The following is a 53,762-nucleotide window of genomic DNA, read 5'->3' as shown; positions in this document are numbered from 1 at the left end:
TACGTTCTGTACAAAGCGAAAGGAAAGCTTCACGCTCTAAGTCTAATAAATATTGTTCGCTTACTAAAGTCGGTTCAGATAAATCGCCACCAGCCATAACGTATGCTAATTTGTTGGCAATTTTCATATCGTGCTCACTAATGTACTTAGAGTCTTTCATAGCATCAGTTCCTACTAAAAACATACCTAAAGCTTGTTTACCAAGTACTTTTACATCTGTGCGTTTTACAGGTTGTGTATAACCCATATCTGCCATTAATTTAGCATGTTGTTTTGCTACAGCAATCTGACGATCCTTATTAACAACGACAACATCTTTTCCTTTTTGAAGAATCCCTAAATCGAAAGCCTCATAAGCAGACGTTGCTACTTTTGCCATTCCTATAGTTAAGAAATAATCTTGAAGCGTATTTAATTGCACATCACCTTTTTTAAACGTATCAGATGCTCTTAAAGCCATTTCTTTAGAACCACCACCACCAGGAATTACACCAACACCAAACTCTACAAGTCCGATATAAGTTTCTGCTGCTGCAACTACTTTATCTGCGTGCATTGATAACTCACATCCACCACCAAGTGCCATGCCGTGAGGTGCAGCAACAGTTGGGATAGAAGAATAACGCATACGCATCATACTATCTTGGAAATATTTGATAGCCATATTAAGCTCATCATATTCTTGCTCTGCAGCCATCATGAAAATCATGCCAATGTTTGCACCAACAGAGAAGTTTGCCGCTTGGTTACCAACTACTAAACCTGCGAAATCTTTTTCAGCAATATCAATTGCTTTATTTAATCCAGCAAGAACATCACCTCCAATGGTATTCATTTTAGATTGAAATTCTACGTTTAAGATTCCATCTCCTAGATCTTCTACAACAACACCAGAGTTTTTAAATACTTCAGAAGTTTTTCTGATATTATCTAATATGATGAAGCTATCCTGACCAGGAATTTTTTCTTGTGATTTCTTCGGAATGTCATAAGCAAATGTTGCACCTTCTTTAATTGTATAGAAAGATGAACTACCAGAAGCTAACATGTCGTTTACCCAAGCATTAGGCTCTAAGCCTTCTGCTTTCATAATTTCGATTCCTTTTTCTACACCAATAGCATCCCAAATTTGGAAAGGGCCATGTTCCCATCCAAATCCAGCTTTCATAGCATCATCAATCTTATATAAATCATCTGTTATTTCTGGAATTCTGTTTGAAACATAAGTAAATAATGCAGCAAAACTCTTGCGATAGAATTCGCCTGCTTTATCTTTTCCTTTAACTAATATCTTAAATCGATCTGCTACTTTATCAATTGTTTTTGTTAATTCTAAAGTGGCAAATTTTGCGCGTTTTGCTTGGCGATATTCTAATGTGTTTAAGTCGAGAGATAGAATTTCTTTTTTACCTTCAGCTGAAACAGTTTTCTTATAAAACCCTTGTCCAGTCTTACTTCCTAACCATTTGTTTTCCATCATAGTGTTGATGAAATCTGGTAATTTGAAAAGTTCTAAGCGTTCGTCATTTGGACAGTTGTCGTAAATTCCGTTTGCTACATGAACTAAAGTATCTAATCCAACAACATCAACAGTTCTGAAGGTTGCCGATTTTGGGCGACCTATTACTGGACCTGATAATTTATCAACTTCTTCAATCGTTAAATCTAAATCCTTAACAGCGTGAAATAAACTTTGAATACTGAAAATTCCGATTCGGTTTCCAATAAAAGCAGGCGTATCTTTTGCAACTACTGATGTTTTTCCAAGGAATTGCTCGCCATAACCATTTAAAAACTCTAATACTGAAGCATCAGTTTTTGGTCCAGGAATAATTTCGAATAATTTTAAGTAACGCGCAGGATTAAAGAAGTGCGTTCCACAGAAATGTTTCTGGAAATCTTCACTACGACCTTCACTCATAAATTTAATTGGAATACCAGAAGTATTTGAAGTGATTAAAGTCCCTGGAGTTCTGTGTTGCTCTAGTTTTTCAAAAACTTGTTGTTTTATATCTAAACGCTCAACTACAACTTCCATGATCCAATCAACACCCTTAACCTTTGCGATATCATCTTCGAGATTACCAGTTGTAATTCTATTTTTGAACGAATTGTGATAGAGTGGAGCTGGTTTAGATTTTATTGAAGCTGTTAAAGCATCATTTACCAATCTATTTCTAACGGTCTTATCTTCTAAAGTTAAGCCTTTAGCTTTTTCCTTAGCATTCAGTTCTCTCGGAACTATGTCTAATAATAAAACATCAACTCCAATATTAGCAAAATGACAAGCGATACCGCTTCCCATAATACCAGAACCTATAATGGCTATTTTTTTAATTCTACGTTTACTCATCTTATTTTATAGTGTGTTCTTTTTGGTTGTATATCTGTTTGTTGGAAATCATATTATTAATGACTTCAGTAACTTTCTGAAAGTTTGCTAACTCTTCATAAGATACATTTGCTTTAATGGTTTCATTAAAAGTCAATACTTTCTCTTTTGAATAGGCTCTTTTTTCTCTTCCAAATTCTGTTAAGAAAATTAAGACACCTCGACCATCTTCTGGATTTGGCTTACGAATTATTAAGTTCTTTTCTTCCATCATTTTCAATGTTCGCGATAAACTTGTCGCTTCCATTCCCATTTTAGGACCCAATGAGGTTGAAGGTGTGCCATTTTCGGGATCAATACTCAACAAAGTGAAGCCTGTTGCCATTGTACTGTCGAATTTAGCAGCCTCTTCATTGTACATTTTATTGACTGCTAACCATGTGGTTCTTAGTATATAATCAATGGTTTTATCTTTCATTCAGTGAAATTTTTAAACCCAAATATACTAAAAAATACTATGCACGCATAGTATTTGTGAAAAATTTATGATGCATAGTAAAAACTATTCCAAAGGTATTTGTTAGAAACAAAAAACTCCTTTTAATAGGAGTTATATATTTAAGGACGATATATTTTTTCAATAAGATCTTTGTATTTTTCTTTAATAACCTTTCGTTTCATTTTCATAGTAGGAGTGAGGTGATTATCATCTATAGACCAAACATCTGGAGTTAATTCAAACCTTTTAATTTGTTCCCATTTCCCAAAATACGCATTGGCTTCATCTACTTCTTTTTGAATTCTATCAATTAAAATTTGTGAATCACATATTGAATGATTGTCTTTTTTAATGTCTTTATTTTTTCTATCAATCCATTCTTTTATAAATTCATAGTTTGGTTGAATTAAGGCTGCTGGCATTTTTTCGCCTTCACCAATAACCATAATTTGCTCAATAAAACGAGATTGTTTTAATTGATTTTCTAATAATGAAGGTACCACATATTTACCACCTGAGGTTTTGAACATGTCTTTTTTGCGATCTGTAATTTTAAGGAAACCATCTTTACAGATTACTCCAATGTCTCCTGTATGAAAATAATCATTTGATATTACTTCGGCAGTTTTTTTAGGATCTTTAAAATAACCTTTCATTACGTTAGGGCCTTTTACCAAGATTTCGCCATCTTCAGCAATTTTCACTTCAACATTGTCAATAATTCGTCCAACGGTTCCCACTTTAAACCCACCATTGCGTTGGTCGTTTACAGAAACGACAGGTGAGGTTTCAGTAAGACCGTAACCTTCCATAATTGGCATTTCTGCAGCTGCAAACACACGTGTTAGTCTTGGTTGTAAAGCGGCACTACCAGACACCATTAAATCTAAATTGCCTCCTAAACCTTCTTTCCATTTACTAAAAATTAGTTTTCTGGCAAGTGCCAATTTTTTTTCGTATAACCAGCCATTTGCACCATATGGTTCATATTTTAATCCTATATCTATTGCCCAAAAGAATAATGCTTTTTTAATTCCAGAGAGTTCACTTCCTTTAGCCACAATTTTATCGTACACTTTTTCGTATAATCGAGGGACTGCAGTCATGACATTAGGTTTAATTTCTTTGAGATTATCACCCATTTTTTCAATGGATTCAGCAAAATAAACTTCAACACCACAATATTGATATAAATACAGAATCATACGCTCGAACACGTGACATACAGGAAGAAAACTCAATGATTTGGATTTACCATAATCAAAAGGGACGCGTTTTTCACAATCAATAACGTTAGATACCAGGTTTTTATGTGATAGCATGACGCCTTTTGGCCTCCCTGTGGTTCCGGAGGTATATATAAGTGTGGCCAAGTCATCTGGTGTAACATTTTTCTTTCTGTCTTCAACGACATCTTGGTTGTTTTTAGCTTCTCCGAGTACTAAAACCTCTTTCCAACTTTTTTCTTCTGCAACATCATCAAAAGTAAAGACGGCTTTTAATTTTGTGTTTTCTTTTATGTTGTTTAGCTTCTCAATAATTTCCTTGTCTGAAGCAAAGCAATAGATGGCTTCGGAGTGGTTTAGTATATATTCATAGTCTTCTTTACAAATGGTTGGATAGATAGGTACGTTTTGAGCGCCAATCTGTAGAATTCCGATGTCGACAATATTCCATTCTGTTCTGTTGGTTGTAGATATAACGGCAATTTTATCATTAGGTTGCACACCTAATTTTAACAATCCTCTACTAATGGTATTTGCTAAATCAATATATTCTTTAGTAGATGTTGATTTCCATTTACCATCATATTTGGTTGTAAATGCTTTCTCTAAATTATAGGTTTCATGTTGATAATATGGAAAGTCGAAAAGGCGAGTTATCTCTGTCATAGTCTAGCAAACAAATTTTAAAATGATTTCTACGAAAATAAGAAATTTAAAACTATGATGTACTTTTTGAAATTTAATAAGGCTATAGCATAAATATTTTTTATTAAGTTTTAAAAACTAAAAAGAAGTTTAATAAAGCCACCTCTGTGTAATATAATATAATTTTTTTTTAAAAAGCCTTAGAATTATTGTTTTTCTAACCACAATCTAGCATTCACAAATGCCTCTAACCAAGGAGAAACTTCATCTTTTCTACCTTCAGGATAGTTGGCCCAATTCCACTGAAACGTTGAACGTTCTATATGTGGCATGGTTACTAAATGACGACCAGTTGTATCACATAACATAGCCGTATTGAAATCAGAACCGTTAGGATTATGAGGGTAGCCTTCATAACTGTATTTTGCAACTATATCGTAATTATCTTCAGTATAAGGAAGTTTAAATTTTCCTTCACCATGAGAAATCCAAACACCTAAAGTACTGCCAGCTAAACTTGAAAGCATCACTGAATTATTTTCTTGAATCTTAACAGAAGTAAAGTTGCTTTCGTGCTTTTGGGAATCGTTATATGTCATTTTACCATGAATCTCGTGTTCTGGATTTACAAGGTCTAATTCCATCATTAATTGACAACCGTTACATATACCAACAGATAGTGTATCTTCTCGTTTAAAGAAATCGTTAATCACTTTATTGGCTTTTTCGTTGTACTTAATTGCTCCAGCCCAACCTTTTGCAGAACCTAATACATCCGAGTTACTAAAACCACCTACAGCTCCTAAAAACTGAATGTCTTCTAAAGTTTCACGTCCCGAAATTAAATCGGTCATATGTACATCCTTAACATCAAAACCAGCCAAATACATCGCATTTGCCATTTCACGTTCCGAGTTACTTCCTTTTTCTCTAAGAATAGCTGCTTTTGGACTGTCATTACGAGGAGCTTGCGACGTGGTAATCTTTTCATTAGGATGAGATTGCTTCGTTTCACTCGCAATGACGTCTTCTAATTTCCCTGTAAAATGATTTGGAAAAGTATATTCTAAAGGCTGATTTTTATAGTTCTTAAAACGTGTACTAGCTAAGCCATTAGCAGTTTGTTTTTGGTCGAGTAGGTAAGAGGTTTTATACCACATATCTCTTAATCGAGATACTGTCATTGTATAAACTTGGTTTCCATTTATAATGCCTAAAACATCACTTTCAGTCACATGTCCTAATTTATGGAAGTTGATATTTGCATTAGATAGTTCAGCTTCAATAGAATCATCTATAGATTGAATAACAACTCCTGCATTTTCAGCAAATAAAACTTTAAAAGCATCTTTTTCACCAATACTTGTAATGTCTAGTTCGGCACCCAAATTAGTATCAGCAAAGCACAATTCTAACAAAGTTGTAATTAATCCACCTGAAGCCACATCATGTCCTGCAACAATCTGATTGTTTCTTATTAATTGTTGAATTTTGTTGAAGACAGTCTTAACATAGTCAGCACTCTTTACAGTTGGTGTTGTATTCCCAATTTTATTATTAATTTGAGCAAAAGAACTGCCTCCTAGTTCATAAGAATCTTGAGATATATTGATATAATAAATTGATCCTTTATGTTTTTGAAACACAGGCTCAACTACGTTTGTGATGTCATTGCAATTTCCGGCTGCAGAAATAATTACTGTACCAGGAGAAATAACATCACCATCAGGATATTTTTGCTTCATAGACAATGAATCTTTCCCTGTTGGTACGTTTATTCCTAAATCAATAGAAAACTCTGAGATCGCTTTTACCGCTTCATAAAGTCTTGCATCTTCACCTTCATTTTTGCAAGGCCACATCCAATTTGCAGATAACGATATACTTTTTAATCCATCTTTAAGTGGTGCCCAAATAATATTAGTTAAAGCCTCCGTGATTGAATTTCTGCTTCCAGCAACAGGATTAATTAGTCCAGAAATTGGTGAATGACCAATAGACGTTGCAATACCTTCTTTGCCTTTAAAATCTAGTGCCATAACACCAACATTATTAAGAGGTAGTTGTAATGGGCCAACACATTGTTGCTTGGCTACTTTTCCTCCTACACAACGATCTACTTTGTTTGTTAACCAATCTTTACAAGCTACAGCTTCTAGTTGTAATACTTTATCTAAATAATCATAGAAATTATCTGTGTCATAAGAAATACCAGAATATTGTTTTTTAACAGTGACATCATTCATTATGGTTTTTGGGGAGCTTCCAAACATATCTTCTAAAGCTAAATCCATAGGTTTGTCACCATTGGTTTTAGATTCAAACGTAAAACGATGTTTGCCTGTAACTTCACCAACATCATAAATTGGAGAACGTTCTCTGTCAGCTATCTTATGTAAGGTATCCAAATGTTTTTCAGCAATTACCAATCCCATGCGTTCTTGAGATTCATTACCAATAATTTCTTTTGAAGATAATGTAGGGTCACCAACAGGTAATTTGTCTAAATCGATAAGTCCACCAGTATCTTCAACCAACTCAGACAAACAGTTTAGGTGTCCACCAGCTCCATGATCGTGAATAGAAACAATGAAATTTTCATCGCTCTCTACCATTCCACGAACTGCATTTGCAGCACGTTTTTGCATTTCTGGATTAGAACGTTGTACAGCATTTAATTCTATACCAGAATCCAAAGCACCAGTATCAGCAGAAGAAACGGCTGCTCCTCCCATACCAATTCTGTAATTATCTCCTCCAAGAATTACGATTTTATCTCCTTCTTTTGGAATATCCTTTAGTGCCTGATCTGCTTTTGCATAACCAATTCCACCAGCTTGCATTATTACTTTGTCGTAACCTAGTTTGCGAGGTTTTGACCCTTCGACTGTATTGAAAGCGCCTTCGTTGTACTCGTCATGTTCAAAGGTTAAAACAGAACCACAGATTAGAGGTTGCCCGAATTTGTTTCCAAAATCAGAAGCTCCATTACTGGCTTTAATTAAAATATCCATTGGAGTTTGATACAACCATTTGCGTTCTGGAAACGCTTTTTCCCAAGGCCGTTCTTTGTTTAATCTTGAATAAGATGTCATATAAACAGCAGTACCTGCTAATGGTAAAGATCCTTTTCCACCTGCAAGTCTATCTCTAATTTCACCTCCAGAGCCAGTTGCAGCTCCATTAAAAGGCTCAACTGTTGTTGGGAAATTGTGTGTTTCTGCTTTTAGAGAAATAACAGATTCAAATTCTTTTGTTGTGTAGTAATCTGGAATATCAGCACGACCAGGAGCAAATTGTTCTACAACTGGTCCTTCTATAAAAGCGACATTATCTTTGTATGCTGAAACAATATTATGTGGATTTTGTTTCGATGTTTCTTTTATAAGTTTGAATAATGAGGTCTCTTTTTTTTCTCCATCAATAACGAAAGTTCCGTTGAATATTTTATGCCTGCAATGTTCAGAATTTACTTGAGAGAAGCCAAACACTTCTGAGTCGGTTAATGGTCTATCAATTTTTTTAGCAACACCTTCAAGATAATTAACTTCTTCTGCACTAAGTGAAAGTCCTTCTTGCTGATTGTATGCAGAAATATCTTTAATATTTTGAATCGCTTCAGGTTTAATATTAATGGTAAATATATCTTGATTTAAACTTCGATATTTTTCAGATATCATTGGGTCATAACCGTTAAAATCTTCTGAAGCTGTAGCGAAATCTTCAATTCTTATAATATTAGAGATTCCCATATTTTGGGTAATCTCAACTGCATTGGTACTCCAAGGAGTAATCATTGCAGCTCTGGGACCAACAAAAAAAGTATCTATCGATGCTTGTTCTATTTTTGGCTGGTTGCCAAATAACCATTCTAATTTTAAGATGGTTTTTGTTGATAATTCTTTTGTGGCTTGAACGGCAAAAACATTGCTGTTTTGGTTTCCAAAGAAGTGAATCATTTATGAATTGTGTTTGGTGTGAAAAATAAAAACACAAAGTTAATTGATTTTAGAATATTACTATTACAATTTTGGGTTCAAATAGTTAAGTATTCAACAAGTTTTAAACAAAAAAAGCAGCTCGTAAAAGCTGCTTTTAAATATTAAAATTATTGTATCTATTGTTTTATAAGCCTCTTCGTAATAGTTGCATTATTCTGAGTAATTTTTACAATGTAAATTCCAGTTTTTAATGACTGAAGATTTATTATACTCGTATTATTCAATGTACTTCTATAAACACGTTTTCCTAGAATATCATAGATTTCTATTTTCGTATCTATATCCAATTTTAAATCTATAGTAAGATTGTTTTTAACTGGATTAGGATGAATCTTTATACTAGAGGTATTAAATTCATCGACACTTAAGGTAGTAAAACATGTGTAAGATAGATCGTCGAATTTTACTCTATTGCTAGCTGAACTATTTCCATCAATAACAATTGAAATGTTGTTTTCTACATTAATATTTGGAATTGTAATAGTTTCTGCAGTGTCGCTATAGTCAATTGTACTAACAAAATTCCCGTTAACATTTAAATTAAAAGTACCACTAGAGCCACTAAACACACGTTGTGTAGTAACAGTTAAAGTCCCTATTCCGCCAGAAGTTACGGGTAATGTTACTACTCCGTTTCTAACAGTGATTGATCTTGTGTTTAGGGTTTGGTCAGTTCTAGAATCTGTTGCATTCCAAGTGCCTCCATCATCACCTGTCCAACTCACATTAGAATAAGAACCTGAAGACGTACCTATGTTTTCAAATGTTTCAGCTAAGCAATCTGAGCCGCCTGCTCCATTATCAGTAGTTACTTCACAATCTTGGTTACTGAGACCAGATTCATTGCCTGCTGCATCTTTTGCCTTTATTGTAAAACAATAGTTTGTTGCCGAAGTTAAACCTGTGGCAGTAAAACTTGTACTACTTGTATTATACGTATAAATGGTATTTATATAAATATCGTAAGAAACTACAGCGATATTATCTGTTGAAGCTGTCCAGTTTAAATCTATACTATTATCTGTAGGATTAGACGCAACTAAATTTGTTGGATTTGTTGGGTCTTCAGTATCTGGAGTAGGATTCCAAATTATGTTTGCATATTCTGGATGATCTACAAAAGGATTTGCATTTCCTTGAAAATTATAAGCAGCGTCGTTTCTATCAATTTCTCGTTGATCTACAGGATCTACATTATAATGCCAATCTAATAACAGATCAATTGCCCAAGGGAATAAGGCTTGGTCTTCAGTACCATTAAACATATTAAAACCTGTATAGTCATCTACAGTATCTTCATAGCGAGTTGCAAAATAGAGTACTGCTCTTGCAATATCACCTTTAAATTCATCGATAGGTTCGAATACGGTTCCAGAATATCCTACAACATTACTATTGCCTTTTTTAGATCCATTAAGTGAAGTCCAACTTGCAGATCCAACAGTTCCAAAAGGAAAACTACCTCTTTGGCCATTTGCATAACCATCACTTGGAATAACATGATGTATGTCATTTTTCATTGGCGAAGCACCACTAAATGAAGATTGCGGAATTAAATGTTCGCGATTGTAGCAAATACTTTCGGCATTATAATTTCCACATTGGTTAGATCCGTGATTAAATACATAAGGATCTGTTCCGTTAGGATTTTCTGTATAGTATAATAATATTGTATTGTCATTTTCATAACCGCTTTGTGCAATATTATCTGAATGGGTTGTTGTGTAGCCAGAATATAAGGCACTATAGCCTTGGTCGCTATGGCCATTTGTAATAATAACTTTTAACTGGGTCTTTAAGGCAAAACCTGTTAAACCATTAGCACTATCATAGTAGTTAGATGGAATTTGAGCAAAACTAATAGATGTGGTAATAATTGCTAATATTAAAAAGTAAAAGTTCTTCATCTATAATTTTATTTGATAATAATTTGGGTTATTTTTTTTCTAAAAGCGCCATGTAAAATCCATCAAAACCAGATTTATAGGCTAATATTTTTTTGTCTTTAACAAGTGTGAAATCTTTTCCTGTTTCTGAAGTTAAGAATTTTTCTATTTGTTTTTGATTTTCAGACGGTAAAATAGAACAGGTTGCATATACCATTTTTCCACTAGATTTCACCATTTTAGAGTATTGTTCTAAAACTTCTAATTGTGTTTGCTTTATGCTCTCAATAAACTCTGGTTGCAGTTTCCACTTGGCATCAGGATTTCGTCTTAAAACACCAAGGCCAGAGCAAGGAGCATCAATTAATAAGCGGTCTGCTTTGCCATACAACTTTTTTATAGGCTTGGTAGAATCTATAACTTTCATCTCAATATTGTGTACACCATTTCTGCGTGCTCTAATTTTGAGTTTTTTCAATTTACTTTCGTAAATATCCATAGCAATGATCTGACCTTTGTTTTCCATAAGCGATGCTAAATGCAAGGTTTTACCACCTGCACCTGCACAAACATCTACAACTTTCATGCCTGGTTTTACATCTAAAAAATCTGCAACCAGTTGAGAAGATGCGTCTTGTACCTCGAACCAACCATTTTTAAATGCTTCGGTTTTAAATACATTAGCACGTTCTACTAACTTTAAAGCAGAAGGATGATTGGGTAAAAACTCAGTCTCAATTTCTTCGGATTGTAACTTAAGTTGTAAATCTTTTTTGTTCGTTTTTATGGTGTTTACTCTAAGAATAACATCGGCTTGTTCATTCTGCATTGCTATTTCCTTAGTCCACTCAGCCTCACCCAATTCTTTTACCCCTAAGTCATCAATCCAATCTGGAATAGACTCTTTGTACTTTCTAATTTTAGAAAGCTCATCAAAACGTCCTTTTATTTTACGAGAAGGTGTATCTGTGAAGTATTTCCAATCTGGCAATTTAATACCTTTTAGCGTTGCCCAAACAGCAAAAATTCTCCAAAGATTATCTCTGTGATAAGGGGCTTTTACGTCTGCTATTTCTGCATAGAGTCGTTGATATCGCACAATGCTATAAACGGTTTCTGCGACAAAACCTCGGTCGCGACTTCCCCAACGTTTATCGCGTTTTAGTAATTGTTGAATAACTTTGTCAGCATATTCACCTTCATTAAAAATGAGGTGTAAACCGTCAATAACGGCAAAGCATAGGTTTCTGTGTAGTCGCATTTCAAAAAAAAAATATAAGCGTGCAAAGGTAAGATTAATTAATTATTATAATAGTAATTTAATGGTCAATTAAACCATTTATATATTTCACAGTCATAACTCATAATGTTGCTAAATTTAATTTTAATGCCTTTAATTTGTTAAAAATGAGATATTTATTGTTGCTATATGTATTGTGTTTATTGGTTGTAAGGAGCAAAACTTAAGAAAAGGGTATAAAAAGGGAGATTTTGCTCACCATTATAAAAGTGAAGATAAACAAGAGTCTTACTTTGACAATTTCTCCATAGAAGACAAGACTTACGGAACAAAAACCGAGGTTAAAATTATGGGTGATAAGCGTATTATGATTACAAGTTCGTTGTCAAATCACAAAACAGGAGAGTTTCCAAGAAAAGGAAATCCAAATACAATTTCTGCACAAAATAGAATCTATACATTTACTGTAAATCCAAAATATACTGGAATACCACAATGGGTTAGAGAACCAGGTGTTGCTTTAAATGGAGTGAAATTTGAACCAGGAACAGCTGAGGTTGTAGAGTGTGAGACAGGTGAGAATTATCGTGTTGAGGCTTTTCAAGATATCATTGATTTGGGTTTAGATTTTAATAATGCACATGTTCAGCCAACAGGAGCTTATCATTATCATGGAGCACCAACATCTGTTATTGAAGGATTTGATGAAGGAGAAGATTTGGTACATGTTGGTTTTGCACACCATGGATTCCCTGTATATTACAAATATGCTTATTCAGACGCATCAGATAGTAATTCTTCAGTAGTGGCAATGTCTTCTAGTTACCAATTAAAATCTGGATCTAGAGGTGGAGATGGAGTTACTGCACCTTGTGGAATGCATGACGGAGTGTATTCTAATGATTACAAATATATTTTTGACTTAGGTACTTTAGATGAAGCTAATGGCAGAACAGGAGTCACTACAGAATATCCTGCAGGTACCTATTATTATTATTATTATGTAATTACAGATGATTTTCCTAGTATTCCAAGATTCTTTAGAGGAACGCCTTCTCAAGATTTTAAAATAGGAATGGAATATGAAAGGGTTTTGTTATGCCTTAATGATTTTGTGCTTATATAGTACTTGTGGTTTTGCACATGATGCTAATAAAGCTTTTTTCAAAATTCAACAAAAAGGCAATGTAATTGAGGTACAAGCAGAATTTCCTTGGAGTATAAGAAATGCGATATTAGAAACATTTTCCGGAGCTGGAATATTCAAAAAATAAAACAGATTTTGAAACTGCATTTTTTAAATACATAGACACCAATTTTAGTGTTGGCAATAGCAATGTGCTTTTGTCGCTTGTATCTGTTAAAGAAGTAGTTGAGCAAGGTCATTCGCATCAAAACAACTTTGTGTTTGTATTTGCTGGTAATAATTTTGACACTATTACAAACACAGTAATGTTTAACATATATGATAATCAAAAGAACTATCACGAGGTTGAAATAAATATAGAGCCTGTGGAATTTGTTACAACAACTGAGAAGACGTCATTTAAAATTAATTCTTCTGTTGATGCAGAATCTAGTATAGGAAATGATACCATAGTAATTTTATTAGCCCTTTTTTTTAGTATTCTGATGACGTTATTGTTTTTTAAAAATAGAAAGAAATTGATTAGATCGATTGAGATTATTTATTATAAAAGCTTTGTTGTTATATCACGGAGCTTTTCTATTTTTATAGAAAATTAGTTTGATGAGGTTATTAATCTGTTGTTTGTTTTTTATTGGTTTAAATTCTTGTAAATCTGAAGAACCTTTGAAAACTAGAAATATTTCTAAAGTTGAAATTGAAACGTTGTTTCAAGATTCTCTTTTGAATGTTAGAGCCATTGAAATTGATAATAAAGAAGCATTTAGTTTTGCTGCGCCTAATGGTAAGATAGGAGGGAATTTGTTTTACGGTGATACAGAGAAAATTGGAGTAAGGAAACAGATTAAATTAGATTCCACTAATCTTAATTTTCGTTCGTTGGCAACTCCTAATAATAAAACAGGTTTTGTTTTGAGCATAAGTTCACCAGCTCTTTTGTATAAAATTGATATTGACTCAATCAAATTAGTCTACCAAGAAAACCACCCAAAGGCCTTCTACGATTCCATGGATTTTTGGAACAACCAAGAAGGTATAGCCATTGGTGACCCAACAGAAGATTGTATGAGCATTATTATCACCAGAGATGGAGGAAACACTTGGACAAAACTATCTTGTGATGATTTGCCAAAAGCGAAAGAAGGTGAAGCTGCTTTTGCAGCAAGTGATACTAATATCGCAATTGTTGGAGACTATACTTGGGTTGCCACAGGTGGCAAAGCTAGCCGAATACTATTTTCACCAGATAAAGGAAACACATGGGAAGTTTATAAGACTCCAATTATACAAGGAAAAGAAACCACAGGAATGTATTCTTTAGACTTTTACGATGAAAATAATGGTTTTGCTATTGGTGGTGATTATACCAAACCTAATGATACTTTAAACAATAAAATTAGAACTAATGATGGTGGCAAAACTTGGCAAGTGGTTGCTAATGGCAAAAAACCTGGTTATAGAAGCTGTGTGCAGTATATACCAAATAGTAACGGTAAAGAATTAGTTACTGTCGGTTTTAAAGGTATTGACTATAGTAACGATTCTGGAGACTCTTGGAAGCATCTAAGTGACGAAAGTTTTTATACCATTCGATTTTTAAATGATTCTGTAGCTTATGCAGCTGGTAAAGGACGTATAGGCAAACTGACTTTTAGATAATAAGCAAAAAAGCTAATAATAACAAGTACAGCATAACAAATAATTGCGGTTTATAGGATACTGCCAGTATTAGTCTTTCTTTCCGCGTTTTTCATGTATTTCTCTTAAGTGCTTTAAAAGTCTTCTATCAAACTCACGCTCAGCTCTCATTAAAGCTATAATTTTTTTACTTGATATAATATTTGATAATTTAGATACTAAATCTCTATTAAGCTTGTGTTTCTGATCTTCTATATCTAGCATTTCATCTAATAGAACTTTTGTTTCTTTTTCGGTTAATTCATCAGGATGTTTTTCTTTTCTTTTTAAAGTTGATTTTTTTCGAAGCGCTTTTTTTTTAGTTTCTATTTCGTTATATATTGGCCAAAATTTTTCTGCTTCATCGGCAGTTAAACTAAGTCTTTCGGTAATGAAAGCCGTTTTTTGAGCCTTTATACGCTCATTCATTTTTGCTCCACGTTGTGCAAATCCAGAAAAGCTAATTAGTAAAACGAGTATTGGAATTAATTTCTTCATTGTATTGTCTTTAATATTCAAATATGGTTTCAATATCTGAGTTGTCTAAAAGATACGATTCTAAATTACCTTCTTCATAGGGAGTGTTTATAATTGTAAAATCGTCTTCCAATAGATTTGTGTCAGATAATAATTGTGCTATTTCGTAACTGCTTAAATCTCTGTTTTCTAAATAGGCTTCAACCATTTCTACAGAAATTATATCCTCAGTTTTTTCAGTATTAGTAAAAATAGCGATTAGCAATACTATAGAAGCTGCAATACCAGCAATATAATAGAACGTCTTTCTAGATTGTAAGCTAATAACTGGTTTGTCTTCAGTATTCAACTTACCTAAAATGGTACCTTCAACGGAATTAAAATAATCATTAGGTACAGAATAACCTGTAGTTTCAATATCCTCAATAGATTCCGTTTTATTTAAACGTTTAAAGAGTTTGTATTCGAAAGACTCAAAGTATTGGTTTGGTGTTTTAAAACCAAGGGGCTTAATGTTATGTGATTTATCTTTTTTCATTTTTAGTTTCCACGAAAGTGTAAATCTGCTTTATTTTCTATTTCTATGACTTTATATTAACAAAATAGTTTAATCTGATCTTAAAATGGCTTCTATTTTTTTTGCTGCTATATGATAGGATGCTTTTAAAGCACCTTCACTTGTCTCTAAAATTTCAGACATATCTTTATATTTTAAATCTTCAAAATATTTCATATTAAATACCAATTGTTGTTTTTGAGGCAATGTAGCTATAGCTTTTTGTAATTTTAATTGAATTTCATCACCTTCAAAATATACGTCAGCTGTTAGGTTATTAATAGCATTTTCTTTATGCTCTTCATTTGTAATTTGAAGGAGCTTCGCGTTTTTATTGATATGTGTAATAGATTCATTAGTTGCGATACGGTACATCCAAGAAAACAATTTACTATCTCCTTTAAACTTATCAATACTGCGATATACTTTTATAAAGGTATTTTGCAGTACGTCATCTGCATCATCATGTGAGATTACAATTTTTCGTATATGCCAATACAGACGCTCTTTATAGAGTTGTAATAGCTCTCTAAAAGCAGCTTCTTTATACAAGGGGTCTTGTAAGCGCGTTATAAATTCTTTTTCGTTTATCAAAAAAACATTTAGTATTAAGACTCTTCAAATTACTAAAAGTTTAATTACTAAAACTTTTAAATTTTATTTTTAAATCGAATATTGATAATCAGATAGTTATAATTAATAAATACGATTAAGGGCAAATAAATTCGATAAAAAGCATTTTTTTTAGGTTTATACTAGTTTTTATTTTATGTTTGCTTCAGCTTAACCTATTACTCGTTATCAGTTTCCCCAAATCTGGTAACAAAAAGAAAAGGATGTGCCTTACGGTTCATCCTTTTTGATTTTATAGTATTTAGTTTATTTATATTTATTCGAAACTCTGCATATCTACCAATTTTTTGTAAACACCGTTTTTTAAGATAAGTTCTGCATGTGTGCCTTGCTCCGCAATTTCACCTTTTTGCATTACAACAATTAAGTCTGCATTCTGGATTGTTGAAAGTCGATGGGCAATAATAATAGAGGTTCGGTTTTTCATCATGTTCTCTAATGCTTCTTGTACTAAGCGTTCACTTTCTGTATCTAAAGCAGAAGTTGCCTCGTCTAAAATCATGATTGGTGGATTCTTAAGTACAGCCCTTGCGATGCTTAAACGTTGTTTTTGTCCGCCAGATAATTTATTACCAGAATCTCCAATATTGGTTTCAATTTCTCTTGGTAAATCCTTTACAAATTCCCAAGCATTTGCAATTTTTAGTGCATCTATTATCTCTTTGTCTGTTGCATTTTCTTTACCTAAAAGAATATTATTTTTAATGCTATCATTGAAAAGTATTGAATCTTGAGTAACCAATCCCATTAAATTACGTAATGAGTGTTTAGTGAGTGATTTAATATTGTCTCCATCTAAGGTAATGCTACCATCATTAACATCATAGAAGCGTGTTACTAAATTCGCGATGGTACTTTTACCACTTCCAGATTGGCCAACCAAAGCAACACTTTTTCCTTTAAGGACCTTTAATGAGAAGTTTTTAAGAACTAAATCATCTTCATATTTAAATGAAATACTATTAATATCTATTGATGTCTTAAAATTGGTTTTTGATATGGCATTGGGAATATCTTCTAAAGGATTTGTGGTTTCAATTATTTCTAAGACACGTTCGGCAGCGGCATTACCTCGTTTTACATTGTTATTGGCTTTGCTTAATGCTTTAATAGGTGTTAGAATATTATATGCTAGTCCCATAAAAGCTATAAAAGAAGACGCTAACAACGATTTATCAATCAAAACCATTCTACCTCCAAACCATAATAAGAAGGCAATGGTTACAATACCTAAAAATTCACTTAGTGGTGTTGCAATATTTTGACGATTCATCATTTTATTCGAAAAATTAAAAAAGCGTTTTGTAGAATCTGTAAACTTTGAATTAAATAAAGATTGAGCGTTGAAACCTTTAATGATTTTTAAACCATTAAGTGTTTCCTCTAAAATGGATAGAAAAATCCCTTGTTCTTTTTGAACATCAGCTGATTGCTGCCTTAGTCGTTTTGCAATAACAGAAATAATATATCCAGCAGTTGGAATAAAAACAAAAACAAAAAGTGTCAGTTTTACACTAATTGTGAGCATAATGGCAATTGAGAAGATTACACTTAGAGGCTCCCTTACAATAATTTCTAAAACAGATAAAAATGAATTTTGAACCTCATTAACATCACTGGCAATACGCGACATAATATCACCTTTTCTCTTTTCAGAAAAGAAACTAATTGGTAAGTTTACTGTTTTAGTATATAAGGTGTCTCTTAGATCTTTTAGAATGCCATTCCGTAGGAAGGTTCCAAAATATAAGGCCATATAGTTAAATATGTTTTTAAGTAGAAACACCACAATAACTAAAATAATAATAAAGGTCAAGGCCTTTAATTGATCATTTTCCGCAAATGTTTGTATACTGTAAGTTAACGAGTCTTTTAGATAACCGCCTATATTGTTTAAGCCATTTAAAACAGGTTTTTCAGTAATAACATCATGATTTTCACCAAAAAGAATATTAAGCATTGGCATGAGTACCACAAAAGAGAGTGCACCAAACAAGGCATACAGTATATTAAAGATAATATTTAAAATCGCATAGCGCTTATAAGGTAGTGCATATACGAGTATTTTTTTTAAGTAGTTCATGTATTGTGTTAGGCTAGTTTCATGTCTTTAATAATGGCATCTAATTTTTCTTCTAAATTCTTTTCAGTATCAAGAAAATCCGATGCTTTTTTCAGTGTGGTATTTACACTGATATAAAACTTAATTTTAGGTTCAGTACCACTAGGTCTTAATGCTATTTTACTGCCATCTTCTGTATAGTATATCAATACATTAGATTTAGGAATATCTATTGTGGTTTCTTGACGCGTTTGAAGATTTTTTGAAATTGATAATTGATAATCTTCAATTAGTATCACTTTAGAACCATTAAGTTCTTTTAAAGGATTTTTTCTGGCATCAATCATCATTTGATTAATTTTTTGTGCACCTTCAATTCCTTTTTTAGTTATAGAGACTAAACGTTCTTTAAAAAATCCATGTTCAACGTACAAATCTATTAATTCTTCATACATGGTTTTGCCTTTAACTTTAGCTTGAGCAGCAATTTCACAGGCCAAAAGTGTAGAGGTTACAGCATCTTTATCACGGACAAAATCACCAACCATAAAGCCAAAACTTTCTTCTCCGCCACCAATAAAATCCATAGTAGAGAAATCTTTTATCATTTTAGCAATCCATTTAAAACCTGTTAGGCCTATTTTGCATTCTACATTATAGGCATTTGCCAAAACAGACATCATAGGTGTAGAAACAATTGTAGAAGCTACAAATTGATTATTATTTATTTTGCCAGAAATTTCCCATTGTTTAAGTAGAAAGTTTGTCATTAAAACCATGGTTTGGTTGCCGTTGAGAATGACTAATTCATTTTCTAAATTACGGGCTACAACACCTAAGCGATCACAATCTGGATCTGTACCAATAACAATATCGCCATCAACTTTTTGGGCAAGTGCTATTGCCATTTTTAATGCTTCTGGTTCTTCAGGGTTTGGTGATACTACAGTTGGGAAATCGCCATTAGGTTCGCGTTGTTCTTCAACAATATTTACGTGAGTATATCCTGCTCGTTTTAAAGTTTCTGGAATGGCTGTAATCGATGTACCGTGTAATGATGTAAAGACAATGTTTAAGTTCTCTTTCGCTTCTTTTGAAGTTTCAAAACTTCCGTTTTTTATAGAATTATCAATGAATATATTGTCAACATCACTTCCTATATATTGAATTAAATCGTTGTTAGCGTTAAATTTAATTTCAGAATAGTCTAGTCGGTCTATTTCGGCAATAATTTCTCCATCTTGTGGTGGTACTAATTGTCCGCCATCTTGCCAATAGACTTTGTAGCCATTATATTCTGGTGGATTGTGTGAAGCAGTTAATACAATACCACAATGACAACCTAAATGTTTAAGAGCGAATGATAATTCTGGTGTTGGTCGTAAGTCTTCAAACAAATAAACCTTAATTCCGTTGGCAGAAAAAACGTCAGCAACAACCTTTCCGAAAATCTTACTATTGTGTCTGCAATCATAAGCAATTGCGACTTTTAAATCTTCATTCGGAAAAGATTTTTTTAAATAATTACTTATGCCTTGTGTGTTTTTACCTAAAGTATATTTATTAATTCGGTTGGTACCAAGTCCCATTACGCCTCTCATTCCACCAGTACCAAACTCTAAGTTTTTATAAAAACTTTCTTCTAAACCTTTAGGGTTTGATGCTATGAGGTGTTTTATTTGGTTTTGAGTGTCTTCATCAAAAGCTGGAGTTAACCACGCATTAACACGTTCTAAAATTTCAGGTTTAATATAAATCATTTGTAGAAGTTATGATGCAACAAAAGTAAACATTTAGAATGTTACTAATTGTAACAGTCTTTTAAATTAGTATCAATAATGAGGAATCAAAATTCTTCTTTGATATTATAACGTTGTTGCTGACGTTTAGAACGTAAAATAAGTTCTCCTAAAAAACCTGCAATAAAAAATTGCGAGCCAATAATCATTGTTGATAGAGCTAAGTAAAATTGCGGTCTCTCAGTAATTAATCTTCCTGTAGGATTGAAAAACAATTTATCTAAACCTAAATAAAATGCAAAACCAAGACCTATTATAAACATAATAACACCAAGTGATCCAAACAAATGCATTGGTCGTCTTCCAAAACGCGTAATAAACCAAATAGTAATTAGATCTAAGAAACCGTTTATAAAACGATTCATCCCAAATTTGGTTTTTCCATATTTACGTGCTTGGTGTTGTACTACTTTTTCACCAATATTTGTAAAGCCAGCATTTTTGGCTAAAACAGGAATATAGCGATGCATTTCTCCATAGACATCAATATGTTTTACAACAGTATTACTATAGGCTTTTAGTCCACAGTTAAAATCATTGAGTTTTACGCCAGAAGTCCGTCTTGCAGCCCAATTAAATAGTTTAGAAGGTAAATTCTTGGATATTACAGAATCGTAACGTTTCTTTTTCCAACCAGAAACTAAATCGTAACCTTCACTCATTATCATTTTATAGAGTTCTAGGATTTCTTCAGGATTGTCTTGCAAATCGGCATCCATAGTAATAATTACATCACCTTCTGCTTTTGCAAAACCAGCATGAAGTGCTTGAGATTTTCCGAAGTTTTTTAGAAACCGAATACCTTTTACATTAGAATTAGCCAAAGAAAGCTGTGTAATAACTTTCCATGAATTATCAGTACTACCATCGTCTATAAATAGAATTTCGTAAGAAAAAGAATTGGATTGCATCACTGATACAATCCAATTGTGTAATTCTTTTAAAGAGTCTTCTTCGTTAAGTAGTGGTATAACTACTGATATATTCATATTGTTGTTATCTATTTATAGACTTCAAAAATACAGAAATTATTTAAGGGTTTTAGTGATCACTTCTCATAATTAATCCTGCTATTAATGATACAATCAATCCAAAAATTAATGATCCTAAAATAGAAGACAAACTAAAGAAAGTTGAGTTCATAAAAATATTACTTATTCCCATTGCTTGGTCAACCTGTTCCTCGGTCATGTTTGGATTACTCTCCATCATTTGATTATAAGCAGTCTCTCTTTGCATTTCAATAAATTCAGGATATACAAACTCATAGTGAACATAAGAATATATTGCTGTTATTACACCTGCTATTACTGCAATTGCTAATCCAACTTTTATTGCTTGTCCGATTGATAACACATTGGCATTAGCATTTTTAAAAGCTTTAATACCATAAACAAAAATCAGAACACTTATTACTAAGCTTATTATAGATAAAGTCCAGTTTTTATCCATATTAGCAACATACATAATTATTAAGCCTGTAATACTAAGTAGAGCTGAATATAAACCATAAGTATATGCAATTGGTTTAATTGAAGGTGTTTTGTGTTCCATAATAAATTTAGTTTTATAGTTAATTGATTAGTAAGTATTCAAAGATAGATAAATGTTACAGAAATTATGAAAATAAAAAGTATTAAAAAGATTGTACATTTATAAAAAATACTTAAATTTGCACCTCGAAAAAATCGAATTTATTTAAAGCATTTAGTGATGAAAGCAGGAATACATCCAGAAAATTATAGATTAGTAGCGTTTAAAGATATGTCTAACGAAGATGTGTTTTTAACTAAATCTACAGCAGATACAAGTGAAACTATTGAAGTTGATGGTGTTGAATATCCATTAGTAAAATTGGAAATTTCTAGAACATCACACCCTTACTATACTGGTAAATCTAAATTAGTAGATACAGCAGGTCGTATTGACAAGTTCAAAAGCAAATACGCTAAGTTTAAGAAATAAGCATAGCTTACCTATAAACGTTAAAAGCCTTTCTGTCAACAGAAAGGCTTTTTTGTTTTATACAATTAAGCTACTTTTGATATTATTCTAAATTTAACATTCTCATGAATTATATATTATTTGATGGTCCATATCGTAATAACCTCTTACCATTTACATTTACAAGACCAGTTGCAGATATTAGAGTAGGGATTCTGACTATTCGTCAGAAATGGGAATCTTATTTAGAATATACTACAACAACCGTAACAGAAGATTATTTGGCAGATAAGTTTCCTATGGTGGAGATGGAAGAAAACATTATGATTAATGCATCATTCTTACCAAATATTGAAGTCAGTGAGTTTATAAAGAATTTAAAGCACAATCAGGCTTTGTTTAAAGGTGAAGATGTTATAGCCTTTTTTGCTAAGGAAGGAGAGGAAGTAAAAGACTTTTCGACGTTTGAAGCTGTTGAGTTTACAGGAGATATTTTAACAATTGAACATACTTGGGATATTTTTTCTAAGAATGGAGAGGCAATAATTGAAGACTTCAATTTAATAACAAAAGATAAGCAATCACAACCAATACCTACTTCGGTTAATACTATAAATTCTGAAAACATTTTTATAGAAAAAGGGGCAACATTAAATTTTGCGACATTAAATGCAAGTTTAGGGCCAATTTATATTGGCAGAGATGCAGAAGTTATGGAGGGTTCTATTGTTAGAGGTCCTTTTGCTTTGTGTAATAATTCAACTTTAAAATTAGCAAGTAAAATTTATGGTCCAACTACAATTGGGCCACATAGTAAAGTAGGAGGTGAGGTTAATAACTCTGTAATTTTTGGTTTTTCTAATAAAGGACACGATGGCTTTTTAGGAAATTCAGTCATAGGTGAATGGTGTAACCTTGGTGCAGATACTAATAATAGTAACCTCAAAAATAACTATGCTGAAGTTAGACTTTGGGACTATAAAACCGAAGGCTTTACTAAAACAGGATTGCAATTTTGTGGATTAATGATGGGAGACCATAGTAAATGTGGAATAAATACTATGTTTAATACTGGTACAGTAGTTGGTGTAAGTGCTAATATCTTTGGAAGTGGTTTTCCTAGAAACTTTGTTCCAAGTTTTTCTTGGGGAGGAAACAAAGGATTTGTAACGTATAAAACCAATAAAGCATTCGAAGTTGCTGAGGTTGTAATGGCAAGACGCAAAGAAGAATTCACTGAAAAAGACAAAGCTATTTTAGTGCATACATTTGAAGAAACAAAACAGTATAGAAGAGAATAGAGTTATGTTTAAAACCAAGTTAACACTACTTTTTGTATTCATCTTAACTTATGGATTTTCTCAAAACAAAGTTGTTGAGATAAAAAAACTTGAGATTAATACAAAACTCGATCACTTTGCTGCTCGTGTTGTAGGTGATAAAGTTTATTTTAGCCATAACCTAACTTCTAAAAGAGGTCGTGCACTTAGAGATAAGTACGATGGTTTTATTTATACCATGTACGAAGCTTTAGTAAATGATGATGGTGAAATAAAAGATGCAAAGCCAATTGTTAAAACTGAATTAGGCCGTTTTAACATGTCTGCGGCTACTTTTTCTAAAGATGGAAAGTACATGTATTTTACAACGAATAATATTGATAAAGGAAGCAACAAATTAAAAGGAATAGAAACCTATAATCTTCAAATTAAACGAGCTGAATATATTGAAGGTAAAGGATGGACTAATTTTATGTCATTACCATTCTGTGATCCAGATCATAATTTTGCGCATCCTGCATTGAGCCCAGATGGTTCAACACTTTATTTTATTGCAGATGTAAGAGGAACAAAAGGGAAATCAGATTTATATAAAGTTTCTGTTTCTAACCATAAAACCTACGGTGAAATCACGAAGTTAAATGAAACTATAAATTCATCTCGTACTGAGATTTTTCCATTTGTTAGTGCAGATAATAAACTTTATTTTACTTCAGATAGACGAGGAGGAAAAGGTGGTTTAGATATTTATAGCTACGATTTAAAATCTACAGATTCAGAACAAATACCAGTATCGTTAGAGCAACCTATTAATAGTAGAGGAGATGATTTTTCATTTTTCTTAAATGATGATTTAACCACAGGTTATTTATCGTCTAGACGCTTAAAAGGTGAAGGTGGTGATGATCTGTATTACTTTTCTAAGTTCTAATTTTTATAAACCGATTTTAGTTCTAATAGGTTAGTGGCATTAATGCCTAGACCATTCACAGTTTTTCTTGTAAACCGAACGACTTCATCGTAGAATAGAGGAACAATAGGTGCTGAAGCCATTACAAGAGAATCCATTTTGGTATAAAGTTGAGCGCGTAAATTTGGATTGGTTTCTAAATATGCTGCATCATACATATTATCGAATTCTTCACTTCTAAAATGCGTATAATTTGGGCCATTTGGTGCAAAATTCTTACTATAGTATAGCGATAAATAATTTTCTGCATCAGGATAATCAGCAACCCAACTGGCTCTAAAAAAATCGAGTTGACCATTGGCTTTGGCATCTTTTAAACTCGATGGAGGTATGACATCTACATTGACATTTAATCCTGTCTTTTGTAGTTCGCGTTGAATAAATTCACAAAAGCTAAGGTAGTTGCTAGTGGTCGTTAGGGTAACTTCCGGATTCTCATTTCCAGTTTCAGATTTAAACTCAGATACAAGTTGTTTTGCTAGTTCTGGTTGATAAGAAAAGCCAATAGAATCATCAAAACCAGGCAAGCCTTTGGGTATAAATCCACCATTTGCAGGTATGCCAATACCATTTCGTAAATAGGTCATCATTTTACTCCTGTCAAAACCAATATTTATAGCTTTTCTAATTTTTATAGCTTGAATTTCATTAACATTAGTTTCCATAAAAAACGCTAAGTATTCGGTGTTTAAATATGGTCCACGTATCATATTTACATCCTCTAAATAAAGCTGACGTAATTTCCCGTCAGAAGTTAAAATTTCATCTTTATAAGAACCATCTAAGCCAGATATAAAATCAATATTCCCTTGCGCAAATTGAAGAAATTCACTTTGTTTATCTGGTAAGAAGGTTACAGAAACGGCTTCGAGATATGGTAATGAGTTACCATCTTTATCAGTTTCAAAATAGTTGTTATGCCTTCTAAAAACCAGTTTTATATTTTCTTCCCAGCGTTTAAATTTAAAAGGACCTGTACCAATTGGATGTGATCTAAAATCATTACCATAGTATTCAACAATTTCTTTAGGTACAACAGAACAATATTTCATTGTTAACAAACCCAAGAAAGCAGGAAATGGTTGCTTTAATTTAATTTGAAATGTATATTCATTTAAAGCTTTAAAGCTTTCAACTTTGTTTAAAACCCAACTACCTGGTGAAGCGATTGATTTATCTTTCAATCTATTAAAACTATATTCAAAATCTGAAGATTTTACTGTTCTGGTAGAATCGTTTCCGAATAATTTATCCTTATGAAAAAACACCTCTTTTCTAAGATTGAACGTATAAGTAGTTGCGCTATCACTAACTGTCCAGTTTTTAGCAATACAAGGTTTTACATTTAGTTTGTCATCCATTTGCACCAAACCATTAAACAACTGGTGTGTAGCCCAAATGTCTGCCAAGTCTTTAGAAAATGCAGGATCTAATGAGCCAATATTTTTGTGTTCGTTATATCTAAAAACGAGATGGTCTTTATTAGAGTTCTCTTTAGAAGCACAAGACAATCCAATAAAAATTAATAAATAACTTAGTAGCTTCTTAAATGAGAATTTAATGAGTTTTAGCATATAACTAATATGTTGTAAATTTGCAGCCACAAAATTATAAGAGACTTTAGCTTTTAAATATTAGAGGTAAAGGTAATTTTAAAAAGATCCTGAAACAAGTTAGGGATGACAAAACATGGAGAACAAAAAAGTCGCATTTTACACATTAGGTTGTAAACTCAACTATTCTGAAACATCTACGATTGCAAGAAGTTTTAAGGATGAAGGTTTTGATCGTGTAGATTTTAAAGAGCATGCAGATATTTATGTAATTAATACTTGTTCTGTTACTGAGAATGCAGACAAGCGCTTTAAAACCATTGTAAAGCAAGCTCAAAAGGTTAATTCTGAGGCTTTTGTTGTTGCAATTGGTTGTTACGCTCAATTAAAACCAGAAGAACTTGCAGATGTTAATGGAGTAGATTTAGTTTTGGGTGCTACAGAAAAATTCAAAATAACAGATTACCTAAATGACTTAACTAAAAATGACTTCGGAGAAGTACATAGCTGCGAAATTAAAGATGCAGATTTCTATGTAGGTAGTTATTCTATAGGAGATAGAACCAGAGCGTTTTTAAAAGTACAAGATGGTTGCGATTATAAATGTACCTATTGTACAATTCCGCTTGCTAGAGGTATTTCTCGAAGTGATACCATGGATAATGTGATAAAGAATGCAAAAGAAATTTCTGCACAGAATATTAAGGAAATTGTATTAACCGGTGTTAATATTGGTGATTATGGTAAAGGGGAATTTGGTAACAAAAAACACGAGCATACCTTTTTAGACTTAGTTACAGAACTTGATAAGGTTGAAGGTATTGAACGTTTAAGAATCTCTTCAATAGAACCGAATTTATTGAAGAATGAAACTATCGATTTGGTTTCAAGATCTAGAACTTTTGTGCCTCATTTTCATGTACCATTACAAAGTGGAAGCAATGAGGTCTTAAAAAATATGAAACGACGTTATATGCGAGAGTTGTATGTAGATCGTGTTTCAAAAATAAAAGAGGTAATGCCACATGCTTGTATTGGTGTGGATGTTATTGTTGGTTTTCCGGGAGAAACAGATGAACATTTTCTGGAGACTTATAACTTCTTAAATTCGCTAGATATATCATATTTACACGTATTCGCCTACTCTGAGCGTGATAATACGGAGGCAACTGCAATGGAAGGAGTAGTGCCAAATAATGTAAGAGCCAAGCGTAGTAAAATGTTGAGAGGTTTATCTGCTAAATTGCGACGAGCATTTTATGAAAACCAATTAAATACCAAACGTACTGTATTGTTTGAAGGTGAAAATAAGGAAGGTTATATTCACGGGTTTACAGAAAACTACGTTAAAGTAAAATCACCATGGAATCCTGAATTAGTGAATACACTTCATAAAGTCATTTTGACTGAAATTGATGAAGATGGTATGGTAAGGTTTGATTTTCTTAAGAAATCTAAACTAAAAGAAATTGTATAATCTATTTCTTACACTATCTTTGTTTCTCAATCAATTAAATTAATTCAAATCATGAGAAAACTTTTTTTAAACTTATTAGCCTTTACATTTTTAATAGTTGCAACCTCTTGTTCTAGCGATAATAATGACAATCCAACACAAGTCGACGGCACATGGAAACTTACTGCATGGAATGTTGGTGAATCATATGACTTAAATAATGATGGAACAGCGAGTTCTAATTTATTAGATGAAATGGATTGTTACAATAATGAAACCATAGTTTTTGCAAATAATACAGCGACATACATGTCAACATCTTATGCTGATATATATTTTGAGGCTACAGTTGGTGGATCTACAGAAGGAACTTATACCATTGAATGTGAGCAAGAAATTGAAAACTCACCTGCTGCTTATACTGTAAGCGGAAATACAGTGACTATAACTGAAACTTATGAGGAAGATGGTCAAGTTTATGAGGAGGTTATAGTTGCCACTTTAAATGGTAATACCCTATCATTTGTAATACCAGATGGTTATTATGTTGAAGATGATGAGTTCGAAGTTTTAGTAGAGCAAGATTTAACCTTAGTTTTTACCAAGCTATAAATTTAAGTGTAAGACAATAAAAAACCCGAAATTTTTTAAGTTTCGGGTTTTTTATTTAGAAGTCTTTCAACCTATATACGAATGCCAACTGGTAGCATGCGCTTATATTTTCTGTTTCTTCTTACAAATTTTGCGATTTCAGGGCTTGTAGGTACTACACTAATATTACGTTCTTTAATATTGGTAAATACTAAATCAATAAACTCTAATTCAAACTCGTCCGTCCTTATAGCATCTGGAATAATCATTTTGGTTAAGAATATCTTTCGTTCTTGTAAAGAATATTCTATAATAGCCATCTCATTTTCAACCTTTAATTCAAATTGACGTAAAAAATCATTGTCAATCAATTGAGCAGTTTCTGTCATAATTTCTTTATTTAAAAATTAACGGTTGGCGTGTAGATACTATATTTTATATAGTTTTGCAGTGCAAAGGTACAAAAAATAGAATGAATTCCTAAGTTTAGATTGTTAAACCCTTATAAAGTAAGGAATTAAAGTACTATCTTTTATGTTAGAATAATTCTGATTTTAATAAATGCAATGAAATAGATGAACCCAAATTTTACACACATATATTTAATGCCTGGTATGGCTGCAAATCCTACCATCTTTGAACATATTAAGTTGCCAGAATCTCATTATAAAATCCATTGGCTAGAATGGCAAATACCTAGTAAAAATGAAACTTTGTCGGAGTATGCGCAACGAATGTGCAAATTCATTGAGTATGACGATATAGTACTATTAGGTGTTTCTTTTGGAGGTATTTTAGTGCAAGAAATGAGCAAGTTTCTAAAGCTTAAAAAGCTTTTTGTTGTTTCTAGCGTAAAATCGCATCACGAATTGCCTAAACGTTTAAAACTACTTAAAGTAACTAAAGCCTATAAAATTCTACCGACACAATTAGTTAGTAATATAGATTTATTGGCTAAGTATGCTTTTGGTGAAACCATTAAGAAGCGTGTAGATTTGTATAAAAAGTACCTCTCAATGAATGATAAAACTTATTTAGATTGGGCTATTAAGCAAATCGTTTGTTGGGATCAAGAAGAACCACATCCAGATGCTATATATATTAATGGAGATAAGGATATTATCTTTCCGTATTCATCTAAAGGAGATTGTATTGTTCTGAAGGGAGGAACACACATAATGATTATTAATAAATACAAATGGTTCAATGAAAATTTACCAAAACTTATAGAGTCCTGAATTTGAAAGAGTTAAATAGTTTACTTACATTTAAAAAAAATATGAATGCCATGCAAATCTTTAAAAATATTTTAGCAGCTATAGGAATAGTTTTTATATCAGGTCTTTTTATCTTCTCAATGCAAAAAGCACCATCTGATGTTACCATTAGTAAAGAACAACCTATTATAAATGATTATAATGTTTATGCTTTAGAAATGCCAGAGGATTTAAACTTTGCAAACGAAGCTGTTCCAATTGAAAACCCAGACATCTACGAGCGTATGGATAGAGAGCTTTTGGTGAATACATATTGGCAATCTAATGGCTTATTAATGTTTAAGCGCGCTAAAAAGTATTTTCCAATTATTGAGCCTATTTTAAAAAAGAATGGTATTCCGGATGATTTTAAATACTTAGCTGTTATAGAAAGTGGATTAACAAATGCAAAATCACCAGCAGGAGCAAGTGGTGTTTGGCAAATTATGAAAGCTACAGGCAGAGAAAATGGATTAGAAGTTAATGCTAATGTGGATGAACGCTATAATTTGGAAAAAGCAACCGAGGTGGCTTGTGATTATTTAAAAAAGGCTAAAAATGAATTAGGCTCGTGGACACTTGCTGCAGCGGCATATAATGCTGGTAATGCTGGAGTTTCGAGACGATTAAAAGAGCAGAGGGTTGGTGATTATTACGATTTGTTATTGAGTGAGGAAACAGGTAGATATGTATTTAGAATTGTGGCATTGAAAGAAATTTTATCACATCCAGATAAATATGGCTTTAACTTTAATAAGAGCGATTTATACAAATCTGTGCCAACCTATAAGATAGAAGTGGACTCGGCAGTAACCAATTTTTCTCAGTTTGCAAATCGTTTAGGGATTAACTATAAGATATTAAAATTGCACAACCCTTGGTTAAGAGAGAAGCATTTAAATAATAAATCTAGAAAATTATATACAATAGAAATTCCTAAAGAGGGTTACTATAAATAGTTCTAGATGATTCATAAATAAAAAGACCTAAACAAATTTTAATGTTTAAGTCTTTTTTTTAGTTCTAAAACATGATACTTTATCGTTTGCTTCTGCGATTTTGTCTAGAAGAAGTTGGCTGACCATATTGCTGTTTTGGTATAGCCGCTTTCTTCATTTGTTGTTTCATCATTTTAATCTGGTCTGCAAGCATATCTCGTTTGTCTAGCTTTTGTGCTTCAGCTAATAATTTCTGAGCTTCCGGCTTACGACGCTTAGAAAATGCAATTCCAGCTAAATTCAATTTTGCCATAGCTAAATCATGGTCCATAGACAAGCCAAGCTCAATAGCTTTTTTAAAGTATTTCTCAGCTTCATTCATGTTGGTTTGGGAAACCATAATACCATTTAAATAATTTAAGTACCCTTGCTGTTTTTTTACTAAAGCACCTTTAGGATTTTTAATCTTATCTAACCATTTTTTAGCACCTGTAAAATCTTGTTTCCTTAATTTTAGAAAGGCTAACAAAATCATCTCGTTTTTAAAGTACAAGAAAATAAATATGGTAGAAAGTAAGATGTACATTATTCCATTACCTATTTCTCCTTCAGTGAATTGATATACTGCGTAAGCAATAATTAAGGCAACAATGGCTAATTTTATATTTTTATTGAACATGTTTATGAGTATTTTTGAAGTGTGCAAAGGTAATAAAAACAAAGAATTTAATTTCATTTTTTGTTTTAAAACAAAGAGTTTATTGGCAGAAAATTAAATTAGGTATATTTCTATATAAATAATTTTATTTACCTGCTTGCTAAAGTGAAAACTTGTTGTATATTTGCACGCAGTTTTGAGATAGCTCTTAACTATTAAAAAGATTATTCAGATTTTAAATATATAGACAATGCCAAAAAGAACGTTTCAACCGTCGAAAAGAAAGAGAAGAAATAAGCACGGTTTCAGAGAAAGAATGGCTTCTGTTAACGGAAGAAAGGTTTTAGCACGTAGAAGAGCTAAAGGAAGAAAGAAGTTGTCTGTATCTACAGAATCAAGACATAAAAAATAATGATTAACAATTGTTAATATTTTAAAGGCGTTACTTAGGTGTAACGCCTTTTTTTGAACCCTATTGATAACTATTTTTGCAACGCTAAATAACTTTCAAAATTTACTTAGCATAATACTAAACAGAAATTCTCATGCCAAAAAACAAAAACATCAAATCTATTTTGCTTATCGGTTCTGGTCCAATTATTATAGGTCAAGCCTGTGAATTTGACTATTCAGGTTCTCAGGCTTTACGTTCATTAAGAGAAGACGGAATAGAAACGATTCTTATTAACTCTAATCCTGCGACTATAATGACAGATCCAACGATGGCGGATCATGTTTACTTATTGCCATTAACTACAAAATCTATAATTAAGATTTTAAAAGAGCATCCACAAATAGATGCTGTTTTACCAACAATGGGAGGACAAACTGCTTTAAATCTTTGTATAGAGGCAGATGAAAAAGGAATTTGGGAAGATTTTAAAGTCGATATTATTGGTGTAGATATTGATGCGATTAATATTACAGAAGATAGAGAACAATTTAGAGAGTTAATGTTAAAGATTGGTGTAGGCATGGCACCACAAGCGACTGCGAATTCTTTTCTAAAAGGAAAAGAAATTGCACAAGAATTTGGTTTTCCTTTAGTAATTAGAGCATCATTTACTTTAGGTGGTGATGGAGCTGCGATTGTACATAAAGAAGAAGATTTTGATGAAATGTTGACCAGAGGTTTAGAGGTTTCGCCAATACATGAAGTAATGATTGATAAGGCTTTAATTGGCTGGAAAGAGTATGAGTTAGAATTACTAAGAGATAGAAACGACAATGTTGTTATAATATGTACTATAGAGAATATGGATCCGATGGGAATTCATACAGGTGATTCTATAACATTGGCTCCTGCAATGACTTTATCAGATAAGACATTTCAGAAAATGCGAGATATGGCAATTAACATGATGCGAAGTATTGGAGATTTTGCAGGAGGTTGTAATGTGCAATTTGCTGTGAGTCCAGATAATGCAGAAGATATTATTGCCATTGAAATTAATCCACGTGTTTCACGCTCGTCTGCATTGGCAAGTAAAGCTACTGGTTATCCTATTGCTAAAATAGCATCAAAGTTGGCTATTGGTTATACTTTAGATGAATTAGATAATCAAATAACTAAGTCAACATCAGCATTATTTGAACCAACCTTAGATTACGTTGTGGTTAAAATACCACGATGGAATTTTGATAAATTTGAAGGTTCAGATAGAACTTTAGGGCTTCAAATGAAATCTGTAGGAGAAGTGATGTCTATTGGTCGTTCTTTCCAAGAGGCGCTTCACAAAGCCACACAATCTTTAGAAATAAAGCGCAACGGTTTAGGAGCAGATGGAAAAGGCTATAAAGACTATGATACTATAATTGAGAAATTAACGTATGCAAGTTGGGATCGTGTATTCGTTATTTACGATGCAATTGCTATAGGAATTCCTTTAAGTCGTATTCATGAAATCACTAAAATTGATATGTGGTTCTTAAAGCAATATGAAGAATTATTTCAACTCCAAAAAGAAATATCTACATACAAAATTGAAACTATAAAACGTGAGTTATTACTTGAAGCCAAACAAAAAGGTTATGGAGATAGGCAGATAGCACACATGCTAGGTTGTTTAGAGAGTGAAGTGTATAATAAACGAAGTGAGCTTAATATAAATAGAGTATTTAAATTAGTAGATACTTGTGCTGCCGAATTTAAAGCACAGACACCTTATTACTATTCAACCTTCGAGAGTGAAGTTGAAACAGCGGATGGACAAGTATCTGTTCATAACGAAAGTGTGGTAACCGATAAAAAGAAAATTATAGTCTTAGGATCTGGTCCAAACAGGATAGGACAGGGTATTGAATTTGATTATTGTTGTGTGCATGGTGTATTAGCAGCAGCAGAGTGTGGTTATGAAACTATAATGATTAACTGTAATCCAGAAACTGTATCTACAGATTTTGATATTGCAGATAAACTTTATTTCGAACCTATTTTCTGGGAGCATATCTATGATATTATTCAGCATGAAAAGCCTGAAGGTGTTATTGTTCAGTTAGGTGGACAAACTGCATTAAAACTTGCAGAAAAACTAGAGCGTTATGGTGTAAAGATTATGGGAACTAGTTTTCAGTCCTTAGATTTGGCTGAAGACAGAGGAAGCTTTTCAAATATATTGAAAGAGCACAATATTCCTTATCCAGAATTTGATGTCGCAGAAACTGCAGATGAGGCTTTGGCTATAGCAGATGTTTTAGACTTTCCAATATTAGTAAGACCATCTTATGTTCTTGGTGGACAAGGGATGAAAATTGTGATTAATAAACAAGAATTAGAATCCCATGTTATTGATTTATTAAAATCTATTCCTGGAAATAAATTATTACTAGACCACTATTTAGATGGTGCTATTGAAGCAGAAGCAGATGCGATATGTGATGCAGAAGGTAATATTTATATTATTGGTATTATGGAGCATATAGAGCCTTGTGGTATTCACTCTGGTGATAGTAATGCTACCTTGCCACCTTTTAATTTAGGTGAATATGTGATGCAGCAGATAAAAGACCACACTAAAACAATAGCTTTAGCATTAAATACGGTTGGTCTTATAAATATTCAATTCGCCATAAAAGAAGATATCGTATATATCATAGAAGCAAACCCTAGAGCATCTCGTACAGTACCTTTTATTTCTAAAGCCTACAAGGAGCCGTATGTAAATTTTGCAACTAAAGTAATGTTAGGAGAGAAAAAGGTGACGGATTTCAACTTTAACCCTCAGTTAAAAGGTTATGCTATTAAACAACCTGTTTTCTCTTTCAATAAGTTCCCGAATGTGAATAAGCAATTGGGACCAGAAATGAAGAGTACTGGTGAAAGTATCTTATTTATTGATAGCTTAAAAGATGATCAATTCTATGATTTGTACTCGAGACGTAAAATGTATTTAAGTAAGTAATCTCATACTTTTCGATAAAGAGTAGATTGTTTTTACTAATAATTAGTAACTTAGCTAAGAATAATATTGTTATATGAAAAGATTTTTACTTTTATTAATTACATTTTTTACTGTTGGCATAGCTTATTCTCAAGTTGTACTCAATCAAGTTGATAATTTCGAAGATGGTACAACTCAGAATTGGGGAGAGTCTGGCGTCTCAGCTGCTCCAGTAGAAAATGTTGCTACTGATGGTCCAGATGGTGTCGATGATAATTATCTAAGAGATTATACTACAGGAATATCTGGTGGTTCTGGCTCGAGACTTATTATTAGAAATATAGGGAATCAATGGTCAGGTAATTTTACAATAGCAGGTGTTGAGTCTGTTTCTTTGGATGTAAGAGCATTAAATCGCGATGTAAATGTACGTATATCAATAACAGGACCTGGAGGCAAATTTTCTTCATCCGCAAATATTCTAGTTACTGCCGGAAATGGATGGAATCAAATAACCATTCCTATTTCTGCAGCTGATATGTCTTCTGTTTCTGATGGAAATGATGGTGGTCCTGCTGGCACTGATATTGCTGCTACGCTTGCTGCTGTATCAGAATTTAGAATTTTGAGTAGTTCAAGCCCTTCATGGAGAGGTGAAATCACTGATGCTGAGTTGCATATGGATAATATTACTGCCTTAGCGTCCTTAAGTACACCTGAATTTGAAAATCAAAATAATGAATTTATTATTTCACCAAATCCTGCAAAAAACAAGCTTAATATACAAATACCAAGTGCAGCTAGTGTTATAAAATTAGAAGTATTCGATGTATTAGGAAAGCGTGTTTACAATGGTTTAGTCACGCAATTAGAATCTTCTGTTAATGTGTCTAATTGGAAAAGTGGTGTTTATTTGGTTAGAGTATCTAATAATAAAATTACGCAGACTAAGCGATTTATTAAACAATGATTTAGTAGTTTGTAAAAAATATAAAAGCCGTTTCTGAAAAGAAATGGCTTTTATATTTAAAATCTATTTTCATACGATTGTCCTTTAGTTGTTCATCAACATTTTTATAAATACTATTTAAGCTTACCTTTTTCTTAGCTTCGCTTTCGCGTCGTATAATAGATTTTATAAAGCGCTTAATATCCATTTTAGTTGATAATATTAAACTAGGGACAGTTACTGTTTTTCTTGATTCTTCAATAGCAACCATAGAAAAGTATGATGAATTAGAATGCTTCTTTTTACATGGTCTTATGTTTTCGAATTCTACACGCATACCTGCAGCCATTGGTGATTTACCAACATAATTAATAGAAGCTTTCATGGTAACCAACTCACCAACCTCAATGGAATTTAAGAGGTTAACCTTATTAACAGAAGCCGTGACTCAATAGATTCGAGAATGTTTTGTGGTACAAGCAAACGCTATTTAATCCATTAAACCGAAGATGTAGCCTCCATAAATTTCACCAGTGAAATTGGTGTTAGATGGCAACATTAATTCGGAAATCTCAATTTTAGAGTTTTCAGTTGTTTTATACATAAGGTTTAAGATTTATGTAAATTAAACTTACCACTATAGCTATTCCGAAACTGAGAAAGGTTCCAATGAGAATATATTCCGTGAGTTTACGCTCCTTAGTTGCGGTTAAATCGCCAAATCTAAAAACAGACTTAGCCGTAATTAAAAACCCTACAGCTTCCCAATGACCAACAACTATAAAAATAAAGACTAATAGGCGTTCTAAAACACCGATATATTTCCCTGCATCTTTAAGAGATTCGTTGTCTTTGGTGAGTTTTGAGATGTTCCATTTAGAAAAAATAGTTTTCATTAAAATGGATGTAGGCTTAGTTAAAAATGCAATACATATAATTAATAAAAGATCTAGATTTAGAGTAAATTCAAAGTCACTTTTAGCGAATATTGGTACTAATATTGCTATAGTACTAACATGCAATAACTGATCTATAAAAAAGAAAAGTCGTCTTGTCTTTTTCTTCTGTAGAGTTAGTTTTAGACCATCTATAATGAGATGTAAAAGACCAATACTAAAAATCAGCACTGTATAAGATAAATCCCAAACAATCAAAAACATTAAAGCAATATGAACAGCGACATGTATATATAGCCAAACCGATTTTAGTTTCCTTTTTTCTTTATCCTTAACCCAATTTACTGGTTGCAAAAAGAAGTCGCCTATGAGATGAGCGAGAATAAGTTTTAATAATATTAAAATCATAGTTGGGCTATTTTTTGTCTATATATACTGTCAAGATCTTGAATCTCATCTAAATAAGCCCTTTTCTGGCGCTTACTCACAGCATCTTGGCTTATGTTAACTAGCTTAGCTAGTTCTGTCTGTATCATTCTAGGATGTTCTAAACTCAGTTTAACGATCTCCGCAGAGTTAGTAGTCCAATTATCCATTGCTATAAGTGCTAGTCTAAAATAAAGATTAATTTCTTTATTAAGCTTTTCGCTACTTGTTTTTAATTTGAGATTCTGTTTTTCTTTTTTAAGCGTTTCAAATGTTTCTCCCGAATATATAAAGGCTTCTCCATTTGATTCACTTACAGAATTACCTTGATAATTTTTTGTACCTATACCAATTGACATACGTACATCTAAACCTTTTATAGATTTTAAAAAGGCTTTAATATATACAGCTGTTCTAAAACTATCTTCTATTTTGCTGCATTCTAACTGAAAGCTATCACCTCTGTAAATATCATAGAAGGATGCATCACTAGATAATTTTGATAATGCAGATTTTAGGGGAATAAGCCATAATTCTTCGCTTATAGCTTTACGCGATTTTATGATATCACCTGTAATGATACTTGTCATAATATTTGTATTTAAAACAAATATATGCCTTTTTTGTGGAATAATTTAATATATTCCTTTTTTACTGCATAATTAAAATTATTCCATTTTTATGGAATATTTTACAAGTTATCTTCGGTTGCTCGCTTAATAATACTTTCAGGAAGTGATTTATTGGCTTTAGCACCCATTTTTTTAATTCTCTCTACACGAGAAATTAGGTTGCCTTTACCTTCAACGAGTTTATTCATAGCAGAAGAATAATCTGTTTTGGCAGCATCTATCTTTTTACCAACACCTGTTAAATCGGTAACTAGACCTTCAAATTTATCATATAAAGCACCAGCTTGTTTCGCAATTTCTATTGCGTTTTGCTGTTGCTTTTCATTGTTCCACATAGAATCAATTGTACGTAATGTCGCTAAAAGGGTAGAAGGTGTAACGATGACTATATTTTGCTCAAAAGCTTTATTGTACAAACTATTATCTTCATTAATAGCAACTGCAAATGCAGGCTCAATAGGAATAAACATCAACACAAAATCTGGTGATTCTATATCATATAAATCTTGGTAATTCTTTGCAGATAACTGATCCACGTGCTTTTTTATAGAATTAACATGCGCTTTAAGATTTATTGCTCTTACTTCATCATCAGAGTTAACCATACGCTCATAATCCGTTAAAGACACCTTAGAGTCAATAATCATTTTTTTAGAACCTGGAAGATGCAATACCACATCTGGCATTACACGAGAACCATCTTCGAGCTGAAAACTTTGCTGCACAAAATACTCTCTATCTTTTTCTAAACCAGATTTTTCTAAGACACGTTCTAATACCAATTCTCCCCAATTTCCTTGAGTTTTACTATCGCCTTTTAAGGCTTTAGTTAAATTAGTTGCCTCTATAGCCATTTGTTGGTTGAGGTCTTTTAGGCCTAATAATTGTTCTTTTAAAGCAGAATGCATACTAATACTTTCCTTTTGAGTATCATCTACTTTTTTTTCAAAGAGTTGAATTTTTTCTTGTAACGGATTTAAGATCTGTTTGATGTTTTCTTTATTCTGAAGCGTAAACTTCTCAGATTTTTCGTCTAATATTTTTGTAGCTAATAACTCAAAATCTTTTCGCAATTGTTCCTGTCGTTCTTCTAATTCTTCATCACGTTTTAGATTTTGTTGTTGAAGATTTTCAAACTCCGTATTACGTCTAGACAATTCTGTGTTTAAAAAGTCTTTTTTTTGGCGAATTTCTTCTCGCTCAGTTTTAATCTTTTCAATATTTTGTTTCAGTTCCCCAATAGTATTACTGAGTTGAAGTTGTCGTTCTTCGAGCGTGCTTTTATCACCTTTGCTTTTTAGTTGTGCGAATTTAAGCCCAATAAAAGTGCCAATACCTGCTGAAACTAAAATGGCTATAAATAATATGAGAGTGTCGTTCATGAAAAGAAATGAAATTTAATCAAAGATAGGGATTTTGTCATTTATACAGAGGTGAAGAATCTACTTAAAAGTAGATTCTTCAGACATTATACTTTTATGAATGATTTTTTTTTAATTCTTAAAGTGGTATTGACAAAAATTAAAATTTTGATAAGATTTAAAAATTGATAGCTTGTTTTAAGGTCTAGATTCTAAAATTAAATTCAAACTCTATGCCAATGCCTATTACATCAACATCGTTACTCCATTAGCTACAGCTCCCATTTCGGTAACTACTTTGTCTGGTAAGTCGTTTAATTCCATTCCTTATTTTTATGATTAGATTGTAAATTTCTTTTTTTGCTATTAAACAGAAATAATAGTGTAAAACACTATTTGTAGATGCGATTTTTGTACCTAACTGGTAGTTAGTTGTGAATAGGTGAAATTAAATAAGAAGAGAGAAAGCCGTTATATTATTATTTAATCCTAAAATTTCCAATAGTTTTATCAAATACAATTAAATCTTCTGGAAAGAGTGTATCAAAAACACCTTTCGAGATTAAATTACAAGGTTGATCACAATACAATTCGTTTGCTTTCATAACAATCATAGTATCGCATAACTGAATAGCCAAATCAATTTCATGAGAAGAAAATAAAATTGTTTTACCAGTTTTCTCAGTCAATTTTTTAAGCAATTTTAATATGTATGCTTTATGATACATATCGAGATGTGTCGTTGGTTCGTCTAAAACTATAACATCTGTATCTTGAGCAAGAGCACGAGCAATCATTACTTTTTGTAACTGACCATCACTTAGCTCATAACATCTTCTGTCTTTTAAATCAGTAATGTTTACTTGAGCCAACGATTCTCTTACAATAGTATTATCTTTATCTGTAAGATTACCAATCCAATTGGTATAAGGGTGTCTTCCTAAAGCGACCAACTCATAAACAGATAGATTTTTTGATGTTAAAGGTTCGGTTAATACAATACTGAGCTGTTTAGCTAAATCTTGAGTAGAAGTTGTATTGATGTTTTTATTGTTAAGTGAAATTGAACCAGATAAAGCTGGTTGTACTTTAATTAATGTTCGTAATAGTGTCGATTTACCAATTCCATTAGCACCAACTAAACCAATTAATTGCCCTTTCTTAAGTTTAAAATTGATATCAGATGCAATTACAGTTTCAGCTTTCTTGGTCTTGTAACCTATTGAAAGTTGTTCTGCTTTTAGGATGATATGTGATGTTTCTTTCTTCATCTAAAACATCATTTTACGTTGTTTGACTAATAACCATATTACAACTGGTGCACCAACTAGAGCTGTTATAGCATTAATGGGTAAAGTATAATCGCTAGTAGGTAATTGCGATATTATGTCGCAAATTAGCATTACTATGGCGCCAAATAAAAATACGGCTGGTAGTAATACTTTATGATTTGAAGTTTTGAAAATCTGACGCGTTAAATGCGGAATAGCCAAACCAATAAACGCAATTGGTCCAGCAAAAGCTGTAATTGTACCTGCAATTAAACTTGTGGCAAGTATGATAATGAGTCGACTTTGTTTCAGGTTTAAACCTAAACTTTTGGCATAATTATCTCCTAGCAAAAGACTATTTAAACCTTTAATGGAAGCTATACTTAAAATAAGTCCAAAAGCATAAATTCCGAAGAAAATCAGAAGTTCACTCCAAGATAGATTACTTAAACTACCAAAGCCCCAAAAAATGTATTGTTGTAATTGTTCTGCTGAGCTAAAGTAGGAGAGGACACTAACCACAGCAGCTGTAATGCTGCCAAACATTAAACCTATAATGAGTATAGCCATTGTGTCTCTTACTTTACTCGATACAGCTAATACCGCAAGTAATACCAAGAAACTTCCTAAACTAGCGGCAATTACAATACTCCATTTAGATATTAGAGCTGTAGCAAACAATCCGCCAAATAATCCTGAACCTAATATTACTAATGCCACACCTAAGCTAGCACCAGAACTAATTCCTAGAACAAAAGGACCAGCTAATGGGTTTCTAAACAAGGTTTGCATTAATAAACCAGAAATTCCTAAACCAGAGCCTACCAAAATAGCTGTAATAGCTTTGGGTAATCTATAATCTATAATAATAATGTCGTAGCGTATAGTACTATCAACAGTTCCGAAAAAAATATTAAAAATACTTTTTAGAGGAATACTAACAGAGCCTAAGCTGATATTTACCACAAAACAGAGCAGCAAAACCGCTATCAGTAATATAAATGAATATGTGTAACTCGTTTTCATTTCTGTTAAAGACCTCACAGGTTTTCAGAACCTGTGAGGTCTCTTGTTGTGTTATTTTAGTTTCGTAAAAAAATAGGGTTCATAATCGATTAACAATTCAGGATGTGTAATTTTTATTAAATCTTTTAGCACCAAATCTGGTCTTGCTGTTCCTAATTCGTAATACAGCACGCCTCCTGTTTCACCTGTTTTATTGGCAAATGTATAAATGTTTTTCTTTTTGAAAGCTTCAAAATTTGTGAATAATGAATTGGCTTTTTCTAATTGCTCAAAGCTAGAATAGTAAGATGGATTCAACCATAAATCTGCATCTTTTGCTTTAAATAAAACAGATTCAAAACTCAAGGCTAAACTCCCGTTTCCAGTAGTTTCACTCCAAAGATAATTGACATTGGCATCCTTTAAAAATTGTGCTTCTGGACTAGAACCATTTGGTAAATACCATGCGTCACCATCCATAGCACCACTTAAAACCGTAGGCTGATGTTTCGCTTGTTTTGCGATGTCTTTTGCAGCTAGATAATCACGTTCAATAGCATTGAAAATTGAATCGGCTTCTTTCTCTTTATTAAAAAGAACACCAAAAAACTTAATCCATTCGGCTTTTGCCAAAGCTGAAGATTCTACCCAATCGCCATTATAAATTACAGGAATACCTGCTTTTTTAATAGTTTCAAACGTTTTGTTTACACCATCAACACCAAAACCAATTATAACATCTGGATTTAACTCTAGTAACACTTCGGTATTTATACCTTCATTTTTCCCTAATTCTCTTATTTTTCCTTCGTTTATAAGTTTTCTAGTATGTTCTGAAGAAATATAATCTGTACCAGGAAAGCCAACTAAGGTTTTTTCTACACCTAATAATTCTAAAGCAGGAATATGCGTTGTCGAAGTAACTACCGTTTTATTAATAGGTGTAATTATAACACCATCATAATCTTTCTTGTTATATATGGTTTTGGCAGCTTGCTCTTTTGTAAGTAATAAATAGATATATTTTTTTTCAGCCTCTGGCCAAGCTTTTGTTATTTCTATAGTTTTAAAATCATTTGATCGATTGATTTTAAACCCTTTAGCGTGTTTTAATACCAATTGATTGATCTCAGAAGTTTCTAGGACTTCGGTTTTAGTCTTATTTTTACATGCACTAACGATTAAAAAAAGAAATAAAAATCTAATAATTTTCATATGTAACCTTTGTAACTCTTTTTCACATTATTGGTTTGTAATTTTGATAAAACTAAATATTATGAGAGACGATTCAAATTTAACACTATATATCGTTGCAGGAATAATCATTGCACATTTTTTAATAGGCTTCATATATCTTATTTATAAATTGAATAAGAAAAACAAGGATTAACCTTATAACGTTATTTTAAAATATTATTTTTGCGCCGAAATTAGGTTCTAATCGTTAACCGATTAGATTAAAAGGGAATCAAGTGAAATGATGCTCGATTGAAAATCGAAAATCTTCATTCTTGAACTGTTCCCGCAACTGTAAGCTATAAAGCTTGTTATTACCTTCAATGTCACTGGATATTTATCTGGGAAGACCAATAACAAGACGCAAGTCAGGAGACCTGCCAATTTCAACATAGAAGTCAAACTTTCGGGATAAAAGTTTACATGCATAATTCTGTATGTTCTCGAGTAATTAAAAATTAAAATGAACAAAACAAAAGTGTTTTGCAACATACTTGGTATGTTATCTATTGGTTTTGCGCAATCGCAAACCGATTCTACAAAAGTTGAAAAATTAAATGAAGTGGTTGTAACAGACTCTAAATTTCAACTAAAACGTGAAAATTCTGGTAAGGTTATTACCAAAATTACTTCAAAAGATTTAGAAAAATTACAAGGTCAATCTATCGCAGAAATTATTGGTAGAACTGTTGGTGTAGAAATTAATGGAGTACGCAGTAATGCAGGTCAGAATCTTAGTTATATTATTCGAGGTGGTCGTAATCGCCAGGTTTTAATACTAATTGATGGTATTCAGGTTACAGATCCATCGCAAATTGCAAACGATTATGATTTACGTTTATTAAATGCAGATCAAGTGGAGTCGATTGAGATTTTAAAAGGCGCTTCAAGCACATTATACGGTTCTGGCGCAGCAACAGCAGTCATTAATATTAAGTTGAAGGAAGCTTCTAAAAAAGCTTTCAATTTAAGTTTAAGAAGTTCAGTTGGTACAAACCAATCTGCGGACGAAAATAATTATGCTATTGAAGATTTTAGAAATAGTATTTCTGTAAATGGAAGTACAGGAAAATATAATTATTTAGCAAGTTTTGGGCAACAATTTACGGATGGATTATCGGCAATTAAAGGAGGGACAGAATCGGATGCTTTTAATAGTTATAATGGAAATTTAAAACTGGGTTACACTTTTAGTAAAGCATTGAAAATTAACACTTATGCAAGTTTTGATAGATACAAAGCAGATTTTGATGATGGATTTAGTATGATGGATGCTGATAATCGTTCGCTTTCTAAGCAATACAGAATAGGTTTGTCGCCCGAGTTTAAATACAATAATGGAAGTATTACAGTTAACGCAGCTTACAATGATGTAGAGCGGGAGATAGAATCTGGTTTTCCTTCTATATTCAATTCACAAAGTGTTATTGTTGATGCTTTTAATCGCTACAATTATAACGATAAGTTTTATACAGTTTTGGGTGTTAATTTTCAAGATAATCAAATGGAAAGTTTCTCAATTCCTTTCGGTGAAGCAGAATTTAGTCAATCTATAAATCCAGACAATGCACATTTTACGATTACAGATCCTTACGCTAATATCGTGTATGTTTCCGATTTTGGTCTAAATGTTAACGCTGGTATTCGTCTCAATAATCATAGTGACTACGGAAGCTATTTGGTTTATAATATAAATCCATCTTATAAAAAGGAGTTAGAATTTGGTTATTTAAAGGGTTTAGTGAGTTATAGTACTGCTTTTATAACACCATCTTTATATCAGTTATTTGAGCCAAATTATGGAAACACGGATCTAAAACCAGAAGAAAATCAAACCTTCGAAATAGGTGGTGAGCTCTATATAGAAGATAAAGCGACTTTAAGTCTCGTATATTTTAATAGAAACGAAGAGCAGTTCATTGATTTTATTGACACTGGAGGTTTTGTGTTTCAATATCAAAATATTAGCGAATCATTTACAGCTAGTGGTTTAGAATTTGTGGCTAATATTTCAGCAATTAAAAAGTTAAATCTGAATGCTAATGTTACTTATACGACTTTGGATGAAGATTTGAGTTTAAGAATTCCTGAAGTTAAAGTGAATATACGTTTAGACTATGAAGTGTCTAACTTAACCTTAGTAAGTCTTTCTTATCAGTACAATGACGATAGAGACGATGTAGTCTTTAATAATGCCACTTTTGAAAACGATGCGGTAACTTTAGAATCTTATGGCTTATTAGATTTTTATATCAGTCATAAAATTGTAAATAATAGAATGACTTTGTTTGCAAATGTGACAAATATATTTAACGAAGATTACCAAGAATTATTTGGTTTTACCACTAAAGGTAGAGGTGTTAGTTTAGGCCTTAACCTGAATCTATAATATGAAAAAAGCCGCTTAAAGCGGCTTTTTTTTATTCTACAAACATCAAGCCTTCAAGTTTAGAATTGAGTTTTGGAGTTTTAATTTCTAGCAGTCTTTGAATTTCAATATTAGTGTTAGATGGTCTATCTACACTAATAATATCTGCTATTGCAGCAGCTAAAAGAGGCTCAGTAAGCGTGCCTAAAGTACCAAATGTGCTTGGAGTTTCTATAAGTTCAATATTGGGAACTAAGCCAGTAGCTGGCACTAATTCATCATTTACGTTTGTTGAGTTAGCAATTAAGGGAATTAAAGCATAAGTATGATTTGGATTAACACCATTCCCTCCAAACTCAGGAGAATCAAATACGAGTTTATTCGCTTGTGTTTTACCAGCCGTATTATCACCAATATGAATGACTTCAATATAAGATCTTAGACTGTTTATTAGTAATTCACTGGCAGATGCAGAACTAGAGGAGGTTAATACATACACCTTGCTTAAATTTAAGCTATTTATTGTTGTATTGTCTTCTAGTGAGTTCACAAAATTATAATTCCTGTTCTGATTAATTTGGTTGTCATTATAAAACAATTTCGAAAATATTTGACCATTAAATTGACCAGTAATCATACTACCTAAATGGACAGCTGTCTGTATAACACCTCCACCATTATATCTTAAATCGATAACTAATTCTTGTACACCACTAGACTGAAATTGAGCAAATGCATTGTTTAGCGAAGTTTCAAAATTGTTATTAAAACCATTATACATTAAATATCCGATGCTAATACCATTGACATTTAAGACTTCAGTTCTATGCACAGGATTTTCTGTGTAAGCTACTCGAGATAAATCAGCACTTAAGCTATTTAAAGTTATAATATCGTCTGCTGTCTCTGGTGTTCCGTTATTATCGTAATCAGCAAAATTAAGAGTGTAAGAACTTTGATTTAGTAAAGAGTTAATATTTGTTGCAGTTAAGTTAGTGCCATTAACTGCTCTAAAGATTTGTCCGCGTTGCAGTCCTAAATTATCAGCAACACTATTATTCAATACTAAACTAATGGCTCCAAACACTTCTGTTTGACTTCCAGGTATTAAAAATAATTTAAACTCAATACCATTACTTAAAGAAACACCTTGTTGTAGATTTAAGATATCTAAGTAATTTGGTACAATAACACTAAATGGGTCTAATGATTCAAAAACAAGAGGGGCAAACAATTCTGCAGGTGAAGAAAAGCTCATCAAATAATCCGAATATTCTTCAGTTTTATCATATCTGTTATCAATACCATTAATACCAAACCTATCATTAAATAAATCAGGCACATTATCGTTATATAGATAATAGGCGTTCATAGCTTTCCAAACAAAATCGTTTATATCTGCACTAGCTATTAAATTATCGTCTAAATCTTCAAAGCAACTTGTTATAGTTAGCAATGCAAAACAAGTCATTAGTAATACTTTAATCTTTTTCATCTTTTAATTTTTCTTTATAAATAGCAATCGGTTTACTTCTGTCAGTAAAACTCTAAATTTACTTACAATATTGCGAACAAAAAAAACTTTGTAACAAAATGTAAAGTGTATCGTCGTAATAATGAAGACAAGTAAAATTGTAGTCAACAACCAATGTAAAAGTAATGAAGCAGGCAGATTTTGTAAGCTTAGTGATGCCCTTTAAGGATAAAGTATTTCGTTTAGCAAAACGATTACTAGTTTCTCGTGAAGAAGCTGAAGATGCTACACAAGAAATACTGTTGAAATTATGGAATAATAAACAGAAGATTGGTGAATACAAAAATGTTGAAGCGTTTTCGATGACAATGACAAAGAATTTTTGTTTAGACCGTTTAAAATCGAAACAGGCTCAAAATTTAAAAATTGTACATAGTAATTATACGGACAACAATTCTTCATTACAAAAGCAAGTAGAAGCTAGAGATAGCATGGACTGGGTTTCTAAAATAATGGAAGATTTACCAGAACAACAAAAAATAATAGTGCAACTAAGGGATATAGAACAATACGATTTTGCTGAAATCTCTAAAATGTTAGACATGAGTGAAACCGCAATAAGAGTTTCTTTATCTAGAGCACGAAAAACAATAAGAGAAAAATTAACTAGTACACATGGCTATGGTATTAAATAATATAGAAGAATTAATAGAAAAGTACAACAATGCTGAGACAACGCTAAAGGAAGAAGCGCAGTTAAAAGCGTATTTCGCAAACGATAATGTAGAGCCTCATTTAGAACATTATAAGCCATTGTTTCACTATTTTTCTTTATCACAAAAAGAGCAGTACACCAAAGACGTTCCATTAACCACTAAGAAAACAAAATTGTATCAATGGATTTCTGTCGCAGCTGTAGCTGTTTTAATGCTTGGTTTAGTTGTACCAAGTTTCGTTGGTCCTTCTGAACAAGAAAAACAAGAAGCCCTTTTGGTTTATAACCAAACAATGGAAGCTTTGAGTTTAGTTTCAATAGGAATAAATGAAGGCAAGCAGCAACTTAATTCACTGGTATTAGTCTCTGATAATTTAAATCAGGGTATTGAAGGAGCAGGTAGATTAAGTGAATTTTCAAAAACAACAAACAAAATTTTTAAAAACAAGTAACACACTAAAATTAAAAAGTAAAAAAATTATGAAGAAATTAATCGTAATAATCGCGCTAATTGTAGCACCAATGTTATCTGGGTCTCAGAGTATTTTTGATAAATTCGAAGATATGCCAGAAGTAGTATCAGTCATAGTTAATCAAAAAATGTTTAGCTTGATAGCTAGTATTGATGTTGACATGGATGATCCAGAAGCTCAAGAATACATGAATATGGTGAAAAAAATCACTGGACTTAAAGTATTTACTACTGGTGATGATAAAGTATCAGCCGATATGAAAGCTACAGTGACAAAGTATTTAAAATCATCTCACCTTGAAGAGTTAATGCGTATTAAAGATGGTGATCAAACCGTTAAGTTTTATGTAAAGGAAGGTAAAGATGAAAACCATGTAAAAGAATTATTAATGTATGTAAGTGGACTTAAAGAAATGACTAAAGGTCAAGACATTGAAATTAATGGTAAAAAACGTGAATTTGAGACGGTCTTGTTATCGTTAACAGGAGATATTGATTTAAGACAGGTGTCTAAAATCACAAATTCAATGGATATTCCGGGTGGTGAGCAGTTAAAGAAAGCTGGCGAAAAGAAAAACTAATAATTGTTAAACGAGCATGTATCCTTAAACAAGTAATAAAATAAACCCATGAAACAATCAATCAAAAAATCAATGGTTTTGTTGCTTTTGGTTGCAGCTTTTACAAGCTGTAACCAAGGGCCAACATTACAAACTTATTATGTGGATAACGAACTAAAACCTGGATTTGCTTCTTTCGATGTACCTACAAGTTTTATAAATGTTGAACAAGTTGAAATGACTGACGAACAGCGTGAAGCTTATGAATCGGTTGACAAGTTAAATGTGCTAACATACATTGAAGAGGATACTAATGCAGAAGACTATAAATTAGAGTTAGAAAAAGTAAAAATTATTTTAAAAGATCCTAAATATGAAGAGTTAATGCGAGGTGGGAATTCTACAGATGGCAAATTCGAAGTGAAATTTTTAGGTGAAGTGGAAAATATTGACGAACTCATTATTTTTGTAAATGCAAACAACAAAGGTTTTATGATTGCAAGAATATTAGGTGATGATATGAATGCAGGTAAGCTGATGTCCTTAAGCTCTGTATTAGAAAACGCAAAATTTGAAGATACTAATCTTAATGACCTAACAGACTTTTTTAAATAAACTTATTTAAATAAAACTGACAAATTATTTAAATGTTAATGAGAATCGTCTTGAAGTTTATCTTCAGGGCGATTTTTTTTGGTGTCATTTTTTAGCGCAAAGCCTATAGCTACAATAACTAAAGTTACAGAACCAGAAAATAGCAACACCTTAATAATAATATAATCTAATATATTAGAGAGACCTGCAATAAAAAAACCAATAGTAATAACGCCTACAAATAGAAGAGCAATAGAGTTTTTATTTAAAGGAAACAATTTCATAGATTTTAGATACCAGTATAATTACTAGGTGTAATAGCTTTTAATTCAGTTTTAATAGCATCAGAAACCTCTAAGGTATCAATAAAATTAGAAATTGAACTTTGAGTAATGGCTTCATTGGTTCTTGTTAATCCTTTTAAAGCTTCATAAGGGTTCGGATAGCTTTCACGTCTTAAAATCGTTTGAATAGCTTCAGCTACAACTGCCCAATTATTTTCTAAATCTTGAGCGAATTTAGGTTCATTAAGTAATAATTTACCTAAACCTTTAACTGTAGATTTAAACGCAATAAGAGTATGACCCAAAGGAACACCAACATTTCTTAAAACCGTACTATCAGTTAAATCACGCTGTAATCTAGAGATCGGTAACTTAGCAGATAAGTGTTCAAAAATTGCATTGGCTATACCTAAATTCCCTTCACTATTTTCAAAATCAATAGGATTTACTTTATGTGGCATAGCAGAGCTACCAACTTCGCCAGCTTTTATTTTTTGCTTAAAGTAGTCCATGGACACGTATGTCCAAACATCTCTATCTAAATCTATAATTATAGTATTAATTCGCTTTAAAGCATCAAACAAAGCTGCTGTATGGTCGTAATGCTCTATTTGCGTTGTAGGGAAAGAATGTTGTAGCCCTAATTTTTCTTGTACAAATTGTGTTCCAAAGGCTTTCCAATCTATATTTGGATATGCCACTTTGTGGGCGTTAAAATTACCTGTAGCTCCACCAAATTTTGAAGCACTTGGCACGTCGTTTAATAAATTGAATTGCTCTTTTAATCGCACTACAAAAACTTCAATTTCTTTACCTAAACGTGTAGGAGAAGCAGGTTGACCGTGTGTTCTAGCTAACATTGGGATATCTGCCCAATCCTTAGCTAAGCCTTCTATTTTTTCTAATAACGCAAAGTATTCTGGTACATAAACATCATTTATAGCATCCTTAATACTTAAAGGAATTGCAGTGTTGTTAATGTCTTGAGAAGTTAAGCCAAAATGGATAAATTCTTTGTAATCCGATAAGTTTATAGCATCAAACTTTTCTTTTATAAAGTACTCAACAGCTTTAACATCGTGGTTGGTAACCTTTTCTATATCTTTAATTGCTTGAGCATCTAGAGCAGTAAAGTTTTTATAAAGACCTCTTAGGTTTTCAAAAATAGAATTAGAAACAGATTCTAATTGCGGCAATGGTAATTCGCACAAAGCAATAAAGTATTCAATTTCTACTAAAACACGATATTTAATCAATGCTTCTTCAGAAAAATAATTACCCAAAGCTTCTACTTTAGATCTATACCGACCATCTATTGGTGAAATTGCGCTAAGTTCTGAAAGTGCCATTTATATTAATTTTTTTAAAGCATCAAATATAATGAAGTAAGTTTAGAGTTATGAGTTATGAGTTAAGAGTTTTCAATTGGCAGTTAGCTCTAAACCATTTGCTTTTAGTTATTGATTTTTTGAAATTTATTTTCGTATTTTTTTTAAAATATGTCTTGCTCTGGCTTTAAAACCAGAACTCTGCATCTGAAAATCGCGTTCTAATATGATGGCTAGTTCTGGGTGAATCCAATCATATTCATTTCCTAATAAAAATAAGGTATTCATTGCATAAGCTTTGGGTGCTATTTTCTCGTCATTAATCATCCAATCAAAACAAGCTTCTATAATTTTTTCTTTATGGATTTCTAATAGATGAGCTTTAATAATATGGTCATATTTAGAATAATAGGGTTTAATTAAATATTCACAAACCTTTGCCACTGGTCTAACAGCAGAATCTAAATGTACTTTTGATATATTTTTAGTAAACATATCGAGATATGGTATAATTTCTTCAAGTTTTTCGCCACACATAAACTCAAAAACCCAAGCTGCTCTACATGAAATCTTATTGTTAACTTCAAAAAGAATTTCTAAAAGATGCGAAATCAATTCAGGTTTATTAATAACCAAATTCGCATAATACATTCGTTTTTCACGCGAATGATTTACATAATTTAATTCCTTATAAAGCTCTGTTTTAGTCAATTTTTATTGTCAATTCGAGTGTTTTTTATTGGTTCTTAAACGAATGAAAAAAGTATCGAGAATTAATTAGTTGTAAATTTACTTGTTTTCGATAAAATTTTCTTGCGAAAATCAATCAAACTGACGTAAATTTATAATTCTAAATTTAATTAAAAAATGAAGATTTTAAAAAAACTTGGACTATTATTATTAGTTGTATTTATAATTGCTCAGTTTTTCGGGCCAGAAAAAAATGATGGTGATATAGCTTCTGTTGATGCATTTTTTGCTGATACAAATCTGCCAAAAAATGTAAAGGCAATTTTTACAAGCTCATGTGTTGATTGTCATAGTGATAGCACACGTTACCCTTGGTATAACAATATTACTCCTGTTAATTATTGGTTAGATGAGCATGTAAATGATGGAAAAAAGCATTTTAATATATCTAGGTGGACAGACTATTCAGACAAGAAAAAAGACCATAAACTAGATGAGTTAATAGAAATGGTTGAAGAAAAAGAAATGCCATTGCCGAGTTATACATGGACACATAGCGACGCTAAATTATCGCAAGTGCAAATCGATGCTGTATTATCTTGGGCAAAAAGTGTTCGTTTAAAATACGTGTTTTTAAAAGAGCCACAATAATTGAAAAAAAAACTCTTAATTATTGGTTTTGTTTGGCCAGAGCCTAAAAGTTCTGCAGCTGGTAGTAGAATGCTTCAGTTAGTAGAACAATTTCAAAATCAAGGTTATGAGATTATGTTTGCGTCTGCTGCAAAAATGTCTAAAAACACATTTGATTTATCGTCTTTAGGTATTGAAATGCAAACGATTTACTTAAATGATTCGTCTTTTGATGCATTTATTACCAAATTTAAACCTGAAGTTGTATTGTTTGATCGCTTTATGACAGAAGAACAATATGGTTGGCGTGTAGCAAAGCAATGCCCTGAATCGTTACGAATTTTAGATACCGAAGATTTTCATGGTTTGCGAAAGGCTAGGGAACTGGCATTAAAAGAGAATAAAGATGTTTCTGTATTACATCTTCAAAATGATATTACCAAACGCGAAATTGCAAGTATGTATCGTTGCGATTTAAGCTTAATTATTTCTGAGGCTGAAATAGATATCTTAACTACTCAGTTTAAAATAGATAAAAGCTTACTGTATTACTTGCCCTTTCTATTAGAGTCAATCCCGATAGTTAGCAGAATTAAAGAAGAAATTAATCTATTGCCAACTTTTAAAGAACGACAACATTTTATTACCATTGGAAATTTTTTGCATGCACCAAACTATGATGCGGTTCTATATTTAAAGCAAACCATTTGGCCACTGATTAGAAAGGAATTACCAAAGGCTGAGTTACATGTTTACGGAGCTTATGAGTCTCAAAAAGTAACACAACTAAATAATAATAAAGAAGGCTTTTTAGTTAGAGGCTTTGCAGACAACGTAAATAACGTAATGAAGAATGCAAAGGTCTGCTTAGCATCTCTGCGCTTTGGCGCTGGCTTAAAAGGCAAGTTAATAGATGCAATGCAAAATGGAACACCTTGCGCAATGTCTAGTATCGCAGCAGAAGGGATGTTTGGCGAGTTAGAGCCAAACGGGTTTATAGAGGATAAGCCTGAAGCATTTGCGAAGAAAGCTGTAGAACTTTATAATGACGCTTCATTATGGAAAGCAAACCAAAAATCTTGTATTAAAATTTTGAATCAACGATTTAATAAAATGGATTTTGAATCTAGTTTTTCTTTTAAAATAACTGAACTCATTTCTAATTTAATTACTCATCGTCAAGCTAATTTTGTTGGTCAATTAATGATGCACCAAACATTGCAAAGTACCAAGTATATGAGTAAGTGGATAGAGGAGAAGAATAACTGATTTTTTGAAGATGTTCTCTTAACGTGCTTATGTTTGTTTTGCTTCGCAAGTTAACTTCAATTGACCGTTTCTTTTGTTTGATCTAAGTTTGTAAAGAGAAAACAAACCAGAGGAAAATTCTTAAAATTTAACGAATACACACTGAAACTAACAGTTAACTTTACTCACTTTTCAATTTAGTTTTTATAAATAAAAATAGTGTCATAGAGATTTCATAGCTGTGTCTTATAGCTTTTAGTCTCAAAGAAACGTTAATACTTATCTTTGATCAGTAAATAATTTAAAGACTAAAAAGTAATGAATCCTAATACAACTAATTTAAGAGATATTAAAAAAATGAGATTAGAGCGACATTGGTTACAAGATCGATTAGCAGAAATGAGTGGATTAAATATAAGAACAATTCAACGCATTGAGAATGGGAAAAATGCAGGCCTAGAATCTTTGAAACCATTATTGCTGATTCTGATAAAAAAAAAGAATTGGAACAGATTAGAAAAGAAGAAGAATATGTTCAGAATGTTATAGGATTCAATTCTCTTAATATTTTTTGATTTTTTTGGAGAAAATTAGAAAAGAAAAATAATTAGTAAAAAATTTAAAAAGAAGAAAGGAATTTTTAATTAATTACAACGTTTAACTCATGTCTTCCATCTCTTGTGTTGTAGTAGCTGTCTTTAAATTATTAAAATATAACGAACCAAAATCCGAAGGATTTTCCAAGTACACAGAGAACAAACAATTAATTATACACGTTTTAAGCTTGATGTCTATTAACTTGGGAAGCACTGAGCTAAAAAACTAGCTTTTTTAACTCAGTACTTTGTTATGTACTGTTTTACTTTCCTTTAGGATTAGCATCAAAACTAATCATCCATTGTATATCAAATTGATCTGTAAACATTCCGAAATATGAGTCCCAAAATGTTTTATTCATTGGCATAGAAACTTTTCCGTTAGCAGAAAGCACATTAAAAAGCCTATCAGCTTCTTTTTGAGAATCAGCGTTTATAGATACTGAAAAATTGTTTCCTACTGTTACTCCTTTTGCCCATTCACCACCTGCGTCACTTCCCATAAGTATAGTGTTTCCTATAGGAAAAGAGATATGCATAATATTATTTAATTCAGAATCATCAACTTTGCAATTTGGGTCGTTTTGTGGCATATCTTTAAATCTGCCAACATAAGCAAAATCGCCACCAAATGCATTTTTGTAAAAATTAAACGCTTCTTCGCAATTCCCTTTAAATGTTAAATATGTATTTACTGTTGTCATAAATTTGTTATTAATATTTCAGTCAAATTTACAATATTTTTTCTATAGGATTTGTATCTAAATTCACCTTAATTGGTTTCTTCAAACCGAAGTTAAATGTGTTCTTAGATAGTAAAA

The 53,762-nt window shown here is 32.1% G+C and carries 49 protein-coding genes and 1 riboswitch; of the genes, 21 read left to right on the top strand and 28 right to left on the bottom strand.

Features of this window, described 5'->3' with window-relative positions; translation table 11 throughout:
* From AAC053_RS02265 to AAC053_RS02240, 6 genes are all read right to left on the bottom strand, one after another.
* Positions 1–2,353: 3-hydroxyacyl-CoA dehydrogenase/enoyl-CoA hydratase family protein (locus tag AAC053_RS02265; protein ID WP_339752250.1), on the bottom strand; the 2,353-nt coding region annotated here is incomplete at its 3' end.
* Position 2,354: 1 nt separating this feature from the next.
* Positions 2,355–2,810: a MarR family transcriptional regulator gene (locus AAC053_RS02260; protein ID WP_339752247.1), complete on the bottom strand. Its 456-nt coding sequence runs from the start codon at positions 2,808–2,810 to the stop codon at positions 2,355–2,357.
* Between the two features lie 140 nt (positions 2,811–2,950).
* Complete coding sequence (locus AAC053_RS02255; RefSeq protein WP_339752245.1) at positions 2,951–4,723, bottom strand: long-chain fatty acid--CoA ligase; 1,773 nt, start codon at positions 4,721–4,723, stop codon at positions 2,951–2,953.
* Between the two features lie 185 nt (positions 4,724–4,908).
* Positions 4,909–8,661 (bottom strand): phosphoribosylformylglycinamidine synthase, encoded by a 3,753-nt coding sequence (gene purL / locus AAC053_RS02250; protein ID WP_339752242.1) that lies wholly within the window; start codon positions 8,659–8,661, stop codon positions 4,909–4,911.
* A 158-nt stretch (positions 8,662–8,819) separates the two neighbouring features.
* A complete protein-coding gene (locus tag AAC053_RS02245) occupies positions 8,820–10,610 on the bottom strand; it encodes an endonuclease (protein ID WP_339752239.1) in 1,791 nt (596 codons plus the stop codon).
* A gap of 28 nt (positions 10,611–10,638) precedes the next feature.
* Positions 10,639–11,850, bottom strand: coding sequence for a methyltransferase domain-containing protein (locus AAC053_RS02240; protein WP_339752236.1), 1,212 nt, complete (start codon positions 11,848–11,850; stop codon positions 10,639–10,641).
* A gap of 175 nt (positions 11,851–12,025) precedes the next feature.
* Between AAC053_RS02240 and AAC053_RS02235 the strand changes: the two genes are divergently transcribed.
* The 3 genes from AAC053_RS02235 (at position 12,026) to AAC053_RS02225 (ending at position 14,635) form a co-directional block, all read left to right on the top strand.
* Positions 12,026–12,955, top strand: a complete 930-nt coding sequence (locus AAC053_RS02235; RefSeq protein ID WP_339752234.1) for a YHYH protein — start codon at positions 12,026–12,028, stop codon at positions 12,953–12,955.
* A gap of 218 nt (positions 12,956–13,173) precedes the next feature.
* On the top strand, positions 13,174–13,575 hold the full coding sequence (locus AAC053_RS02230) for a hypothetical protein (protein WP_339752231.1): 402 nt from the start codon (positions 13,174–13,176) through the stop codon (positions 13,573–13,575).
* A gap of 67 nt (positions 13,576–13,642) precedes the next feature.
* Complete coding sequence (locus tag AAC053_RS02225) at positions 13,643–14,635, top strand: oxidoreductase (RefSeq protein WP_339752228.1); 993 nt, start codon at positions 13,643–13,645, stop codon at positions 14,633–14,635.
* A gap of 69 nt (positions 14,636–14,704) precedes the next feature.
* Here AAC053_RS02225 and AAC053_RS02220 read toward each other — a convergent pair whose 3' ends face one another.
* The 7 genes from AAC053_RS02220 to AAC053_RS02190 all read right to left on the bottom strand — a co-directional run bounded on the left by AAC053_RS02220 (position 14,705) and on the right by AAC053_RS02190 (position 21,734).
* Complete coding sequence (locus tag AAC053_RS02220) at positions 14,705–15,151, bottom strand: sensor of ECF-type sigma factor (RefSeq protein WP_339752225.1); 447 nt, start codon at positions 15,149–15,151, stop codon at positions 14,705–14,707.
* A gap of 10 nt (positions 15,152–15,161) precedes the next feature.
* Positions 15,162–15,668 (bottom strand): hypothetical protein, encoded by a 507-nt coding sequence (locus tag AAC053_RS02215; protein WP_339752222.1) that lies wholly within the window; start codon positions 15,666–15,668, stop codon positions 15,162–15,164.
* Positions 15,669–15,737: 69 nt separating this feature from the next.
* Positions 15,738–16,280, bottom strand: a complete 543-nt coding sequence (locus tag AAC053_RS02210) for an RNA polymerase sigma factor (protein WP_339752219.1) — start codon at positions 16,278–16,280, stop codon at positions 15,738–15,740.
* A 295-nt stretch (positions 16,281–16,575) separates the two neighbouring features.
* Positions 16,576–18,402 (bottom strand): ABC transporter ATP-binding protein, encoded by a 1,827-nt coding sequence (locus AAC053_RS02205; RefSeq protein WP_339752216.1) that lies wholly within the window; start codon positions 18,400–18,402, stop codon positions 16,576–16,578.
* Positions 18,403–18,410: 8 nt separating this feature from the next.
* Positions 18,411–20,141, bottom strand: a complete 1,731-nt coding sequence (locus AAC053_RS02200; RefSeq protein ID WP_339752213.1) for a phospho-sugar mutase — start codon at positions 20,139–20,141, stop codon at positions 18,411–18,413.
* An 86-nt stretch (positions 20,142–20,227) separates the two neighbouring features.
* On the bottom strand, positions 20,228–21,169 hold the full coding sequence (locus AAC053_RS02195) for a glycosyltransferase family 2 protein (RefSeq protein ID WP_339752210.1): 942 nt from the start codon (positions 21,167–21,169) through the stop codon (positions 20,228–20,230).
* Between the two features lie 52 nt (positions 21,170–21,221).
* Complete coding sequence (locus AAC053_RS02190; protein WP_339752208.1) at positions 21,222–21,734, bottom strand: DUF4199 domain-containing protein; 513 nt, start codon at positions 21,732–21,734, stop codon at positions 21,222–21,224.
* A 159-nt stretch (positions 21,735–21,893) separates the two neighbouring features.
* On the opposite strand from AAC053_RS02190, the gene AAC053_RS02185 reads away from it, so the two are divergent.
* The 3 genes from AAC053_RS02185 (at position 21,894) to AAC053_RS02175 (ending at position 24,335) form a co-directional block, all read left to right on the top strand.
* Positions 21,894–22,145: a type B 50S ribosomal protein L31 gene (locus tag AAC053_RS02185; protein ID WP_339752205.1), complete on the top strand. Its 252-nt coding sequence runs from the start codon at positions 21,894–21,896 to the stop codon at positions 22,143–22,145.
* 104 nt (positions 22,146–22,249) lie between these two features.
* Positions 22,250–23,425, top strand: a complete 1,176-nt coding sequence (locus AAC053_RS02180) for a GlmU family protein (RefSeq protein ID WP_339752202.1) — start codon at positions 22,250–22,252, stop codon at positions 23,423–23,425.
* A complete protein-coding gene (locus AAC053_RS02175) occupies positions 23,394–24,335 on the top strand; it encodes a hypothetical protein (protein WP_339752200.1) in 942 nt (313 codons plus the stop codon). The genes AAC053_RS02180 and AAC053_RS02175 overlap by 32 nt, the downstream gene beginning before the upstream one ends.
* Here AAC053_RS02175 and AAC053_RS02170 read toward each other — a convergent pair.
* Complete coding sequence (locus AAC053_RS02170) at positions 24,332–25,948, bottom strand: ABC transporter substrate-binding protein (protein WP_339752198.1); 1,617 nt, start codon at positions 25,946–25,948, stop codon at positions 24,332–24,334. The two genes, AAC053_RS02175 and AAC053_RS02170, sit on opposite strands and share 4 nt — an antisense overlap.
* Before the next feature lie 115 nt (positions 25,949–26,063).
* On the opposite strand from AAC053_RS02170, the gene mtaB reads away from it, so the two are divergent.
* Both mtaB and AAC053_RS02160 read left to right on the top strand, forming a co-directional pair.
* A complete protein-coding gene (gene mtaB, locus AAC053_RS02165; RefSeq protein ID WP_339752196.1) occupies positions 26,064–27,404 on the top strand; it encodes a tRNA (N(6)-L-threonylcarbamoyladenosine(37)-C(2))-methylthiotransferase MtaB in 1,341 nt (446 codons plus the stop codon).
* Positions 27,405–27,455: 51 nt separating this feature from the next.
* On the top strand, positions 27,456–27,995 hold the full coding sequence (locus AAC053_RS02160) for a hypothetical protein (protein WP_339752193.1): 540 nt from the start codon (positions 27,456–27,458) through the stop codon (positions 27,993–27,995).
* Between the two features lie 71 nt (positions 27,996–28,066).
* Here AAC053_RS02160 and AAC053_RS02155 read toward each other — a convergent pair whose 3' ends face one another.
* Complete coding sequence (locus AAC053_RS02155) at positions 28,067–28,363, bottom strand: N-acetyltransferase (RefSeq protein WP_339752190.1); 297 nt, start codon at positions 28,361–28,363, stop codon at positions 28,067–28,069.
* Between the two features lie 186 nt (positions 28,364–28,549).
* Here AAC053_RS02155 and AAC053_RS02150 point away from each other — a divergent pair, with 186 nt between their 5' ends.
* Both AAC053_RS02150 and AAC053_RS02145 read left to right on the top strand, forming a co-directional pair.
* Positions 28,550–29,212, top strand: a complete 663-nt coding sequence (locus AAC053_RS02150; protein WP_339752187.1) for an alpha/beta hydrolase — start codon at positions 28,550–28,552, stop codon at positions 29,210–29,212.
* 50 nt (positions 29,213–29,262) lie between these two features.
* Positions 29,263–30,189, top strand: coding sequence for a lytic transglycosylase domain-containing protein (locus AAC053_RS02145; RefSeq protein WP_339752185.1), 927 nt, complete (start codon positions 29,263–29,265; stop codon positions 30,187–30,189).
* Positions 30,190–30,268: 79 nt separating this feature from the next.
* On the opposite strand, the gene AAC053_RS02140 is transcribed toward AAC053_RS02145, so the two are convergent.
* Positions 30,269–30,847 (bottom strand): DUF2892 domain-containing protein, encoded by a 579-nt coding sequence (locus AAC053_RS02140; RefSeq protein WP_339752182.1) that lies wholly within the window; start codon positions 30,845–30,847, stop codon positions 30,269–30,271.
* Positions 30,848–31,076: 229 nt separating this feature from the next.
* Between AAC053_RS02140 and rpmH the strand changes: the two genes are divergently transcribed.
* The 3 genes from rpmH (at position 31,077) to AAC053_RS02125 (ending at position 35,176) form a co-directional block, all read left to right on the top strand.
* Positions 31,077–31,238, top strand: a complete 162-nt coding sequence (gene rpmH / locus AAC053_RS02135) for a 50S ribosomal protein L34 (RefSeq protein ID WP_115818167.1) — start codon at positions 31,077–31,079, stop codon at positions 31,236–31,238.
* A 133-nt stretch (positions 31,239–31,371) separates the two neighbouring features.
* Complete coding sequence (carB, locus tag AAC053_RS02130) at positions 31,372–34,227, top strand: carbamoyl-phosphate synthase large subunit (RefSeq protein WP_339752175.1); 2,856 nt, start codon at positions 31,372–31,374, stop codon at positions 34,225–34,227.
* Between the two features lie 73 nt (positions 34,228–34,300).
* The gene (locus AAC053_RS02125; protein WP_339752172.1) at positions 34,301–35,176 is read left to right on the top strand and encodes a T9SS type A sorting domain-containing protein; all 876 of its coding nucleotides are present in this window, start codon (positions 34,301–34,303) and stop codon (positions 35,174–35,176) included.
* A gap of 1 nt (position 35,177) precedes the next feature.
* Here the strand turns inward: AAC053_RS02125 and AAC053_RS02120 are convergent, their stop codons facing one another.
* From AAC053_RS02120 to AAC053_RS02090, 7 genes are all read right to left on the bottom strand, one after another.
* Complete coding sequence (locus AAC053_RS02120) at positions 35,178–35,540, bottom strand: hypothetical protein (protein WP_339752170.1); 363 nt, start codon at positions 35,538–35,540, stop codon at positions 35,178–35,180.
* Between the two features lie 211 nt (positions 35,541–35,751).
* A complete protein-coding gene (locus AAC053_RS02115) occupies positions 35,752–36,459 on the bottom strand; it encodes a DUF3307 domain-containing protein (RefSeq protein ID WP_339752169.1) in 708 nt (235 codons plus the stop codon).
* Positions 36,456–37,067: a transcriptional regulator gene (locus AAC053_RS02110; protein ID WP_339752167.1), complete on the bottom strand. Its 612-nt coding sequence runs from the start codon at positions 37,065–37,067 to the stop codon at positions 36,456–36,458. Before AAC053_RS02110 ends, AAC053_RS02115 begins: the two co-directional genes overlap by 4 nt.
* A gap of 101 nt (positions 37,068–37,168) precedes the next feature.
* Positions 37,169–38,491, bottom strand: coding sequence for a DNA recombination protein RmuC (rmuC, locus tag AAC053_RS02105; RefSeq protein ID WP_339752165.1), 1,323 nt, complete (start codon positions 38,489–38,491; stop codon positions 37,169–37,171).
* A 458-nt stretch (positions 38,492–38,949) separates the two neighbouring features.
* Positions 38,950–39,741 carry an ABC transporter ATP-binding protein gene (locus tag AAC053_RS02100; protein ID WP_339752163.1) on the bottom strand — a complete coding sequence of 264 codons (792 nt, stop codon included), beginning with the start codon at positions 39,739–39,741 and terminating at the stop codon, positions 38,950–38,952.
* A complete protein-coding gene (locus AAC053_RS02095; RefSeq protein ID WP_339752162.1) occupies positions 39,742–40,767 on the bottom strand; it encodes an iron ABC transporter permease in 1,026 nt (341 codons plus the stop codon). It abuts the gene before it with no gap.
* A 51-nt stretch (positions 40,768–40,818) separates the two neighbouring features.
* A complete protein-coding gene (locus AAC053_RS02090) occupies positions 40,819–41,961 on the bottom strand; it encodes an ABC transporter substrate-binding protein (RefSeq protein WP_339752159.1) in 1,143 nt (380 codons plus the stop codon).
* 200 nt (positions 41,962–42,161) lie between these two features.
* A riboswitch (cobalamin riboswitch) is annotated at positions 42,162–42,382 on the top strand.
* A gap of 63 nt (positions 42,383–42,445) precedes the next feature.
* On the opposite strand from AAC053_RS02090, the gene AAC053_RS02085 reads away from it, so the two are divergent.
* On the top strand, positions 42,446–44,371 hold the full coding sequence (locus tag AAC053_RS02085; protein ID WP_339752156.1) for a TonB-dependent receptor plug domain-containing protein: 1,926 nt from the start codon (positions 42,446–42,448) through the stop codon (positions 44,369–44,371).
* Positions 44,372–44,402: 31 nt separating this feature from the next.
* Here AAC053_RS02085 and AAC053_RS02080 read toward each other — a convergent pair whose 3' ends face one another.
* Complete coding sequence (locus AAC053_RS02080; protein ID WP_339752153.1) at positions 44,403–45,845, bottom strand: S41 family peptidase; 1,443 nt, start codon at positions 45,843–45,845, stop codon at positions 44,403–44,405.
* A 164-nt stretch (positions 45,846–46,009) separates the two neighbouring features.
* Between AAC053_RS02080 and AAC053_RS02075 the strand changes: the two genes are divergently transcribed.
* The 4 genes from AAC053_RS02075 to AAC053_RS02060 are packed head-to-tail and all read left to right on the top strand — an operon-like array spanning position 46,010 to position 48,186.
* Positions 46,010–46,519, top strand: a complete 510-nt coding sequence (locus AAC053_RS02075) for a sigma-70 family RNA polymerase sigma factor (protein ID WP_339752151.1) — start codon at positions 46,010–46,012, stop codon at positions 46,517–46,519.
* Entirely contained in the window at positions 46,500–46,991 is a 492-nt protein-coding gene (locus AAC053_RS02070) for a hypothetical protein (RefSeq protein WP_339752150.1), read from the top strand. The genes AAC053_RS02075 and AAC053_RS02070 overlap by 20 nt, the downstream gene beginning before the upstream one ends.
* A gap of 28 nt (positions 46,992–47,019) precedes the next feature.
* Positions 47,020–47,592 (top strand): DUF4252 domain-containing protein, encoded by a 573-nt coding sequence (locus tag AAC053_RS02065; protein WP_339752149.1) that lies wholly within the window; start codon positions 47,020–47,022, stop codon positions 47,590–47,592.
* A 48-nt stretch (positions 47,593–47,640) separates the two neighbouring features.
* Entirely contained in the window at positions 47,641–48,186 is a 546-nt protein-coding gene (locus tag AAC053_RS02060) for a DUF4252 domain-containing protein (protein WP_339752146.1), read from the top strand.
* Between the two features lie 35 nt (positions 48,187–48,221).
* Here AAC053_RS02060 and AAC053_RS02055 read toward each other — a convergent pair whose 3' ends face one another.
* The 3 genes from AAC053_RS02055 to AAC053_RS02045 form a co-directional block, all read right to left on the bottom strand.
* Positions 48,222–48,449, bottom strand: a complete 228-nt coding sequence (locus AAC053_RS02055) for a hypothetical protein (RefSeq protein WP_339752145.1) — start codon at positions 48,447–48,449, stop codon at positions 48,222–48,224.
* Between the two features lie 5 nt (positions 48,450–48,454).
* Positions 48,455–49,798, bottom strand: coding sequence for an adenylosuccinate lyase (gene purB / locus AAC053_RS02050; RefSeq protein WP_339752142.1), 1,344 nt, complete (start codon positions 49,796–49,798; stop codon positions 48,455–48,457).
* Between the two features lie 126 nt (positions 49,799–49,924).
* Positions 49,925–50,488 (bottom strand): adenylosuccinate lyase, encoded by a 564-nt coding sequence (locus tag AAC053_RS02045; protein WP_339752139.1) that lies wholly within the window; start codon positions 50,486–50,488, stop codon positions 49,925–49,927.
* Positions 50,489–50,644: 156 nt separating this feature from the next.
* Here AAC053_RS02045 and AAC053_RS02040 point away from each other — a divergent pair, with 156 nt between their 5' ends.
* From AAC053_RS02040 to AAC053_RS02030, 3 genes are all read left to right on the top strand, one after another.
* Complete coding sequence (locus AAC053_RS02040) at positions 50,645–51,118, top strand: heme-binding domain-containing protein (protein WP_339752136.1); 474 nt, start codon at positions 50,645–50,647, stop codon at positions 51,116–51,118.
* A complete protein-coding gene (locus AAC053_RS02035) occupies positions 51,119–52,366 on the top strand; it encodes a glycosyltransferase (protein WP_339752133.1) in 1,248 nt (415 codons plus the stop codon).
* Positions 52,367–52,663: 297 nt separating this feature from the next.
* A complete protein-coding gene (locus AAC053_RS02030) occupies positions 52,664–52,894 on the top strand; it encodes a helix-turn-helix transcriptional regulator (protein ID WP_339752131.1) in 231 nt (76 codons plus the stop codon).
* Between the two features lie 310 nt (positions 52,895–53,204).
* Here AAC053_RS02030 and AAC053_RS02025 read toward each other — a convergent pair whose 3' ends face one another.
* Positions 53,205–53,645, bottom strand: coding sequence for a VOC family protein (locus AAC053_RS02025; protein WP_339752129.1), 441 nt, complete (start codon positions 53,643–53,645; stop codon positions 53,205–53,207).
* Between the last annotated feature and the right edge of the window lie 117 nt (positions 53,646–53,762).

This window comes from uncultured Winogradskyella sp., from assembly GCF_963975125.1.
Lineage (GTDB): Bacteria > Bacteroidota > Bacteroidia > Flavobacteriales > Flavobacteriaceae > Winogradskyella.
This window is presented reverse-complemented; position numbering and strand designations above follow the sequence as displayed.

Bases quoted from the DNA above. Each gene is read 5' to 3' on its own strand.
- AAC053_RS02260 (WP_339752247.1), bottom strand. From the start codon at position 2,810: ATGAAAGATAAAACCATTGATTATATACTAAGAACCACATGGTTAGCA.
- AAC053_RS02255 (WP_339752245.1), bottom strand. From the start codon at position 4,723: ATGACAGAGATAACTCGCCTTTTCGACTTTCCATATTATCAACATGAA.
- purL (WP_339752242.1), bottom strand. From the start codon at position 8,661: ATGATTCACTTCTTTGGAAACCAAAACAGCAATGTTTTTGCCGTTCAA.
- AAC053_RS02245 (WP_339752239.1), bottom strand. From the start codon at position 10,610: ATGAAGAACTTTTACTTTTTAATATTAGCAATTATTACCACATCTATT.
- AAC053_RS02240 (WP_339752236.1), bottom strand. From the start codon at position 11,850: ATGCGACTACACAGAAACCTATGCTTTGCCGTTATTGACGGTTTACAC.
- AAC053_RS02220 (WP_339752225.1), bottom strand. From the start codon at position 15,151: ATGAAGAAATTAATTCCAATACTCGTTTTACTAATTAGCTTTTCTGGA.
- AAC053_RS02215 (WP_339752222.1), bottom strand. From the start codon at position 15,668: ATGAAAAAAGATAAATCACATAACATTAAGCCCCTTGGTTTTAAAACA.
- AAC053_RS02205 (WP_339752216.1), bottom strand. From the start codon at position 18,402: ATGAACTACTTAAAAAAAATACTCGTATATGCACTACCTTATAAGCGC.
- AAC053_RS02200 (WP_339752213.1), bottom strand. From the start codon at position 20,141: ATGATTTATATTAAACCTGAAATTTTAGAACGTGTTAATGCGTGGTTA.
- AAC053_RS02195 (WP_339752210.1), bottom strand. From the start codon at position 21,169: ATGAATATATCAGTAGTTATACCACTACTTAACGAAGAAGACTCTTTA.
- AAC053_RS02190 (WP_339752208.1), bottom strand. From the start codon at position 21,734: ATGGAACACAAAACACCTTCAATTAAACCAATTGCATATACTTATGGT.
- AAC053_RS02185 (WP_339752205.1), top strand. From the start codon at position 21,894: ATGAAAGCAGGAATACATCCAGAAAATTATAGATTAGTAGCGTTTAAA.
- AAC053_RS02180 (WP_339752202.1), top strand. From the start codon at position 22,250: ATGAATTATATATTATTTGATGGTCCATATCGTAATAACCTCTTACCA.
- AAC053_RS02170 (WP_339752198.1), bottom strand. From the start codon at position 25,948: ATGCTAAAACTCATTAAATTCTCATTTAAGAAGCTACTAAGTTATTTA.
- mtaB (WP_339752196.1), top strand. From the start codon at position 26,064: ATGGAGAACAAAAAAGTCGCATTTTACACATTAGGTTGTAAACTCAAC.
- AAC053_RS02160 (WP_339752193.1), top strand. From the start codon at position 27,456: ATGAGAAAACTTTTTTTAAACTTATTAGCCTTTACATTTTTAATAGTT.
- AAC053_RS02155 (WP_339752190.1), bottom strand. From the start codon at position 28,363: ATGACAGAAACTGCTCAATTGATTGACAATGATTTTTTACGTCAATTT.
- AAC053_RS02150 (WP_339752187.1), top strand. From the start codon at position 28,550: ATGAACCCAAATTTTACACACATATATTTAATGCCTGGTATGGCTGCA.
- AAC053_RS02145 (WP_339752185.1), top strand. From the start codon at position 29,263: ATGCAAATCTTTAAAAATATTTTAGCAGCTATAGGAATAGTTTTTATA.
- AAC053_RS02140 (WP_339752182.1), bottom strand. From the start codon at position 30,847: ATGTTCAATAAAAATATAAAATTAGCCATTGTTGCCTTAATTATTGCT.
- rpmH (WP_115818167.1), top strand. From the start codon at position 31,077: ATGCCAAAAAGAACGTTTCAACCGTCGAAAAGAAAGAGAAGAAATAAG.
- carB (WP_339752175.1), top strand. From the start codon at position 31,372: ATGCCAAAAAACAAAAACATCAAATCTATTTTGCTTATCGGTTCTGGT.
- AAC053_RS02125 (WP_339752172.1), top strand. From the start codon at position 34,301: ATGAAAAGATTTTTACTTTTATTAATTACATTTTTTACTGTTGGCATA.
- AAC053_RS02120 (WP_339752170.1), bottom strand. From the start codon at position 35,540: ATGAAAGCTTCTATTAATTATGTTGGTAAATCACCAATGGCTGCAGGT.
- AAC053_RS02115 (WP_339752169.1), bottom strand. From the start codon at position 36,459: ATGATTTTAATATTATTAAAACTTATTCTCGCTCATCTCATAGGCGAC.
- AAC053_RS02110 (WP_339752167.1), bottom strand. From the start codon at position 37,067: ATGACAAGTATCATTACAGGTGATATCATAAAATCGCGTAAAGCTATA.
- rmuC (WP_339752165.1), bottom strand. From the start codon at position 38,491: ATGAACGACACTCTCATATTATTTATAGCCATTTTAGTTTCAGCAGGT.
- AAC053_RS02100 (WP_339752163.1), bottom strand. From the start codon at position 39,741: ATGAAGAAAGAAACATCACATATCATCCTAAAAGCAGAACAACTTTCA.
- AAC053_RS02095 (WP_339752162.1), bottom strand. From the start codon at position 40,767: ATGAAAACGAGTTACACATATTCATTTATATTACTGATAGCGGTTTTG.
- AAC053_RS02090 (WP_339752159.1), bottom strand. From the start codon at position 41,961: ATGAAAATTATTAGATTTTTATTTCTTTTTTTAATCGTTAGTGCATGT.
- AAC053_RS02085 (WP_339752156.1), top strand. From the start codon at position 42,446: ATGAACAAAACAAAAGTGTTTTGCAACATACTTGGTATGTTATCTATT.
- AAC053_RS02080 (WP_339752153.1), bottom strand. From the start codon at position 45,845: ATGAAAAAGATTAAAGTATTACTAATGACTTGTTTTGCATTGCTAACT.
- AAC053_RS02075 (WP_339752151.1), top strand. From the start codon at position 46,010: ATGAAGCAGGCAGATTTTGTAAGCTTAGTGATGCCCTTTAAGGATAAA.
- AAC053_RS02070 (WP_339752150.1), top strand. From the start codon at position 46,500: ATGGCTATGGTATTAAATAATATAGAAGAATTAATAGAAAAGTACAAC.
- AAC053_RS02065 (WP_339752149.1), top strand. From the start codon at position 47,020: ATGAAGAAATTAATCGTAATAATCGCGCTAATTGTAGCACCAATGTTA.
- AAC053_RS02060 (WP_339752146.1), top strand. From the start codon at position 47,641: ATGAAACAATCAATCAAAAAATCAATGGTTTTGTTGCTTTTGGTTGCA.
- AAC053_RS02055 (WP_339752145.1), bottom strand. From the start codon at position 48,449: ATGAAATTGTTTCCTTTAAATAAAAACTCTATTGCTCTTCTATTTGTA.
- purB (WP_339752142.1), bottom strand. From the start codon at position 49,798: ATGGCACTTTCAGAACTTAGCGCAATTTCACCAATAGATGGTCGGTAT.
- AAC053_RS02040 (WP_339752136.1), top strand. From the start codon at position 50,645: ATGAAGATTTTAAAAAAACTTGGACTATTATTATTAGTTGTATTTATA.
- AAC053_RS02030 (WP_339752131.1), top strand. From the start codon at position 52,664: ATGAATCCTAATACAACTAATTTAAGAGATATTAAAAAAATGAGATTA.
- AAC053_RS02025 (WP_339752129.1), bottom strand. From the start codon at position 53,645: ATGACAACAGTAAATACATATTTAACATTTAAAGGGAATTGCGAAGAA.